This is a genomic window from Salinivibrio sp. PR932 (assembly GCF_001996125.1).
GTDB classification, from domain to species: domain Bacteria; phylum Pseudomonadota; class Gammaproteobacteria; order Enterobacterales; family Vibrionaceae; genus Salinivibrio; species Salinivibrio proteolyticus.
In genome coordinates this window covers 1-41,255 of sequence record NZ_MUFM01000032.1, presented here as the reverse complement: position 1 = coordinate 41,255, position 41,255 = coordinate 1, and the positions used below count along the sequence as shown (strand labels likewise).

General features: G+C 50.5%; 37 protein-coding genes and 1 pseudogene. 24 read left to right on the top strand and 14 right to left on the bottom strand.

All coding sequences use genetic code 11. From position 1 onward, the window contains the following. Positions 1 to 25: 25 nt before the first annotated feature. Positions 26 to 634 (top strand): outer membrane beta-barrel protein, encoded by a 609-nt coding sequence (locus BZG84_RS13500; protein ID WP_077678323.1) that lies wholly within the window; start codon positions 26 to 28, stop codon positions 632 to 634. A gap of 81 nt (positions 635 to 715) precedes the next feature. Here the strand turns inward: BZG84_RS13500 and gcvP are convergent, their stop codons facing one another. From gcvP to BZG84_RS13480, 4 genes are all read right to left on the bottom strand, one after another. Further along, on the bottom strand, positions 716 to 3,580 hold the full coding sequence (gene gcvP / locus BZG84_RS13495; protein WP_077479618.1) for an aminomethyl-transferring glycine dehydrogenase: 2,865 nt from the start codon (positions 3,578 to 3,580) through the stop codon (positions 716 to 718). A 15-nt stretch (positions 3,581 to 3,595) separates the two neighbouring features. Continuing rightward, complete coding sequence (gene gcvH, locus BZG84_RS13490; protein WP_077678322.1) at positions 3,596 to 3,973, bottom strand: glycine cleavage system protein GcvH; 378 nt, start codon at positions 3,971 to 3,973, stop codon at positions 3,596 to 3,598. Positions 3,974 to 4,070: 97 nt separating this feature from the next. Next, entirely contained in the window at positions 4,071 to 5,369 is a 1,299-nt protein-coding gene (locus BZG84_RS13485; RefSeq protein ID WP_077678321.1) for a serine hydroxymethyltransferase, read from the bottom strand. 28 nt (positions 5,370 to 5,397) lie between these two features. After that, positions 5,398 to 6,798 (bottom strand): L-serine ammonia-lyase, encoded by a 1,401-nt coding sequence (locus BZG84_RS13480; protein ID WP_077663158.1) that lies wholly within the window; start codon positions 6,796 to 6,798, stop codon positions 5,398 to 5,400. A gap of 653 nt (positions 6,799 to 7,451) precedes the next feature. Between BZG84_RS13480 and BZG84_RS13475 the strand changes: the two genes are divergently transcribed. Further along, entirely contained in the window at positions 7,452 to 8,054 is a 603-nt protein-coding gene (locus tag BZG84_RS13475; protein WP_077481649.1) for a helix-turn-helix domain-containing protein, read from the top strand. An 82-nt stretch (positions 8,055 to 8,136) separates the two neighbouring features. Further along, positions 8,137 to 9,252: a glycine cleavage system aminomethyltransferase GcvT gene (gene gcvT / locus BZG84_RS13470; RefSeq protein WP_077481651.1), complete on the top strand. Its 1,116-nt coding sequence runs from the start codon at positions 8,137 to 8,139 to the stop codon at positions 9,250 to 9,252. A gap of 70 nt (positions 9,253 to 9,322) precedes the next feature. Here the strand turns inward: gcvT and BZG84_RS13465 are convergent, their stop codons facing one another. Further along, a complete protein-coding gene (locus tag BZG84_RS13465; RefSeq protein WP_077481653.1) occupies positions 9,323 to 9,670 on the bottom strand; it encodes a carboxymuconolactone decarboxylase family protein in 348 nt (115 codons plus the stop codon). 243 nt (positions 9,671 to 9,913) lie between these two features. Here BZG84_RS13465 and BZG84_RS13460 point away from each other — a divergent pair, with 243 nt between their 5' ends. After that, the gene (locus BZG84_RS13460) at positions 9,914 to 11,872 is read left to right on the top strand and encodes a methyl-accepting chemotaxis protein (protein WP_077678320.1); all 1,959 of its coding nucleotides are present in this window, start codon (positions 9,914 to 9,916) and stop codon (positions 11,870 to 11,872) included. Between the two features lie 83 nt (positions 11,873 to 11,955). On the opposite strand, the gene BZG84_RS13455 is transcribed toward BZG84_RS13460, so the two are convergent. Both BZG84_RS13455 and BZG84_RS13450 read right to left on the bottom strand, forming a co-directional pair. Continuing rightward, positions 11,956 to 13,341 carry a multicopper oxidase family protein gene (locus BZG84_RS13455; protein WP_077481657.1) on the bottom strand — a complete coding sequence of 462 codons (1,386 nt, stop codon included), beginning with the start codon at positions 13,339 to 13,341 and terminating at the stop codon, positions 11,956 to 11,958. A gap of 149 nt (positions 13,342 to 13,490) precedes the next feature. Next, positions 13,491 to 14,264, bottom strand: a complete 774-nt coding sequence (locus tag BZG84_RS13450) for an EAL domain-containing protein (protein WP_077663155.1) — start codon at positions 14,262 to 14,264, stop codon at positions 13,491 to 13,493. Between the two features lie 338 nt (positions 14,265 to 14,602). Here BZG84_RS13450 and BZG84_RS13445 point away from each other — a divergent pair, with 338 nt between their 5' ends. Continuing rightward, positions 14,603 to 15,217, top strand: a complete 615-nt coding sequence (locus tag BZG84_RS13445; RefSeq protein WP_077481946.1) for a DNA-J related domain-containing protein — start codon at positions 14,603 to 14,605, stop codon at positions 15,215 to 15,217. Positions 15,218 to 15,272: 55 nt separating this feature from the next. Here BZG84_RS13445 and BZG84_RS13440 read toward each other — a convergent pair whose 3' ends face one another. Both BZG84_RS13440 and BZG84_RS13435 read right to left on the bottom strand, forming a co-directional pair. Next, positions 15,273 to 15,569, bottom strand: a complete 297-nt coding sequence (locus tag BZG84_RS13440) for a DUF406 family protein (RefSeq protein WP_077481948.1) — start codon at positions 15,567 to 15,569, stop codon at positions 15,273 to 15,275. A gap of 248 nt (positions 15,570 to 15,817) precedes the next feature. Beyond that, a complete protein-coding gene (locus BZG84_RS13435; protein WP_077481950.1) occupies positions 15,818 to 17,473 on the bottom strand; it encodes an AMP-binding protein in 1,656 nt (551 codons plus the stop codon). 365 nt (positions 17,474 to 17,838) lie between these two features. Between BZG84_RS13435 and BZG84_RS13430 the strand changes: the two genes are divergently transcribed. From BZG84_RS13430 to BZG84_RS13420, 3 genes are all read left to right on the top strand, one after another. Next, on the top strand, positions 17,839 to 18,303 hold the full coding sequence (locus BZG84_RS13430) for a TetR family transcriptional regulator (RefSeq protein ID WP_158074980.1): 465 nt from the start codon (positions 17,839 to 17,841) through the stop codon (positions 18,301 to 18,303). 337 nt (positions 18,304 to 18,640) lie between these two features. Further along, entirely contained in the window at positions 18,641 to 19,486 is an 846-nt protein-coding gene (locus tag BZG84_RS13425; protein WP_077678319.1) for a magnesium transporter, read from the top strand. 227 nt (positions 19,487 to 19,713) lie between these two features. After that, positions 19,714 to 20,901, top strand: coding sequence for an acetate kinase (locus BZG84_RS13420; protein WP_077482075.1), 1,188 nt, complete (start codon positions 19,714 to 19,716; stop codon positions 20,899 to 20,901). 174 nt (positions 20,902 to 21,075) lie between these two features. On the opposite strand, the gene BZG84_RS13415 is transcribed toward BZG84_RS13420, so the two are convergent. After that, positions 21,076 to 21,585 (bottom strand): cytochrome b/b6 domain-containing protein, encoded by a 510-nt coding sequence (locus BZG84_RS13415; protein WP_077482073.1) that lies wholly within the window; start codon positions 21,583 to 21,585, stop codon positions 21,076 to 21,078. Positions 21,586 to 21,793: 208 nt separating this feature from the next. Here BZG84_RS13415 and BZG84_RS13410 point away from each other — a divergent pair, with 208 nt between their 5' ends. The 8 genes and pseudogenes from BZG84_RS13410 to BZG84_RS13380 all read left to right on the top strand — a co-directional run bounded on the left by BZG84_RS13410 (position 21,794) and on the right by BZG84_RS13380 (position 28,157). Continuing rightward, positions 21,794 to 22,411 (top strand): thermostable hemolysin, encoded by a 618-nt coding sequence (locus tag BZG84_RS13410; protein ID WP_077482071.1) that lies wholly within the window; start codon positions 21,794 to 21,796, stop codon positions 22,409 to 22,411. Further along, complete coding sequence (locus BZG84_RS13405) at positions 22,395 to 23,900, top strand: AMP-binding protein (RefSeq protein WP_077678318.1); 1,506 nt, start codon at positions 22,395 to 22,397, stop codon at positions 23,898 to 23,900. The genes BZG84_RS13410 and BZG84_RS13405 overlap by 17 nt, the downstream gene beginning before the upstream one ends. Positions 23,901 to 23,908: 8 nt before the next feature. Further along, positions 23,909 to 24,601, top strand: coding sequence for a TenA family transcriptional regulator (locus BZG84_RS13400; protein WP_077482065.1), 693 nt, complete (start codon positions 23,909 to 23,911; stop codon positions 24,599 to 24,601). A gap of 9 nt (positions 24,602 to 24,610) precedes the next feature. Then, on the top strand, positions 24,611 to 25,447 hold the full coding sequence (locus BZG84_RS13395; RefSeq protein ID WP_077678317.1) for an SDR family oxidoreductase: 837 nt from the start codon (positions 24,611 to 24,613) through the stop codon (positions 25,445 to 25,447). Further along, positions 25,434 to 26,078 carry a tetratricopeptide repeat protein gene (locus BZG84_RS13390; protein WP_445177055.1) on the top strand — a complete coding sequence of 215 codons (645 nt, stop codon included), beginning with the start codon at positions 25,434 to 25,436 and terminating at the stop codon, positions 26,076 to 26,078. Before BZG84_RS13395 ends, BZG84_RS13390 begins: the two co-directional genes overlap by 14 nt. Beyond that, positions 26,075 to 26,444, top strand: a pseudogene (locus tag BZG84_RS16645) (response regulator); the annotation flags it as partial. The gene BZG84_RS13390 and the pseudogene BZG84_RS16645, both read left to right, overlap by 4 nt. After that, complete coding sequence (locus tag BZG84_RS16640; RefSeq protein WP_415752740.1) at positions 26,417 to 26,731, top strand: winged helix-turn-helix domain-containing protein; 315 nt, start codon at positions 26,417 to 26,419, stop codon at positions 26,729 to 26,731. The pseudogene BZG84_RS16645 and the gene BZG84_RS16640, both read left to right, overlap by 28 nt. A gap of 64 nt (positions 26,732 to 26,795) precedes the next feature. Continuing rightward, the gene (locus tag BZG84_RS13380) at positions 26,796 to 28,157 is read left to right on the top strand and encodes a sensor histidine kinase (RefSeq protein ID WP_241825800.1); all 1,362 of its coding nucleotides are present in this window, start codon (positions 26,796 to 26,798) and stop codon (positions 28,155 to 28,157) included. Between the two features lie 168 nt (positions 28,158 to 28,325). Here BZG84_RS13380 and BZG84_RS13375 read toward each other — a convergent pair whose 3' ends face one another. After that, the gene (locus BZG84_RS13375; RefSeq protein WP_077482089.1) at positions 28,326 to 28,847 is read right to left on the bottom strand and encodes an HPP family protein; all 522 of its coding nucleotides are present in this window, start codon (positions 28,845 to 28,847) and stop codon (positions 28,326 to 28,328) included. Positions 28,848 to 28,951: 104 nt separating this feature from the next. Between BZG84_RS13375 and BZG84_RS13370 the strand changes: the two genes are divergently transcribed. Then, the gene (locus BZG84_RS13370; protein WP_077481279.1) at positions 28,952 to 29,479 is read left to right on the top strand and encodes a TetR/AcrR family transcriptional regulator; all 528 of its coding nucleotides are present in this window, start codon (positions 28,952 to 28,954) and stop codon (positions 29,477 to 29,479) included. A 146-nt stretch (positions 29,480 to 29,625) separates the two neighbouring features. Beyond that, a complete protein-coding gene (locus tag BZG84_RS13365; RefSeq protein WP_077481278.1) occupies positions 29,626 to 30,258 on the top strand; it encodes a substrate-binding periplasmic protein in 633 nt (210 codons plus the stop codon). Here the strand turns inward: BZG84_RS13365 and clcA are convergent, their stop codons facing one another. Together clcA and BZG84_RS13355 are read right to left on the bottom strand one after the other, a co-directional pair. After that, positions 30,259 to 31,704, bottom strand: a complete 1,446-nt coding sequence (gene clcA, locus BZG84_RS13360) for a H(+)/Cl(-) exchange transporter ClcA (RefSeq protein WP_371414251.1) — start codon at positions 31,702 to 31,704, stop codon at positions 30,259 to 30,261. Positions 31,705 to 32,035: 331 nt separating this feature from the next. Then, positions 32,036 to 33,325, bottom strand: coding sequence for an alpha/beta fold hydrolase (locus tag BZG84_RS13355; protein WP_077678316.1), 1,290 nt, complete (start codon positions 33,323 to 33,325; stop codon positions 32,036 to 32,038). 204 nt (positions 33,326 to 33,529) lie between these two features. On the opposite strand from BZG84_RS13355, the gene BZG84_RS13350 reads away from it, so the two are divergent. The 4 genes from BZG84_RS13350 to BZG84_RS13335 all read left to right on the top strand — a co-directional run bounded on the left by BZG84_RS13350 (position 33,530) and on the right by BZG84_RS13335 (position 37,999). Beyond that, a complete protein-coding gene (locus BZG84_RS13350; RefSeq protein ID WP_077481274.1) occupies positions 33,530 to 33,991 on the top strand; it encodes a MarR family winged helix-turn-helix transcriptional regulator in 462 nt (153 codons plus the stop codon). Between the two features lie 33 nt (positions 33,992 to 34,024). Next, complete coding sequence (locus tag BZG84_RS13345; protein WP_077481272.1) at positions 34,025 to 35,083, top strand: HlyD family secretion protein; 1,059 nt, start codon at positions 34,025 to 34,027, stop codon at positions 35,081 to 35,083. A gap of 11 nt (positions 35,084 to 35,094) precedes the next feature. Further along, positions 35,095 to 36,132, top strand: coding sequence for a DUF2955 domain-containing protein (locus BZG84_RS13340; protein ID WP_077481270.1), 1,038 nt, complete (start codon positions 35,095 to 35,097; stop codon positions 36,130 to 36,132). A 262-nt stretch (positions 36,133 to 36,394) separates the two neighbouring features. Further along, complete coding sequence (locus BZG84_RS13335) at positions 36,395 to 37,999, top strand: methyl-accepting chemotaxis protein (protein ID WP_077678315.1); 1,605 nt, start codon at positions 36,395 to 36,397, stop codon at positions 37,997 to 37,999. Positions 38,000 to 38,075: 76 nt separating this feature from the next. Here BZG84_RS13335 and BZG84_RS13330 read toward each other — a convergent pair whose 3' ends face one another. Beyond that, positions 38,076 to 38,969 carry a LysR family transcriptional regulator gene (locus BZG84_RS13330; protein WP_077481266.1) on the bottom strand — a complete coding sequence of 298 codons (894 nt, stop codon included), beginning with the start codon at positions 38,967 to 38,969 and terminating at the stop codon, positions 38,076 to 38,078. A gap of 146 nt (positions 38,970 to 39,115) precedes the next feature. On the opposite strand from BZG84_RS13330, the gene BZG84_RS13325 reads away from it, so the two are divergent. Together BZG84_RS13325 and fghA are read left to right on the top strand one after the other, a co-directional pair. Next, positions 39,116 to 40,264, top strand: coding sequence for an S-(hydroxymethyl)glutathione dehydrogenase/class III alcohol dehydrogenase (locus BZG84_RS13325; RefSeq protein ID WP_069587906.1), 1,149 nt, complete (start codon positions 39,116 to 39,118; stop codon positions 40,262 to 40,264). Between the two features lie 38 nt (positions 40,265 to 40,302). Next, a complete protein-coding gene (fghA, locus tag BZG84_RS13320) occupies positions 40,303 to 41,139 on the top strand; it encodes an S-formylglutathione hydrolase (RefSeq protein ID WP_077678314.1) in 837 nt (278 codons plus the stop codon). The last annotated feature ends 116 nt before the right edge of the window (positions 41,140 to 41,255 follow it).

The following is a 41,255-nucleotide window of genomic DNA, read 5'->3' as shown; positions in this document are numbered from 1 at the left end:
CTAACACATAATACGGGAGCTAATCATGATGAGTAAGAAATTTAAAATATTATTTTTTGGTGCGTTAACATCAGCGGCTTTTATTGCCAATGCTGAAGAGAATACAGACTATCAATACTTTGTTGGGTTTGATGCCGGAACTAATATCAGTGGGAAGCAAGAAATAACGCTAGATGGTAGTAAGCATAAATTTGATATCGACAATAGCCCTATCGTAGGACTAAGAGGTGGCGTTACATACAATAATACTCATCAATTTAGTCTTGGGATTGATTATAGAAGTATAGATAGAGAAAAATTTGATTACTCGGATACCGAAGTCGCAACTATCTACACTCGATATGATTATTTGCTCCCTTTAACAAACAATATTTCATGGAATATTGGAGGAAAGGTAGGCTATGAAGAATTCTTTGGTGACTGGCAGTTTGATGATTTCAACCATGAAATGAGTGATATGGTATTAGGAGCTCAAACAGGGCTGAATTATAAATTTGATCAGTGGAGTGTAGGTGCGGAGTTAAATTACCTTCACCATACAGGCGAATATGAATATGAAGATAGTGGCGTACAGCAAAATGTCAAGTTTGGCGATGAATTAATGCTGATGGCCAACGTAAAATATCACTTATAATGTGACGAAAAGGCCACGCCTTTAGACGTGGCCTTTGTACTTGATAACTCGCTAAACAACTAATGCCTCAGACAGGATAAGTCATTCATCCATATAGCTTTCAATGCTAGGGCAAGAGCAAATCAGGTTACGGTCGCCGTAGACGTTATCGACACGGTTGACCGATGGCCAGTATTTGCTTGCCTTGTTATGGGCGGATGGGAAGCAAGCCAGCTCACGGGAATAGGCGTGAGACCACTCGTCTGCCATCAGATCCGCTTGGGTGTGAGGCGCGTTGACCAATGGGTTGTCTTCCAGCGTCCACTCACCGTCTTGCACCTTGGCAATTTCCTCGCGAATGGCAATCATGGCATCACAGAAGCGATCCAACTCTTCTTGGCTTTCACTTTCGGTCGGTTCAACCATCAGAGTACCCGCGACCGGGAAGGACATGGTCGGCGCGTGGAAGCCATAATCCATCAAGCGTTTGGCGATGTCTTCTTCGCTGATGCCGGATGCCTCTTTTAGAGGGCGAATGTCGATAATACATTCGTGCGCAATGCGTCCGTTTTTGCCGCGATAAAGCACGGGGTAGTAGGGACGCAAACGCTCCATCACATAGTTGGCACTGAGAATCGCTAACTCGGTCGCGCGCGTTAGGCCTTGTTCACCCATCATAGCAATGTACGCCCATGAAATAGGCAAAATCGAGGCACTGCCCATTGGTGCGGCCGACACGGCAAATTCGTCACCTTGCTCCACATGACCAGGGAGGAAAGGCGCAAGGTGCGATTTCACCCCAATTGGCCCCATGCCCGGCCCGCCGCCACCGTGGGGAATACAGAAGGTTTTGTGCAGGTTGAGGTGAGAAACGTCTGAGCCAATATAGCCGGGTGTGGTCAGCCCCACTTGCGCATTCATGTTGGCGCCATCCAAGTAAACTTGGCCTCCAGCGTCATGTACTAGCTCACACACTTGCTGCACGGTTTCTTCGTATACACCATGTGTCGATGGATAGGTGATCATAATGCACGAGAGCGCATCGCGGTGTTTGTCGATTTTAGCTTTCAGATCGTCAATGTCGATGTTGCCGTCGTCATCGCAGCCAACTACGACCACTTTCATCGAAACCATTGCCGCGGAAGCAGGGTTGGTACCGTGGGCAGAGCTTGGGATCAAGCACACGTTGCGATGACTGTCGCCACGGCTTTCATGGTAGCGCTGAATCGCGATTAAGCCCGCATACTCCCCTTGCGCACCTGAGTTCGGCTGCATGGAGATCTCATCGTAGCCGGTGATTTCACACAGCATGTCACGCAGTGATTTACCCAGTGTTTGATAACCTTTGGCTTGCTCCAATGGCACAAACGGATGCAGGGCACCAAATTCTGGCCAGGTGACGGGGATCATCTCGGCCGCGGCATTCAGCTTCATGGTACAGCTGCCCAATGGGATCATACCGTGGGTAAGGGAGAAGTCTTTGTTTTCCAACGCCTTCATATACCGCATCAGCTTGGTTTCACTGTGATAGCGGTTAAAGACGGGGTGCGTCAGGTATGCACTGGTGCGGCGGCATGCGGCAGGGATCGCGGCAAATTCATCGGCTTCAATATCGCTCGCCACGCTTTCTGCATTGCCTTGACCGGTAAGCGCGGTAAGTAATTGATTGACTTCTGCTAGCGTGCTCGCTTCATCAAAGCTCACGCCGAGCTGGCCATCCAATTTACGCAGATTAAAACCGGCATCTTGCGCTTGTTGGTACAAGGCATCGGTTTGCTCGCCTGTGTTGAGCGTGACGGTATCAAAGAAGCTGTCGTGAGTAAGGCTCAATCCCGCCGCTTGTGCCGATTTGGCGAACAGTGCGGTCAGATGATGCACACGGCGGGCAATTTTCTTCAAGCCTTCTGGGCCGTGATACACCGCATAAAAAGCAGCCATGTTGGCGAGCAACGCTTGGGCGGTACAAATATTGGAGGTCGCTTTTTCACGGCGAATATGTTGTTCGCGCGTTTGCATCGCCATGCGCAGGGCTTGGTTGCCTTTGCTATCGACCGATACGCCAATCACGCGGCCGGGCATGGTGCGTTTTAGCTTGTCACGCGTGGCCATAAAGGCGGCGTGTGGGCCACCATAACCCATGGGCACGCCAAAGCGTTGTGCCGACCCAATCACCACATCCGCGCCCATTTCACCCGGCGCTTTAAGCAAGGTGAGTGAAAGTAGATCGGTGGCGACTGCGACTAGCGTCTTCTTGCTTTGTGCGTCTGCAATCAGCGTGCTGAGATCGCGTACTTCACCGGTGGTGCCAGGATACTGGAGCAGGGCGCCAAATACGTCGTACTGATTCAGCGTGTCGGTGTCATCAACAATGATGTCATAGCCGAGGAAGTTAGCGCGCGTTTTAATCACGTCCAGCGTTTGTGGGTGCACATCACTGGCAACAAAAAACGCGTTGCCTTTGTGCTTGCCGCCACGCTTACACAGAGTCATGGCTTCCGCCGCGGCAGTGGCTTCGTCGAGCAGCGATGCGTTGGCCAAATCCATCCCCGTTAAGTCCATCACCATTTGCTGGAAGTTCAGCAACGATTCGAGTCGGCCTTGCGAGATCTCGGGCTGATAGGGGGTATAAGCCGTGTACCAGCCCGGGTTTTCTAACACATTGCGTAAAATAGGCGGTGGAGTATGCGTGTGGTAGTAGCCTTGGCCGATCAGGCTGCGCTTAATGGTGTTTTGCGCGGCAATGTTGCTAAGTTCGGCCAGCATCTGGGTTTCGCTTTTGGGCGCACTCAGGTTTAACGGCTTTGGCAAGCGAATGTCAGCAGGGACAGTTTCTTCAATTAAGTGCTCAAGGCTGGTGGCATTGATCGCCGCCAGCATCGCATTTTGCTGATTGATATCGGGGCCATTGTGGCGCGCGATAAAATCATTATCGGCCACTAGGCTATCGAGTAAACGAGTTTGCGTCATGGTATTCGTCCTGAATTAGTCTTCAATCGTTGCCGCGTACGCGTCTGCATCCATCAAGTGATCCAAATTGGTATCGTCAGCCAGCTTAATTTTGGCAATCCAGCCACCTTCAAAGGGTGCTTCGTTGACCAGCTCTGGACTATCTTCCAAATCTTCATTGATAGCGACGACTTCACCATCCACGGGGGCATAGATATCAGACGCGGCTTTCACTGATTCCACCAAAGAGAAGCTCTCACTTTGTTCAGTACTGTCGCCAACCTCGGGTAGATCGACAAACACGACATCACCAAGCAGTTCTTGGGCATGATCAGTGATCCCCATAGTGACAGTGCCATCGCCATTGTCTTTAACCCACTCATGGCTTTTCGAAAACTTCAGTGTCGCGTCCATTTGTTACTCTCCTGCTTTAAATACGAGCTGCTCAAACAATGAGCGATTTACAATGTAAAATGAGGTGGCGTTGGTGACGCCAGCTCTTAAATTCAATTTATTGGCGATACACGGGGAAACGTGCGCAGAGTTGCTGCACGTCTTTACGCACGCGCGCCTCGATGTCGGCGTTGCCTTCTGGCGATTCGACGAGGGCATCCAACACATCGCCTATCCATTCGCCGATTTGACGAAATTCATCGGTGCCGAAACCGCGGCTAGTGCCGGCTGGCGTGCCGAGGCGAATGCCGGAGGTGATCATGGGCTTTTCGGTGTCAAAGGGGATGCCGTTTTTATTACAGGTGATCCCAGCACGTTCAAGTGCTTCCTCAGTTTGATTGCCTTTTAAGCCTTTGGGGCGTAAATCAACTAGCATCAAGTGGGTATCGGTGCCGCCGGTAACAATGTCGCAGCCACGGGCCAGGAGCACTTCCGCGAGCGCTTTGGCGTTAGCAACCACTTGATCAATATACAGTTTAAACTCAGGCTCTAATGCCTCACCCAATGCAACGGCTTTGGCCGCAATCACGTGCATCAGCGGACCGCCTTGCAGACCGGGGAACACGGCCGAGTTGATCTTTTTATCGATGTCCTCGTGATTGGTGAGGATCATGCCACCGCGTGGGCCACGCAGGGTTTTATGCGTAGTGGTGGTAACCACATGCGCATGGGGCAGTGGCGAGGGATGGGCGCCCGTGGCCACTAGGCCAGCGATATGCGCCATATCAACCATCAGGTAGGCACCCACTTCATCGGCAATCGCGCGGAAACGGGCAAAATCAATCTGACGTGGGATCGCACTACCCCCGGCGATAATCATCTTGGGTTGATGCTCGCGAGCCAGCACCGCGACTTCATGGTAATCAATTTCTAGACTGTCTTTGCTCACGCCGTACTGCACAGCGTTAAACCATTTACCGGATAGCGCAGGGCGCGCGCCGTGAGTGAGGTGGCCGCCAGCATCGAGTGACATACCTAAAATGGTGTCACCGGGTTGCAGTAGCGCCAGCATCACGGCGCCGTTGGCTTGTGCGCCCGAATGCGGCTGCACATTGACATACTCGCAGTTAAACAGCTGTTTGGCACGGGCTTGAGCGATGGCTTCGACTTCGTCAACGTGCTCGCAGCCGCCATAATAGCGGCGGCCCGGATAACCTTCGGCGTATTTATTGGTTAAGCAGGTGCCTTGCGCTTGCATCACGGCTTGCGAAACGATGTTTTCTGACGCAATCAATTCGATTTGTTGCTGCTGGCGTTTATGTTCCGCGTTAATCGCGGCCATCACGGCACCGTCTGATTCAGACAAGTTGGTTGAGAAGAATTGCTCAAGTTCCACGTTTGGGTAGCTGGGTTTCATTGCTTCATCCTTGTTGACTGGCCATGGGTTAGCAGGCCACCACATTAATTGGGATCACATTGGTAGCAAGGCCGCCTTGCGAGGTTTCCTTGTACTTGCTCATCATGTCGAGCCCTGTTTCGTGCATGGTTTTTATCACGCTATCGAGTGACACATGGTGCTCACCATCACCGCCGAGAGCGAGGCGGGTTGCGTTAATCGCCTTCACGGCGCCCATAGTGTTGCGTTCGATGCAGGGCACCTGCACCAAGCCATTGATGGGATCGCAAGTGAGTCCTAGATTGTGTTCCATGCCAATCTCTGCAGCGTTTTCAATCTGCGCATTGGTGCCTCCCATCGCTGCAGCGAGCCCCGCTGCTGCCATGGAACAGGCTACTCCGATTTCTCCTTGGCAACCCACTTCGGCCGCAGAGATAGACGCATTGGTTTTATACAAGGAACCAATCGCGGCAGAAGTCGCTAAAAAGGTACGAATACCTTCTGGATTGTTGGGCGAGACAAACTTGTCGTAATACGCCAACACCGCTGGGATCACACCTGCTGCGCCATTGGTCGGCGCGGTAACCACTCGGCCACCGGCGGCATTTTCTTCGTTGACTGCCATGGCAAACAGATTGACCCAATCATTGCTGTCTGTCGGTAATCCATGCGCTTGTTTGTCATGAATGGCGTCGTACATCCCTTTAGCGCGTCGCTTAATATTTAAACCGCCGGGTAAGACGCCGCCTTGTTGAATACCGCGGTCGATGCACTCGCGCATCACTTGCCAAATATGATCGAGCCCTTGATTGACGGTATCCCGCGTCGCACTGGGGTCGGTATACTGAGCTTGGGCAATTTCATTGGTAAACATCAGCTCACTGATTGTCATGCCCGTTTTTTCGCATTGCTCAAGTAACTCTGCCGCACTTTTGAACGGATAGGGGGGCGTAAAGTCGGAGGCCAGCGCATCCGTTTCACCTTCTTCCACCACAAATCCACCGCCGACCGAAAAATAGGTTTTTCGTGCCAAGCATTTGTCTTTTTTGTCATAAACACTGACGGTCATGCCATTGGGATGGGCGGGTAACACCTGATCGTAGTGAAACACCAAATCCGCATCCCAACTAAACGGGACATAATGACTACCAGCAAAGGGCAGTTCGCCGCCGTTTTTAACCATTTTGGTCATGGTTTCAATGTCGTCTGATTCGATGGTGGCGGGCATTTCGCCCATTAGCCCCATCACACACGCGACGTCCGTGGCGTGGCCCTTTCCGGTTAACGCTAAGGAGCCGTATAAATCGACGCTCACGCGATGAATCGCATCGAGCGAGAGTGTTTGGATCGCGAATTGTGAAAAGCGTGCGCAGGCCAACATTGGCCCAACGGTGTGCGAGCTGGAGGGTCCGACACCGACTTTAAACAGGTCAAACATGCTGTGACTCATGGCATGTCTCCTACACAGGTAAGGTACGTATTGTTGTTGGTAGATGTCTTTGTAGACACCTTGCATTGCTCACTCATCAGCAGTGCTACCTACAGTTTATATCCTTGCCACAGAACGCTACCTGAAACAGGTCGCTGCAAGCGGCGAGAGTGATAACAACCGGTACGCGCTGGTGATGATTTAAACATTTTGTTAACGTACCTAAGCCGTAACTTTTCCGCAAAATAAATTTCCAATAGGAAACCTATGTTGTGATCGCGATGACATAACGACCTCTGGCTATACGATCAACCTTGTTACGCAAACGTTTGCCTTTTTATCCTAAGCTGAGGTAAATTGCAAACAGCGTCGGGTTTCTCATCATCGTTTTTTGCATCGCAACGCCATGACTGCTTGTCATTTATGGACTTTTCCTTTTAAGCGTATTGGCGGCGATCCATTGATTCACGAAATTGAGGGGAACGAGGCGGTTGCACCTTGCCCAACAGGACAATATTTCCAATAGGAAACTTTTTTGTTAAAAGTGTTAACTATGCCGATGACGTTCGAGGGTGGGATGTGTCAGAATGCGGCGTTAATAGAGTTAACCATGTTAGCGCGGAGGCAGCCCAACGGTGTCAACAAACCATTTAACACAGGATGTGTATCCCTCAATGCAGGTAGAAAAAGCGCAAATGGATGATGAACAACGTGCGCCAATTGCGCCGTTGCGGTTGGGCCCACGATTAAAAGCGATTCGAGTGGGGTTAGGGCTGACGCTCGAAGAAGCAAGTCAACGCACGGGATTAGCGCGCTCGACCTTATCAAAGATAGAGAATGAGCAAATCTCCCCGACTTTCCAAGCGATGCAAAAACTCGCTCACGGCCTAGACATTGACGTGCCTCAGTTGTTTGCGCCACCCAAAAAACGGCAAGCAACAGGGCGCCGTGATATTACACGAGCCGGTCAGGGTAAGGCGCATCCAACCGGCACCTATGAACACGAGCTACTGGCAACGCAACTGAGCAACAAAAAGATGATGCCATTTAAGTCGCGTGTCCGTGCCCGCGCTTTTGAAGATTACAGTGACTGGATCCGTCACGATGGTGAAGAGTTTTTGCTGGTGTTGGAAGGCAGCATTCGCTTTTACTCTGAGTTTTATGAAGCGATCACCCTCAATGAGGGAGACAGTGTTTATTACGATGCCACGATGGGACATATGTTGGCATCGGTCAGCGAGGATGACGCACTCATCTTGTGGGTGACCGCATCTTAACGCAATGTCACGAAAACTGGCGACGCGCATCGTCGACTAGCATTACTTTTTATCGCCATTTAGGCAGAACATGGAGTGAACAATGGCAGAGTTACTAACGACCCCACTACACGCATTGCACATTGAGATGGGCGCAAAGATGGTCCCCTTTGCTGGCTATGATATGCCCGTCCAATATGCGCTCGGTGTTCGCAAAGAGCATCTCCATTGCCGCGAACACGCAGGTCTGTTTGATGTATCGCATATGGGGCAGGTTCGTCTCGACGGAAAGGATGCAGCCAAAGCGCTAGAAGCCTTAGTGCCTGTTGATGTCATTGATTTACCGGCAGGCAAACAACGTTATGGCGTGTTCACCAACGCACAAGGTGGAATTCTGGATGACCTCATGATTGCCAACCTAGGCGATCATCTCTTTCTGGTCGTTAACGCCGCCTGCAAAGCACAGGACATTCAGCATCTGCGCGATAACTTGAAAGGGGATGTGACCGTTGAGGTGCTTGATGATCGTGCGCTGTTGGCACTGCAAGGGCCAAAGGCTGCGCAAGTGCTGGCGACATTCAACCCGAAGGTTAATGACATGGTGTTCATGGACATTCAACCTGTTGAGATTAATGGCATTCATTGCGTGGTGAGTCGTTCCGGTTACACTGGCGAAGATGGGTTTGAGATTTCGGTGCCAGCGGAGCACGCAGAGTCCCTCGCCAAAGCGCTGCTTGCCAATGACGACGTGGAATGGATTGGCCTAGGTGCACGTGATTCACTGCGTTTGGAATGTGGTTTGTGCCTGTATGGTCATGATTTGGATACCACCACTACGCCAATCGAAGCGAGCCTTATTTGGGCAATCAGTAAAGTGCGTCGTGCGGAGGGTAAGCGCGCCGGTGGCTTCCCCGGTGAGGCGAAAATTCTCGAGCAGATTGCCACTAAAGCGGTCAGCCGTAAGCGAATTGGTCTCTTGGGCCAAAGTAAAGCGCCTGTGCGTGAAGGCAGCAAGCTGTTCGATGCCAACGATAACGAAATTGGTATCGTGACCAGTGGTACCTTTGGTCCCACTAAAGGCATGCCCGTTGCAATGGCGTATGTGTCACCGGAATTTACCGCGGAGGGCACGGAGGTGTTTGCTGAAGTACGTGGTAAAAAGCTGCCCATGACCGTCGAGAAAATGCCCTTTGTACCGCAGCGGTATTATCGCGGCTAACTAGGGCGATGGAGAATAAAAAGCGCAGCGTCAAGCAGCTGCGCTTTTTTATGGGCAGTGAGCAATAAGGTTACGCGTTGCTAAGCTGCTCAACCGCCTCTAGGGCTTGCGCACCATAAATCAACGACGGGCCGCCGCCCATTAAAATGGCAACGTTGATTGCCTCTACACATTCTTGCTTGGTCGCACCGTGCTTTAATGCGGCGGCAACATGTGCGCCGATACAGCCATCGCAACGCGCGGCAATACCAATCCCCAATGCAATCAACTCTTTGGTTTTTACATCAAGGTCGCCTTCTGCCATTGCAGCGCGATGAAGCTGACCAAATGCCGCCAGGGTCTCACTGCTGTTTGCTTTAAATTGTTTATTTAACGCCAATTGTTGCTCATTGATTTCTTGATAGTTTTTCTTGGTCATCGTCTCACCTTTTATTTTAGCTTTGACTAATATATTTGCTTTGTGTGTAGGATGCAATCCGTGTCCATGATTTATAATTTATTGCCTAGAAATCTTTCTCATCCTGTTGGTTTCGATTTGCCAGCGCCGTTAAATCCGCTTTTTTATGGCTGCCTGAAAATGCCTGTTCTAGTCTCAATAAGTCACTATTGATAGTTGACATACTAATACTGAACGGTAGGTAGTCACTGACGGGGGTCAGTTATGAGTATTAAAAAACGTATTTTAGCCATTGTGTTGACAGGGGTGGTATTGCCGACACTGATTATTAGTGTCGTCGCCTTGTATCAGTTCCGAACAAGTACCCTAATTAGCTACGAGCAAAGCTCTTATAAGGAAATGCAGCACATTGGGAATGCGTTTAAGTTCTACCTACAAGGCCTGTCTGCTAACGCGAAAATGTTAGCCAATAGCCAAGCCCTGCAAGAGCTCGATGGCAGTGTCGCCAAATACATGGGCCCGGCAAAGCAAATGACATCGCCTCAGAATAGCCCGGTCGAAGCTCGTGCGTTTAAATTGTTGGATGCAATGGGTAATTCGCGTGATGATTTCGCCTATGTCTTTCTCGGTTTAAGCGATGGGGGCTACATTCAGTGGCCGCAAGGGGAGTCTGGCAACTACGATCCTCGGCAGCGCCCTTGGTTTAAGACGGGGTTAGGGAGTGGTAATAACCCTGTGCGCGTACCGGCATACCAAGATATTACATCGGGCGCACCTTTACTGGATTATGTGATGGAGTTTCCTGCGCAAGACGGCCTGACTGGGGTGGTGGGTGTTGATGTTACCTTGGAGGCATTGACCAATATGCTTGGCGAGGTCACGCTCGGCCAGTCAGGTTACATTGTGCTGGTGGAAGATACCGGCACCGTCTTGGCCGATCCCAATAACCCAGATAACAACTTTGAATCTGTGGATGGCGTGAATAGCGTCTACAGCGGTCAATCGCTAAGCCGTTCGCTCAAGGCGGTGTCATTTGWCGGTGAGTCTTATTTTGTTAACCAGTATCAAGCGCCCGATAGCGGCTGGCGTTTAATTGGTATTGTGCCGCAGCAAGAAGTGTTAGGGCAGGTGAATCAACTGCAAACCGTAATTATCTCGATTGGTGTACTTTTAGTGGTGATTTTCGGGGTGCTGGGCTTCTTTATGGTTAACCGAATCTCTGCCTCGATTGTTGCGGTGAGTGATGGGCTCAGTGATGCGGCAAGCGGTGAAGGTGACTTAACCAAACGTTTGCCGGTAACCAGCAAAGATGAGCTAGGCACGACCGCCACTGCCTTTAACCAGTTCGTGGATGTGATCCAAGAGCTGATTATTGGCATTAAAGATCGCTCGCTAAAGCTCACATCTCATGCCGATCACACCACCCAGTTTGCTGAGCAGCTGGATGGCGCAAGTCACCAGCAGCGCTCAGGGCTCGAGCAGATTGCGACCGCGTTCCATCAAATGGTCGCGACGGCCAATGAGGTATCGCAAAACTGTAATCAGACGGCCGATTCGGCGCAGCAATGCCAATCAGAAGTTGATCGCGGCATGGCCTTGATGAATAACACGCGCGCAGCAGTGCAAGAAATGGCGACCACGCTCAACGAAGCGGATAGCGCCATGGCTGAGCTTACTAAAGAAAACGACAATATCACCGCCATGCTGGACACCATTCGTGGCATTGCCGAGCAAACCAACCTATTGGCGTTGAATGCGGCGATTGAATCGGCACGTGCGGGGGAGCATGGCCGAGGCTTTGCCGTGGTGGCGGATGAGGTTCGGGTGCTGTCGCAAAAGACCACCAAATCGACCGAAGAAATTGACGAGTTGTTACAAGCCTTGACTCAACGGACTAGCCAGCTGTCAGAAAAGCTACAGGGCAGTGTGGAACACTCGCAGACGACCACCGAGGCAACTGAAGAGGCCCTGAGTGTATTTAGTACCATTCAAGAATTGGTGGGACAGATCCATGATATGGCCGCGCAAATCGCCACCGCAACAGAAGAGCAGCACTCGGTGTCGGAAGACATTAATCAGAATGTGACCAACGTATTGGATGGTGCGAATAGTGCTGCTGAAACCGCGGAGCAAACTAACGCAACGGCGGCCGAGTTACGTATGGTGGCGACTGAACTCTCAGAGTTGGTAAACCGATTCAAAACCGACAAACCCAGCACATAACGGCGCTATCTTTAAACAGGAGCGCCAAAGATGAACGGCGAGCAGGTAGGCTCGCCGTTTTATTGTGCACGTGATGTTTATCGCTACACCACTTCAACAAATCCCATTAGACCGGTTTTCATGTGCTCAATGACATGACAATGGTACATCCATCGGCCAGGGTTATCGGCCACAAAGGCTGCCTTGGCGTGGCCATTTTTACCCAATAGCACGGTATCGGTATGGAAAGGTGTCACGGGTTTACCGTCCATTTCCAGCACGGTAAAGGTATGACCATGTAAATGGATTGGATGGTGGTACTGAGTGACATTCTTTAAATCGAAAATATAGGTTTTGCCCCGTTCGAGCGTTGCGATCGGATCGGGAATATTGCCTTTGCTCATTCCCTCCCATGCGCGTTTATTCATCAGCCAAAATTCGTGCTTCCCTTTTCCTTGTTTATCGGCGGGTGTGATTGCGCCGGCCCATTCAAAGACAAAGTGTCGCGTTTCCGCATTCGCCAAGTCAGGAGTGGCCACTGGATTAAGTGGCAGGGCGGGCAAAGGTTTTTCGACCAAGGTGGATGGCGTTGTGGTAAAGCTAGCCAGTAGGAAAGGAAAACGGCCTTTCATGTACATGATCTCAACATTGGCTCCGGCTTTGGGGGCGATCAAACCAATATCGAGTCGCATACCGGGCGCGATCTTGTGCTCTTCGAGTCGTCGAGGGGTTGCGATCGGATTGCCGTCAATGGCAATAATCCACGCGTCCGCACCACGGACTTGAATGGGATAAGTCAGGGTATTATCGACGTTGGCTAATCGTAGGCGAGTGGTGGCATTTTCTTGTAGTTCATACTTAGGTTGATGAACTCCGTTTACCGTGCCCCATTCACCCGGCGTTCCCATTCGGGCGCTGTAACGAGGAATGGCGAGATCTTTCCATTGCCCTTGGGGGTCGAGGTGCCAATGTTTGAGCATGAGTACATGCTCTTCGTCAAACGCGACCGGTGACGCTTCTTCCACCACAATGGTGCCCACCAAGCCTTTGCCCAATTGCACCACAGAGTTCATGTGAGGGTGATACCAAAAGGTGCCAGCGTCAGGCGGTGTAAAGCGATAAGTAAAGGTTTCGCCCGGCTGAATAGGGGGTTGGGATAAAAAGGGTACACCGTCCATTTCAATCGGAATGCGGAGTCCATGCCAATGAATGGTGGTGGGTTCATTAAGGTTATTGGTAAAGTGAATCGTCACGGGCTCGCCCTGACGGCAGCGAATCGTGGGCGCGGGGATCTTGCCGTTAAATGCCAATACATCCGTTTGATGGCCGGGCACTAAAGATGCTGTGCTTGGCTCAGCGCTTAAGTGATATTCCCACATGCCATTATCTCGTGATGCGGATACCAGCGAACAAGCAGGAAGGGCGGACAACGCAGCGAAAGCAGCGGAAGATTGGAGAAAGCGACGTCGAGTGAGGCCATGCACTGGCATGCCTTGGTCACGGCAAGTCATAAGAATACCTTTCGAATCAAATAATCGACTTACTATACCGTGAACGCGTCAAAGTGAGAAAGATTATCAATTGACCCTGTGAGGCAGTTAAAATAAGCCAGCAACAGACTGCTGGCTCGATAGTCGGATTATTGACGGTGAAAAATGTCGAGGCCAGGTGCTTGATTTATGGCGGGTAATGCTTCGAATTCAGGCTTGGCAATATAATACCCTTGGAAGAAGTCGATGCCTAAATCGTGCAAGCAGCGTAATTCTTTCTCAGTTTCTATCCCCTCGGCAATAATTTGACGCCCTAGCTCCTCACACATTGCCACACTGTGGCGCACAATCGCCTGTTTCACCGGGTCAGTATCAATATCTCTCACCAGCGCCATATCGATTTTAATAATATTAGTATCAATATTAGCCAGCGCCGTTAGGCCAGAGTAACCGGCGCCAAAATCATCAATGGCGGTAATAAAGCCTTGCGAGCGGTAATAGCGAATAATGCGTTGAATATGACCATAATCAAGCACTTCTTCCCCTTCGGTAAACTCAAACAAGATGCGATCGAGCGGAAACTGGTGTTCGCGCGCGGCTTTAAGGGTGGTTTGAATACAACGTTCGGGCTCGTAAACAGCATTAGGCATAAAGTTAATGCTCAAAAAGCAGGGAATCTCGAGCTTTGCCGCTAATGACACCGCTTTGATACGGCAGGTCTGATCAAATTGATACTGATTGTCGGCGTTTACATGTTTAAAAACACTGCCCGCACCGCCGCCATCCATGCCTCGTACCAGCGCTTCGTATGCGAAAACACGCCCAGTGGATAATTGAACAATTGGCTGAAAGGCCATTGAAAAGGCAAAAGGGAGCGGTTTTTTGTTTTTGCAGGCATCACATTGGGAGGCAGAATGTGTCATAGATTTAAATATCAATGAAATAAAGGTGTTTACACAATAATAGATGGTGCGTGTCTTTAATGCGAGTCAAGGTGTCTAATCTCTGCGCCACGACGATTTCTCCACAATGCATAAGTAAGTTGGCACTAGATATGCTTAATAATTAAGCGGCAATATCAGGCGCTTTTTTGACGTCGTGTGATACAAAAAGTATGGCATACGGATGAACAAGCTGCTTTTTGCTGATAATGGCGACAAAGTGACCAAATTTGGTTTATACCTTAATAAGGTTGTTAAACGACCGAAAATACCAGATGTGCCGGTTCAAGGTAGCTGGCCAGTGACAGAGGATGAACGTCATGCTTGCTGAAAAACGGGATGAAATAGACAACCCCCTGATTTGGCCAATACTCAGTATCTTGGAATCTACGCGACAAAGCTGGAAAGTGCATCACCTTCTCAGTGAGTTGCAAAAAAACACCATCATGGCAGAGCTGGATGCTGACCCGCATCTTGATCTGTTTAAGCGCAATTTTTTGATAATGAATGCGCTATACCAACTGCAAGAGATGTTGCTACCTCAGCAGTGGTTGCAGGTGGAGTCAATGGACATTCAATTGCAGTGGCGTGTTGGCGGTAATGGTTTTGTGGCAAACGAAATCGATTATCAAGATCCACTCCGTGAATATTACATGGATTGGAACAACTACGACGCTAGCCGAGACGATGTCAAAGAGCTGCTATCGTCGTTTTGGAAGCATTATCAACGCCATATTGGTAATGATGCGCCGGGCGAAACCATGCTAGAGCGCAAAAAAGCTCTGGCCGTACTTGGGTTGGATGAGCATGCTAGCGAGCATGAGATCCGTCGCCAGTGGCGTAAAATGGCGTTGAAGTGGCACCCAGACCGTCCTGAAGGCGATGCGACCACGTTTCGTGAAATGTGCGAGGCATGGCAAAGCCTGCGTCTTTAACTCCGCCCTCAGCAAGCAAATACAGGGTGTGGTGACACACCCTGTATGGTAGTGATTAGGCGTTGTTAAGGCCACGGCTGCGTAGCTCAAAGATAAGCTTTTCAGCGCTGCATTCAAATTGCATTTTGATATGCGCACTGTCGCCGCTAATTTGCTCGGCGTTAAAGTCGTGCTTGACGGCAGGGTTAATACTTTGTGCGAGCGAGAGGTACTGCTCAAAGCGCGCCTGCATTGCCTCGACGCTGTCGGCATGAATCGTCACTTCCGCGACTTCATCTCCTTCTGAGATAATATAACCAATTTCCGCGCTTACACCGCACGCGTCACATGCGTCAGTTTGATTCTCTTTCATGGTTGTCCCCTACGAGATAAAGCTGCAGGCGTCAAAATAGGCTTATCGCCTGCAATAAAGATGTCATGCTGATCTTTAGCAGATTCTTGATTGTGGCACATTGAGATAGGTCAGGTTTTGCAGGAGTTTGTAGCACGATGCATCATTGTCAGCAATCTAATTGTAAGCAATAGGTGGCGAATAAAAAATCACCCACCATCAGCGTATGCCAATCGTGGGTGATCGTCAGAACATCTTGGTAGAATGCGCTAGACCCAGTCTTCTTCCCATTGGACCAAGGTGCCTTTTGGCCAGTTCGCGCCAACCTCGTGGTACTCTTGCTCTAGCTTATGGCGGCGAATTTTAAGTGTTGGCGTGAGTTTTCCGTTCTCAATGCTCCAAGGTTCTTTGATCATCAAAACGCCTTTGATTTGCTGGTGGGACTCCAGCTCACCGTTGATGGTATCAATTACCTTTTTCACGCGGCGCTCATAGCGGGCCCGATCAAAGTGCGGGAAGTGGTGCGGCAAAGCAAGCAAAATAGGCGCAGGCATGCCAGAGCCGATCACACAGAGCATCTCAGCGTTAGACAGCTCAAATAAACGTTTTTCAATCGCCACTGGGGCAACAAATTTGCCTTTTGCGGTCTTGAAGGTATCGTTTTTACGCCCTGAGATACTCAGGTAGCCTTCACTATCGAGTTCGCCTAAATCCCCCGTGTGTAGCCAACCATCCACCAAGGTTTCGGCTGTGGCTTCCTCATTTTTGTAATAGCCACTAAATAGGCCCTGACTTTTGACTAAGATCTCCTGATCATCGGCTATCTTGATTTCAACGCCGGGTCCTGGATTGCCGACGGTGCCAATTTTGTCGGCCCTAAATGGATAGTTAAGTGTGCTGTATGCGTAGCTTTCGGTCATTCCCCAGGCTTCGGTGATATGTAGGCCCAATTTTTCATACCAACGCAATAGTGCTGGGGCAACCGGCGCTGAGCCACAGCCCAATACGCGCGCTTGATCAAGACCAAGGTTCTTCGCGATTTTCTTTTTAACCAGACTACCGACAAGAGGAATGCTCAGCAGCAGGTTAAGACGTGCATCTGGCAATTTCTCTTGAATGCGCTGTTGGAACAACGTCCACAGTCGCGGTACCGAAATGAAAAGCGTTGGGCGATGCATTTTGACATCTTCAATAAAGGTATCGAGCGACTCTGGGAACGCGGTTGGGATCCCACCCATAATGGCCGACCCCATGATATATACGCGTTCGGTGATATGGGCCAATGGCAGATACGAGAACAAACGATCGTTCGGCTCGATACCAATGTGGTCAATCAGGCGTTGCGCGGACCAACAATAGCCACCGTAGCTCAGAATGGCGCCTTTGGGGAGCCCAGAGGTGCCAGAGGTATATACCAGTGACATCACATCATTATCGAGATGGACCGGACGCTCTTCGGTAGGTTCGTGACTTGCGACTAACTCCTGCCAGTCATAGTGACAATCCACCGTAGGATATGGAAATGCGATAGTCTTAATGTGTGATAGGGTCTGTAACGACGCTTTTAGCGCTTTGGTATCATCCAATTTGCCGACAAACATGGCCTTAGATTCACTGTGCGTGACCACGTGCTCAATGGTGTCGCTGCCTGCGGTTGGAAAAATAGGCACGCTAATGTAGCTGCCCATCATCATCGCCAGATCGGCAATAAACCATTCCGCACAGTTTTTAGAAATCAGCGCCACCTTGTCACCGGGTTGCACGCCCATGTCACGTAATGCGGTGACCATACGCATCGCCTGATCAGCGACGTCCGCAAAGGTGTAATCCACGAAACGGCGATCGCGAATTTGGCGTAAAAATACGTGGTTAGGGCGTTCGTCGGCCCAGCGTAAGATCTGATCGTGTGGTTTGATGTGTGACATTGGACTTCCTCGTTGTCGCAACGTGATTCATACGTCTAACTGTTATAATAATGTTAACTTACTGACTCTGCCCGTATTTACGCAAGGCAATTGTTTAAACATGTGTTCAAATTATGACTGTCGGCACTATTTACACCAATAAGTCCTCATTTTTTGGGCTGTTTTCACACTTATCTATCAAGGTATTAGCAGAACTTTGATCCGCTTCAGCGAGTCTTTGGTGTGTTTCGTGTCAGGCTTTCTATTGCACTCTGTACTATCTTTATGGCGAGTCGTGGCGCAAATGCATTGCCTGCCAACACATTGCAACATGCAGACGATTACTGCCCGCCATGCTGACGGAGACTGGGGAGAACACATTACAGATGCCAAAACGCAGTAAGGCCCAAACACAACAGACGATCGAGACTATTCTTGATGCCGCGAAGCAGCAACTCCTGACGTTGGGCTACGAGGGTATGTCGTATACCACCCTCAGTGAAGCAACGGGGGTATCTCGTACCGGGATCAGTCACCACTTCCCGCGCAAACAAGATTTTATGGCCGCGCTCGAACCCGTGCTGCTCGATAATTTGATGGGTACGCTTGAGACGGGGGGAACCGTTAACCAGTTAATGCAAAGCTGGATGCAGGCGATGCATGCTGACGGTGAGTTCAAAGCCATCTTACGGCTGTGTTTCTACTTGCTGATCAGCGGTAAAGCCGACAACGGCGTCGCCTTTCGCTGTCTACGTAAATTGCAGACAGATTGTGAAAAGCAAATGAATACCGATCTGACCGTTGCTTTTTCACAGCTGCTAGGCGCCAGTTTACTCATGTGTCGTCAATGAACGGCACCGGTCCGTTGAACCTGCATAATAATTGACATATCACCCCGTTATCTCACCAAAATTTGACAGACAGGCGCAATGCCTTTTGATACACTCGCCACGCTTTTACAGCACCAGACCTTTTTTGGAGATAACTATGAACAATACCGACCATCCTCCTAGTCGATACGGAGAAAAATAACTGCCGTTGGTATTGTGACCCTTCCTTTTACCAGCGCAGTCGTAGCTGGTTTCCCGCTCTGTTTTTCTCCTTTCTCGATGTAACGCTTAATCACGCCCTTTTGGCGTGAGGTTCGTTGTTGATGGTCGTTACCTGTTGCCAATCGGGAGATTCGCCATGACGGTAATGAACAACACCTTTGACTACGCCACTGCGTTTTCCACTGCAGAAATCGTGGCGGCACGTAATGCATTTTTACAATACGATCTCGACAAGCAAGTCGAGTTGCTTACCGTGATGCCGGTTGAGGAGTCGATGGGAATTTTACATCACTGCTCGGTGGCTCATGTCCAGCATTTGCTCAATGCGCTCGATGCGCAGGGGTTTGACCGCGAAGCCCGTGAATATGCCAACCATTTAGGCTTTATTCACTCGGAAGCGGAACCAGCGAAAAGCTATCTGTCTACCGGCGTGTTTGCGCACGTTAAACAGCGGATTGGCTGGATTGTCGGACTTGCGCTGCTTGGTATCGTTTCTGGGATGATCATTGCTCAATACGAAGATACCTTAAGCCAACTCGTTCTGTTAGCTGTGTATATGCCAGTGATTGCAGCGGCGGGAGGCAATACCGGTTCCCAAGCGGCAACCTTGGTGGTCAGGGCGCTTGCAACGGGAGAGCTTCGCAAACGTCAGTGGCTCCAAGTGATGTGGAAAGAGGCCCGCGTCGCGGTATTTATTGGTGTGGCGATTGCTGCAGTTATGATGGTGAGGATTTTACTGTTCAACCACAACGCGACGGTAGGCGCGTTTGCACTGCACGATATTGCGGTTGCCATTGCGTTGGCCCTGTTTATTCAGGTGACCATCTCCACAACGCTTGGCGGATTGCTGCCGATTGTGGCGCGCGCGTTTCATCTTGATCCTGCGGTATTGGTCAGCCCGGTACTGGCATCCGTGGTAGATATATCTGGGATGTGGATTTATTTCACTGTAGTCAATACCTACCTCGGCATTGGTAGCTAGCCCGAAGAGTGGCGCCCATGTGGCGCCATTTTTTATCTATGGTTATGGTCAGTGATAGCGACGCGTTGGGATTTGCGCACCCGATACGCACTTAGCTTGATCTTACGCAGTAAATTGCTGGGTAACTGTGCTATCACTATTACAACAGTTGAATTATTAAAAAATATTTTAATAATGGAGAAGGCGGCCTGATGCCGCGATTCAATTTCTGCCAATAAGGTAACCCTATGAGTGATGCACTGGTACTCGTTATTAATTCAGGTAGCTCGTCGTTAAAATTTGCCCTGATGGATGCGCAAACTGGCGATGCTGTGATTTCCGGCGCTGGAGAATGCTTTGGGCGCGATGACGCGCGGATGAGCTGGAAAGTCGACGGTGAAAAAACCGAGAAAACCTTAAGTGCAGGAAGCAACCACCACCAAGAGGCCATGGACATCATTGTGGGCCTTATCGAAAGCAACCAATTAAGTGACAAACTGCAGGCCGTTGGCCACCGTGTGGTACATGGCGGTGAAACCTTCAGCCAAGCCACCCTGATTGATGATGCCGTACTGGCGCAAATCGATGCGCTAAAAGCCCTGGCGCCACTGCATAATCCAGCACATGTGGTGGGCATTAAAGCGGCGCGCAAAGCCTTCCCAAGCTTGCCGCAAGTGGCGGTTTTCGATACGGCATTCCATCAAACCATGCCAGAAAAAGCGTACCATTACGCGATCTCGCGTCAGCTCTACAACGATTACGGTATTCGCCGCTACGGTTTCCACGGCACCAGCCATTATTATGTAAGCCGTGAAGCGGCTAAATGGCTTAACCAAGCGCCTGAACAAACCAACGTAATCACCGTACACCTTGGTAACGGTGCCTCTTTGTGTGCGGTCAAAGACGGTCAAAGTGTCGATACCAGCATGGGCTTTACGCCTTTAGCCGGTTTGATGATGGGCACACGCTGTGGTGATATTGACCCATCTATTCTAGAGTTTTTGTCGAAAAAAGGGCTCAGCATGGATCAAATCCACCATGAGCTGATCGATAAAGCCGGTTTACTCGGTGTTTCGGAATTAACGAACGATTGCCGAGGCTTGGTCGAGGCGGCAGAGCAAGGCCATAAAGGCGCTCAATTGGCGCTAGAAATGTTCGCTTATCGCGTTGCAAAATTCATCGCAAGTTACATGGTGCCGTTATCCCGCCTGGATGCGATTGTTTTCACAGGCGGAATTGGCGAAAACTCACTGCCAGTCCGTGAAATGATCCTCAAGGAGCTAGCCATTTTCGGCTATCAAGCAGATACCGATGCCAACGCCGCCGCGCGTTTTGGTGCCGCAGGGCAAATCACCACTCAAACGTCACCGCTTGCATTGGTGATCCCAACCAACGAAGAGTTAGTGATCGCACAACAAGCCATGGCAATGGCCTAACTGTCGCACCTCCTCGGATTTCAGGCGAGCCTCAAGGCTCGCTTTTTTGTGGTCACTCGCCATGATCTTGCCAAACAAGCAAGCCGACTCTCGATAGGCTAAGCAGGACGAGCGCAAGAGAAAAGAAAACGATAATAGGTCTAAAATTGCGAAGGCTTGTCATCTTTGCACCACTTAACGCAGCATAGATTTAATGTAGTTACGCTTACCAAAACGACTCATCAAAATGGCGGCGCTAACATGGATAGTGACGAGGACCAGGGTTGCGTTGACAGCAAACTCATGGACTTCTTCTAACCATTCGAGCTCTTCACCTGACTGCGTCATTGTCCAGCCAGTCAAAATGGTGACGAGAAGCAATCCCCAAAGACTCCAAATCATAAGTGCTGCGGCAGGGTTATGACCTGAGCTTGTATGATCACGTCCGCGTATAAGGTTGCTGAAGTGAGCACGAGCGGCAGAAAGCGAGGGAATAAAACGGGTTAGTCGTGCTTCTGAATGCGTGAGCATTCCCCAAATCAGACGTAAGACAATGGCCCCAAGGATCACGTACCCAAACCAGCGATGAATGTCACTGCCTTCTTCCGTGACGCTCATATTGGCAAAGAATAATGCAGCAATCAGCCAATGGCTGAACCGGACGACTCTGTCCCATTTAAATGGTCGTGGGGTGTTAGCGGTCATGATAATGTCCTCTCATGTGGTGATGTCTTCACTCTATGAGAGGAAACTTAAGAATCACTTAAGAGGGGAAAAAAATAAAAAAGTTATATTTTASAATTGGATAGATTTTTGGGGTGCATTTTTTATCGGCAGGAGGAGATTCTTAAGCTTTTCTTAAGTATCGCGCCGTAAGCTCAGTGACAATCAGCCAATAAAGGATGTCACCGCTATGGTTAATTCAGCGAGTCGATTTGACATTGTTACACCAGACTCAGCGAATCGCGCTGAAATAGAGGCGTATATTGCTGAACGCTATCAACAAGCCTTCAACGCGACAATTACCACCTTCATGCCTTATTTGTCCTGCCTGAGAGGACAAGACGATCGCTTATTGTCGGTGTGCGGCTATCGCCCTGCTGCGTATCAGCCGCTTTTTCTCGAACAATACCTTACCGACGATGTGGCTGACGTACTTAGCGCTCACTATCAGCAAATGATCACACGTAACTCAGTGATTGAGTTTGGGCAACTGGCCTCATTCTCTTCGGGAACGTCACTACCACATTTCCACGCTTTAGCGAATCGGCTGCTATCACACGGATACCTATGGTGTGTATTTACCGCCACAGGGCCGCTATATGCACTCATGCGACGATTTGGCCTTGAGCCCCATCTACTGACCGATGCGGAAGCGAGTCGTCTACAGCCCGCCACTGATCAATGGGGCAACTACTACACGCGGATGCCTCGTGTCTGTGCCGGTAACCTTGCTCAAGGTGCTGAGCAGTTGGCGCGGATTGTGTCTAAACACTGTCATACGGAGAATGCTAATGCGCGTCTTATTTGAACGTTTGGCTGACTATGCCAGATCCCAACCTGATCAGGTTGCCATTCACGGGTCGGATGCATCTGGCGACTGCCTGATACTGACCTACCAAGCGCTTTGGGGACGGATCAGGGCGCTGAGTGAAACGCTATTGGCGCTCGATACACAGATGATTGGGCTTGCCGGTGACAACAGTGTTAGTTGGGTATTGATCGATCTTGCCGCTGCGTATGCAGGTATTTCAATTGTGCCGATCCCGCCCTTTTTTACGGCTGAACAACAACAGCATGTCTTGGATACGGCAGGGGTAGATTGGGTGATCGGCTCGCCACATCCTGATGTCTCATTAAGCCATGCATCTGTGACTACATTGGCGGGATTACCATGTCATGCACGAGACGTAGACGCACCGCCAGCTTTGCCTCCGGCCGTAAAGGTCACGTTTACTTCAGGTTCGACCGGTTCTCCCAAGGGCGTGGTATTGAGCGCAGCTACGCTGGAGAGCGTTAGTGTATCGCTTGCCAATACTGTCTCCACCACTGCGGTACCTTCCTGTCATTTAGTCGTCCTTCCCCTGTCCACACTACTGGAGAATATTACGGGTGTTTACGTGCCCCTGTTGCTTGGTGTGACGACAGTGATCCCATCCAGCTATGACTTGGGGCTGATCGGCTCAAGCCAGTTAAACCTGAATCAATTGATGAGCGGACTGATTCGTTATCGCCCGCAAAGCTTGGTACTTACTCCTGCGTTATTGCGAGCCGTCATCCATCTTGGTGAACAGCATCCTGGTGCGGTTGCCGATCTCAAGCACGTTGCTGTCGGAGGTGCAAAGGTGGCACCGGGCTTATTGCGCGCAGCAAGTCGGCTTGGCTTATCGGTTTTTGAGGGGTATGGCTTATCGGAGTGCGGATCAGTGGTGAGTTTGAATACCTCCGAGCACCATTGTGTTGGCAGTGTGGGTAAACCGTTACCTCACAATCGTGTTTTTCTCGCATCAGACGGCGAAATCATGGTAGCAGGCGCGACATTCTCAGGTTATCTGGATCGCGACTTTCACCCTCACCAAGGCGCCGTTGCGACGGGAGATATCGGTGAGTTTGATGATGACGGCTTTTTGTATGTAAGAGGTCGCAAAAAAAATCAACTCATTACGGCTTTTGGCCGCAACATCCATCCAGAGTGGATTGAGGCGGAAGCCATGGCCTATTCGGCGCTTAGCAACATGGTGGTATTAGGAGAGGGGAAGGACTACCTGACTGCCATTATTGGTAGCGACTCTCCTGATAAAGCAAAGCAGCAGTTGATGCAGCTTAACCACCAACTGCCCGATTATGCGCAACTCCGAGCGGTGATATTTACTGCTCCTTTTCATCAGCAACCCCATTTAATTACGGCAAATGGCCGCCCTAAACGCGATGTCTTTTGCCAACAATTTGAGCCGCAACTTAACACGTCGGCCCAACCATTACTGACTGACGAAACCCTGCCACTCACGGCACATTCCTAGGAGGATTTATGGATAATCAAGGTTTTTTCCATGTACTAGAGAAAGAAACCGCTCAGGCGAGAGCCTCAATGCTGAGTGTGCCTGTGATTGAGGCTTGCGACTATAAGGCGATCACGCTGCAAACCTACACGGCCTTTCTTGTTCAGGCTTATCATCATGTGAAGCATACCGTTCCATTACTGATGGCCTGTGGTTCTCGGTTGCCGGAGCACTATGAATGGTTACGCCAAGCGCTCGGCGCATATATTGAGGAAGAGAAAGGTCACCATGAATGGATCTTGGATGACTTGCGCGCATGTGGCTTTGATGCCGAACTAGCGAGGGCTAACTGCGGTGAGGGCCAAGTTGGGTTAGGGATTGAGATGATGGTGGCGTATTTATATCACCAAATTGATCGCAAAAATCCAATGGCTCTATTTGGCATGGTTTGGGTGCTGGAAGGTACGAGCGTCTCAATCGGCGGCTCGATGGCCGCACTGATCCAGCAAACGCTTTCTCTACCCGATACAGCGATGCGGTATTTAACGTCACACAGCACCTTGGACGTAGAGCATATTGGCTATTTTGCCGATTTGATGAACAAGGTAACGGATCCCGCGGACCAACAAGCCATCATTGATAGTGCGAACCGTGTTTATGCGCTGTATGAATCAATGCTGCGAGCGCTTCCTATGGCCACGACACAGACCCAAGTGGCGTAGGAGGCGGTAATGAAAAACACAATTATATTGCTAACAGGAGCGACAGGAGGCATTGGCCGAGCACTGGCTGATGTACTGGCAAAAAAAGGCGCAATACTTGTGCTCGTCGGCCGCCATCTCACTGCGTTGCATGATCTCAAAAACCAGCTTATGAATGGCGAGCATCATCAGATCATCGAAGCAGATATTGGTACAGCAGAAGGCAGAGACAAGGTGAATCAGCATGCACGATGGCTGGGTCAGCAAGGTACGCCAATAGAAATACTGATCAATAATGCGGGGGTAAATTGTTTTAATTATCTATCCATGCGCGCAGATGACAGTGTTGAACATGAAATAGCCATCAATCTAACTGCCCCCATTTTGCTTTGCAAACATGCACTCACGTGGCTCGCACCGACAGGTCTCATTGCCAACATTGGCTCAACCTTTGCTGGTATCGGTTTTCCCGGATATGCCAATTACGGTGCGACTAAATCAGGCCTGTATCGCTTTACCGAAGCGTTAAATCGGGAGTTATATGACAGTCAGCAGTGTGCCATTTATATCGCGCCTCGAGCCACCAAAACGGCGTTAAATGATGCACGTGCAACGGCGATGAATAAGCAATTGCGAAATCATGTGGACTCACCTGAGTGGGTAGCGAATCACATTGTGCGCGCCATCGAAAAGCGTTGCTTTGCGGTGTGGCTCGGGTGGCCCGAAAAACTGTTTGTTCGTCTGAACCAACTTTTTCCATCGTTAGTGGGTCATGGAATCGCAAAACAAAAAGACATCATTGATTTTCACGCTAATACGCCGCAAGGCTTGCCAGTTGTAGAGGAGTCACAGCATGACTATTCGTAAATCATTTTATATTACCGTATGGGCACTCAGTTGTTCTTTGATTAGTGCGACAGTGCTGGCCGACCCTATCTTGGCTAAGATCCAGACGCGCTGGGCACAATGTAACTACACTATCGAAAGCAGTGATGACAAAGTGGCGTGTTTCGACCGTTTAATCGATGATACGCAAATTGCACTTCTTGCCCAACCAGCGCGTCATGATCTGAAAATATGGCTTGCTATCAATAAGAGCTCGTTAGCCGGGGTTGATGGTGGCATGGGAGCATTAGGCTTGGTCAAGGATGCAAAAATTCTACTCGAAGATGTGATAACACAGGCGCCGGAAACGCTGGACGGTTCGGCCCTAACGAGCCTCGCGACGTTGTACCACAAAGTGCCGGGCTGGCCACTCGCATTTGGTGATGACGATAAGGCTGCTGAGCTGTTTAAAAAAGCACTTGCGATCAACCCAGACGGCATCGATTCGAATTATTTTTATGGCGAATTTCTAGCGGATACCGGAAAAACAAATCTCGCTGTAGCATTCTTGAAGCATGCACAACAAGCCCCTTCGCGGTCAGACCGCCCTCTCGCTGACCAAGGACGCCAACAAGAAATTATCCAAAAACTGAAGGAGCTTAATCAGCAATGAGGCTGTTACTCGTCGAAGATGATTGCATGCTAGGGGAGTCCATGGTGGCGTCGCTGCAGCGTCACGGCTATACCGTTGATTGGTTGCAGCGAGGAGGTGGTGTGGATGCGTTGTTAAATACCGAAAGTTTTACCGCTATCATTCTAGACTTAACCTTGCCAGACACTGATGGGCTTCATGTGTTGCGTAAAATTCGCCGCAAACATAGCGATATCCCTGTGATGATTTTGACAGCACGCGATGACATTGATGACCGTGTGAAAGGGTTAGATGGTGGAGCCGATGACTACATGATCAAACCTTTTGCGCTCGAAGAGCTATTGGCACGTCTGCGCGTCATGATTCGGCGTATTTCCGGTTATGCCGATACCACGATGTCATGCCATGGCGTGACCTTGTCGATGGCAACGGGTGAAGTGGAGATGAAGGGTGCACCTATTCGGTTAACTCCTAACGAGTTCAAACTGTTATCCACACTGATGGCACATGCTGGCCGAGTAATGAGCAAAGATCAACTTCAACAAGCACTTCATGGTATGGATGAGGGAATTAGTCCGAATGCCATTGAAGTCCATATTCACAATTTACGCAAAAAAACGGGTGGAACCTTGATTCAAAACATTCGTGGGGTTGGGTATATCATTGAGAAATAAACAGCGCCCACATTCAATAAAACGCCATCTTACATTCAGCACTGTGTGTGTGGTGGGGGTGTTAATGTTTGTCTCTTGGCTGCTGGTGTATAGCGAAGCTCGTCATGAAATTAATGAAGTCTATGACGCGCGACTGGGGCAATCGGCAAAAACGTTGGCGCTGTCGGTAATGAGCTGGGGAGATCAGCCGCCAGATAACTTTACACAAAGCTATACCCATTGGTTAAACGCGATCACTGCCAACGCAAAAGATGACGATACGACCACACCATTTGGCCACCCCTACGAAGATAATTTGTTTTTTCAGTACCGCGTTAGCGATGCATTAGTTGCCAAAAGTCCGAACGCACCGGCGCAATGGATAGGGACATCGGACAACCCCGGATTTGATATGGTTACCGCAGCAGGTGAACAGTGGCGCACCTTCCTATTAGTATTCACACTGCCGGACAAACGGCAAGCGAGTCTGCTGGTGGCGGAAAAAGAGGCGATTCGCCAAGAGTTGATGACAGAAGTCTCGTTGACCATTGGCTTACCCCAGCTCCTATTGATCCCACTTTTAGCGGTTATTGTTGTGGTGTTAGTTAGCCGCGCATTTAGGCCGCTAGGTGAATTAAAAGAGACGATCGCTGCGCGCAGTGTTGATAATCTCGATCATATTCATGTCTCACAACCCACGGTTGAACTCTCACCACTCGTCAAGCAGATCAATTATTTGTTTTCTCAGTTGAATAATGCCTGGGTGCGTGAAAAGCGTTTGGTCAGCACTGCGGCACACGAGTTAAAAACCCCCCTCGCGGTACTGCGACTCAATGCAGAAAACGCCTTGTCTGCGACCACAGAAGCGGAACGTGATAATGACTTGACCAATATTCTGAATGGCATCGATCGAACTGATCGTGTTATCCAACAGTTGCTCATGCTTTCGCGGGTGGAGCAGCAAAAAAATACCGAAGTCACGCAGGTAGATATTGTTCCATTGTTGCGAGAACAAATTGCTGCGCTCGCACCGATGGCATTGACACAACAACAGTCAATAGAGCTTGAAGGGCAAGAGAGCCTGTGGGTCAAAGGCCATCCTGTGATGTTGTCAGTGTTATTTACTAACCTGATTGATAATGCCATTCGCTATGCAGGAAAAGGCGCATCTATCAGTGTGATCACCAGCCACTCAGCCAATACCGTCGTGGTGGAAGTGATTGATTCTGGCTACGCGATATCGGACGAAATTAAGAGCCGTATTTTTGATAAATTCTTCCGCGGTCATACCGAGAAAGGTGATGGGGCGGGGTTGGGAATGTCGATTGTCAAAGACATTGTGGAACAGCATCACGCGAGTATTATGATTCAAAGCCCGTACTTTTCTGACTATGGCAATGGTTTTACGGTGACTTTTCCAATGGTCTCTGAGCGCGGAAATACGTGAATTGAATTCGGGTAGTGCGAGTTTCACCCTAGCCAAGCTTGGTCCTTCTTTGTAATTGGCGCTTGGTTAGTGTTCGCGGGATGATACGGGGCTGACCAAAAAACAGGCGCGATCTGACCGCGCCTGTTTTACTAAGTTCTGACTGATTGAAATTACAAAGGCTCTCGCTTAGCCCCTCTTGATCCCATGCCAATACACAGGCCAATGGTGCGGTTCACCGAGGTTATTGATCACCGCCGCAATGGTTACCAGTGCGACACTGCCTGCGAGCACGGGCGTAAACAAATAATCGATGCCTACCACTTGAGTCCCTGCTAGCATGATTACCAGTGGATTTGCTCCTGCTGGTGGATGGACGGCACGGCAGGCTTGCATCAGCATAATCGCAAGGCCCACTGCTAGTGCGATCATCCAGCTTTCATTTCCCACGCCATACAGCATCGCCAATCCAACACTGGCGGTCAGTAAGTGACCCACAATCACATTTCTCGGTTGCGCGAGCGGCGACTGAGGGGCTGCAAATAAAATCACACAGGTTGCGCCAAAGGGAGCCATCAGCCATGGCACGCCAGTGGTTTGGTTCAGCACGGTTAAGGTAAGAATACCAAAAAATCCACCCAGCAAGCCTTTTGTCAGTTGAATCCAAGTTGGTTTAGGCGGTAACGCACCGCCACCTTTTAGTCGTTTCATGGTCGTTCCTTCAATGGTTGAGTGAAGTGTACCGATCTGTACACGTTGTTTTAAAGAGTACAGATCGGTACACTTCATAGCAAGTCTTTTTTTTGGAGAGCATCATGAGTAAGCGCGATCACATCTTGGCGGTAGCCGAGTCGTTATTTAATCAGTTTGGTTACACCGCGGTGGGCGTCGACAAAATCCGTGATGAAGCCGCGGTCTCAAAGACATCGATGTACCGTCACTTTGGCGCTAAATCGGCCTTGATTGAGGCTGTGCTGCAAGCGCGTCATACAAGATTTGAGCAGGGACTGCAGCAGGCTATTGATGCGCATCAGGATAAAGACGCCCAATTGGCGGCGCTCCTCGATTGGCATCTGGCGTGGTTTAAACAAGACGACTTTAAAGGCTGTATGTTTATGCACGCAATTGGCGAATTTAAGAGCAATACAGACAGCCAAATTGTAGAGATTGCTAAAGCGCACAAAGACAAAATTTACGGTTTAATTGAACAGATTGTTGGTTCAAAGGCGGTTGCTGATGCGGTGATGACGCTGTTGGAAGGGCTAATCGTAAGGGCTGAATTTGATGCGCTCCCCGACCGTGAGTTATGTCTTACCATGTTACGAAGCTTAATAAGACCCTAGGAATAAATCTAAAAGTGACAACGTCACTAGCAAGCGCATAGACGATACGCTGGAGCTCTTCTAATCTCTAAAGGGATGTGGACTCTTGGAGTGGTAATGTGAAAAACGGATGGATATTTGTCGTTTGTTGGTTACCGTTGTGTGTCATGGCAAATACACTAACGATTGCTTATCGTGACGCCAGTGACTCTGTTTCTTTGGCGACTAAAGCGATTGTAGAGCATGCATTCACTGCCATTGATGAGCGTATTGTACTGACATGGATGGAAATGCCACTAGCACGGTCCGAAAACGCCCTAGCCAAAGGGATTATCGATGCGGACTTTGGCCGGACACGACTTGTCTATCAAGATATTCCCGAAGCGCTGTATCCAGAAGAGCCACTCATGTCGATTAATTATTATCTATTTGGACACACACATGTTTTAAAGCCAGAAGATTACCAATATGTCGTGGGAGTTATTGGTGATCAGGTTAATGTAGAAATCGCAAAACGCTATCAATGGCAGCTTATTCGCGCTAGAACAGAACGCGATGCACTGAATATGGTTAATAGTCAGCGAGTTCAAGCGATGATAGGCTACGGCGGTATTCGAAGTATTATCGAGAAAGAGCAATTTACTGATGTACGAATAGGAGAAAAACCGGTTGAGACTTTCGAGGTTTTTCTCGTCTTGCATCAACGTCATCAGCGACTAATCACACCACTTAATACGGTATTAAGAGACATGAGAGATAACGGCACGACTGCCGCTATCCTTGCCAAACATGGATTATGATTATGGCTGCTGCTCAACCTGCAACTTTTGCTGCCGTACTTTTCGGCGTAACAGCTCGGTATAAATAGGTTGGCCACCCAGCAATTGCGCAAACAGTGTGGCACCCAGCGTGGTGATAATCAGCGGTAAGATTAGGTAGTAATTGTTGGTCATCTCAATCACCAACAAAATACCGGTAATCGGCGCGCGCACGGTCGCGGCGAACAGAGCGCCCATTCCCGCAATCGCAAACATGCCCGGTTCAATGCCCATGTCAGGGTAGAGATTTGCAATCATCAAACCGAAGACGGTTCCCAGCAAGGTGCCAAGGGCAAGCATGGGAGCGAAAATGCCGCCCGGTGCGCCGGAACCAAAGCAGATGACTGTCAGCAGTGTGCGTGCCATAAAAATAAACAGCAGTGCACTAATTGAATAGTTAAGCGTAACAAAATCAGGGACAAGGTTAATGCCGCCGTGCGTGAGTTCAGGCGCATACACCAGCAGTAGACCAAATATCCCCCCCAAGGTCGACCCCACAATCAACACGCGCTTTTGGCTGTTTTGATACAAGCGTTGAAAGTAATCTTGAAAGCGCATGATCAGGAAGTTAAAAATCACTCCAAACACACCAAAACAGCACCCCAACGCTAAGAAGAACCACAATGAAATCAGTGGCGGTGTCTCGTATTGAGGTAACACGATGACAGCGTCTTGGCCATTGATATAGCGAAACACAATGTCAGCAATGATTGCCGCAATGATCACCGCTTTAATGGAAATGAGGGTATAACGAAACTGCGGCCGCATTTCTTCAACCACAAACATGATCGCTGCAAGTGGGGCATTAAACGCGGCGGCTAAGCCCGCTGCGGCACCTGATGCGAGTAGAGTTTGATTGGTGTTACGGTCGTGGATGCGGAAGGTGTCGGTCACCATCCGGCCGATATTGGCACCGATTTGGACACTCGGCCCTTCTCGGCCCAAAATCATTCCTGAGCCTAGCGCGCCCAAACCACCAAAAAATTTCACTGGGATTACCCGCCACCATCGTGTGGGACGAATACCTTCCATGGCGCCTTCTACTTCAGGAATACCCGAACCCGCCGCTTCAGGCGCAAATCTGTGCACCAGCCAATAGCCAATTAAGGCAAGGCCCGCACTGATCAGAAAGGCGAGTAATCCCAATGGAATCATTGAGGTGATATTGCTATCGAGCCACTCGGTACGTGTTTGAGAAAGAGAGTGAATCGCGAGTTCAAAGAAGGTGACCACAATACCCGCGAGCAGGCCAATAACAACCGCTAACAATAAGACGGAAACGGGCGTTTTATCGCGTGACCACAGCTTATCGAAAAAAACGCTAGATTTATAAAATACTGCCCTTTTCTTGCTTGATTTACTTACAATTTTCATCAATGTGAACGCAAAGGTTAAGAAGAAAAAACGACGATGAAGTGAGGGTCTCATGCTCCTGAGCCTACACCGTGCTGGGATACGTCCTGTAACCCGAGGAAACGCAATAATACTACGCCAATTAGCATAACATGCAAGCATCGTTAGCCAGTGTGCCTACTTGGCTAGTCTGGGCTGGTGGGGGCGTAGTCTACGCTGATCAGTCAGGCTGCCTTGAAGGCGAGCGGGCGATTTTTATCGCATTTTCCCGAGTTCAATCGGTACTGACAAAGAGCGTAACACGTGTTGAGCGTGGTTTTTTTGATTTGAGTTAGATCACAGTTTGCAGTGGTGAAAATTTCCGCTGCGACAGCACTCTGTTGGAGCGATACGCAGCGGAGAGTCACTAGCCTTGGCGAGCGGCAAGGCTATCGCCGATGTTTATTAAGCGATCCAAAATACGTTCACCATCGACGCCAATGCCATTGTGCTCGTACTCGTTAGTCATCCACGCTTGGCTGTTGGCAATCTGCGCCAAGGTTTGGCGGGAATAATCGAACTCAACAAACATATCATCCACATAGGTGGCACAGGCGAGCGGCACCGTATTGCGCTTGAGTACGTCGAGATCATAAAGCGCCGGCCAATCGCTCTTTTCCGCCAGCAACATGGCGGCGTCTTTGAGCGGTTTAAGGGTAGCCAGTTGATCAAACATCCACGGGTAAACCATTTCGCCGGTAAACCGGAACGGCTGATCGGGCTGATAGTGGAATTGCGGGAATTGATCGCGCACTCGATGGGCTGACCACTGCGATGCCTGCTGCTGGCAGTAAATCGATTCATGCAAAATAGCGTAAAACGGGTTGGTCAAATATCCTTGGTCAGCTTGCATCGCATTTAAGAACGGATAGCTTAAGGCACGCTCACCATTCACCTCGATAAAGGCTCGCTCCAGTAGGTAATACAGCGGTAGCCCGGCATGGCCGCGACCGAGATTCAGTCCCAGTGTTTGAAATTGCTCAACGGTAAACGGCTGACCGTTTGGCAGCGTCACCGCATTGTTTTGCAAATACTGGGCAATCTCGTGACAGCGGGCTTGTGCATCGGGGAATTGGGCGAAAAACTGCTGGTTCTTGTCTTCCACACGCTGATAGGTTTTTTGATACACCGCATCGGCGTGCCCCTCGAGCGGCGGGATACCGCCGGTGACAAAGGCGCGTGATAGCGATTGTGGAAAGAATGACAAATAGGTGAGGGCACAGAACCCACCAAAGCTTTGTCCGAGGATCGCCCATTGCTTGATGCCTAACGCTTCGCGTAAACACTCGGCGTCTTTCACGATGCTGTCGGCCCGAAAATGGCTCAGATACGCCGCTTGCTCGGCAGGCGTGAGGTGGGCAAGTGTTTGGTGATTTACCGGCGAGCTTAAGCCCGTGCCGCGTTGGTCAAGTAACAGTACGCGGTAATCGTTTAAGGCACGTTTTAGCCAGCCGCTTGCCCCATTCGGACGAGGAGACTCAAACCCTGGCCCGCCTTGAAAATACACTAACCACGGTAAATCTTGTTCAGTTTTGCGCGTATCAACCACTTCACGGGCGAAAAGCGAAATCGATGGGCTGGCGGCGTCATGATGATCCAGCGGCACATCAATGCGATGGCTGCGATAACGAATATGGCGATCCCAGAGCTCTTGCATGGTAATTCCTTTACAAACAAAACGATGACGCGCGCTAGATTACCAGAGTTGACCAACGGCGGCGAGCGGCTATCGCGCCAGCAATTCGCCATAGTTATGTGACACAAATCACTTTTCTATTTACTTAGCCTGCTAACTATTTTATAGTGGCGGCTACTTATTACTTAGCAGGCTAAGTAATTTCACGGTTGAGGGAGAAAACGTATGACATCGTCACATCCTGAACACATGTCGATTGCTGAACATTTAGGACGCACGGCGCGATTGTGGCGGCGTGTTGCTGATTCTGAACTGGCGCCATTGGGGCTGAGTTATCCGCGCTGGAGTGCGCTGTGGATGCTGCGTCGGTTGGGAGACGGCATCAGTCAAAGTGAACTGGCGCAGGCGCTCGAAATTGAGCTGGGCTCGTTGATGCGGACCTTAAAGCACCTTGAAACGCAGGGGCTGATCACACGGCGCTGCTCGCCAGAAGACAAGCGCACCCGAACGGTACACGTCACTGACAGCGGGTGTGAATTGATGACCCGTATTGAAGCGCGAGTGTTGCGGGTACGTAAGCATCTGCTCGCAGGCATTGACGCCGAAGACTTTGACGCCTTAGAGCGGGTGTTGGTCACCATCAATCAAAATGCGATGGACTATACCGCCACCACAAAAGATGACTAAGGCATAGAACAATAACAGAGGTAAGAAGTACGAATGACACCAGATGAAAAATTTGCGCGTTGGGTAAAAGTAGCTGCTCTCAGTTTTGTGTTGCTCTTTGGCTATTTTTTGCTGGCAGATAACGTGATGCCACTAACGCCTCATGCCATGGTGACACGCACCGTGACCAAAGTCGCTCCACAGGTGAGCGGGCCGGTCAGTGCTTTGGCGGTAGAAAACAACCAAGGCGTGCATCAAGGGGATGTGTTGTTCCAAATTGATGATACCCCGTATCGGATTGCGGTCGACCAAGCCAAACTCTCCTTAGCTCAAGCCAGACAAACCAATACTCAGTTAGATGCGTCATTGATGGCGGCGCGGCAAGATGTTTCGGCCTTGGCGTCGGTGATGGAGCAAAAAGTGCGCGAAGCGAAACGCTTAACGGCTTTGTTTGCCAAAAATGGTGTATCACAGCAGCAGCGTGATGATGCAATCAGTGCGGCTAATACCGCCCGCGCGAAATGGGAAGCGGCCAAGGCACGCGTCAGTGCGCTTCAAATTCAACGGGGTGGTGACGGTGCCAGCAACATTGCCGAACAGGTGGCATTGAGCAAATTAAAGAAAGCACAATTGAATCAATCCTACACCACAGTAAAAGCCAGCCATGACGGCGTCGTCACCAACCTGCAATTGGACGTGGGAGCCTATGCCAGTGCTGGTCAGCCATTGATGGCCTTGGTGTCTGATCGCACCGATGTGATTGCCGATTTTCGTGAAAAAAGTGTCCGTGATGTGCACACTGGCACGCCGGTGAAGGTGGCGTTTGATAGTGAGCCGGGCAAGCTTTACGCGGGACACGTGAGTAGCGTGGATGCGGGCGTCAGTGCTGGACAGATCGATGCTAACGGACAACTGGCGTCACCGTCTAATTCCAACCGTTGGGTGCGTGATGCGCAGCGGATGCGTTTGCACATTCAACTCGATGAATGGCCCTCTCATGCGCTACCGACCGGTGCCCGTGCCACGGTGCAACTTATGCCAGACAGCTGGGTTGGAGAAGTATTCGCCAGTGCCCAGGTCGGCTTTTTAAGCCTGCTGCACTACATCTACTAGGGAGGTGAGCGATGGCTTTATGGCATCACCCCTTAAGTGATAACGATGTGCGCCAGTGTTTGCGGATTGCCACCGGCGCCACAGTAGGCTTTACGGTATGCAAGTTTTTTGATTGTAGCTTTGGGGTGTTTTTTACCGTTACCCCCATGCTACTGCTGGGCTTAGTCCCAGTGATGAACGGTCGCGCGGCGCGCCAATTGCTTGCCTCCGCGGTGATCAGTGGTTTAGAAGTGGGTGTGCTCGGAGGCTTATTGGGGGCGCATCCAGGGCTGATGACACCGCTCGTCTTTGTGTTGTTTACCTATAAATTTGCGTGCATGTCTAAAGGGCGCTTTTTTCTGTTTGGTGCCAACAGTGTGTTGAGCCTGAGCATTATGCTGCATTTTGCCAGCTATCCAGACTTGCCACTTAACACGCTCGTTTTTGGTAACTTAGGGGCCAATATCCTCTCGGTATTGATCGCCTACTTAGTAACATGGTTGATCCCGGATGTGACTGAACGTCAGCCGCCTGCCATGCCCGCGGGAGGCAAGCAGACTCACCGTATGCGCCACGAGGCATTAATGGGAGCCTCGTTAGCGACCATTTCCTTTGTGGTCTTTCAGCTGTTTGATTTGCGCGACTCCATTTCAGCGCAGGCCACGACTGTGTTATTGCTGTTTCCCATGCACTGGAACGGCACCTTAAGTTATGCGCGAAAACGCGCGGTAGGCACGGTGCTTGGCGTCGCGTATGGGGTAGCATGCCAAGCAATACTGTATGACTGGTTTGGGGTGTTGATCTTGGTCGCGCCGCTTTTGTGGATAGGGACGCTTTTATTCGCCAAAGCTCATGTGAAAGAAGCCAGTGGATCAGGGGTCGGATTTGGCGCGATGGCCACCTTGGGGATCCTGTTTGGGCAATACTTAAGTCCCAGCCAAGATTTTATGTATGATGCGCTTTACCGCGTGAGCAGCAATATTGTGGCGATAGTGATCACCTTAATGCTGTGTTTTGCGCTCCACAAACTGCTTAATTACTTTCCTGCCACGCGATTTGGGACCGCCTAAAATGTCAGAAAAATTGGCGAACGGTATGGCTTCTCATCGTCAATGCGAGCGATATGATTTTGTGCGTAACCGCGCATGATTATTTGACTTTTGCGAGGCGTAACTTGTTTATCAGTTACGCTGTCGCTATTATTTGCGCTGACATCCATGTACAGAGAGGAAGTCAGCCGTCTCTCGCCCCTTTTGGCCGAATTAGGCTACCGGCTTATTGCACGCCGACGTTGACGGTTTCCGCCCCTCCCATTGCCAGTAAGGTAGCGTAGTGAAAAAACTGATCTTAATTGTGGTGTGTGCCATGTTTGCAGTGGCGGCAATTGCCAGCATCACCGCCACAACTTTTATCTCACACGATGAAATCGACCACATCATTCTCAAGCGCTCCAAAGCGCAGGCAGAGCTGCTTGCGGATCGCGCCGAATACATTCTGTCGAACTCGTCAACGCCAACCGACGATTTACAGGAGATGGTCAGCGGTCTCAAAGTACGCAGTGACATCAGCTATGCCGTCGTCATTGATAAAAACGTCAAAGCCATTGCCCACAGTGATACGCAGAAACTAGGCAAAGTCTACACCGACAGCTACACAGTGGCGGGGGCCAGCCAAGGCCAACCGCAGCATTCACGCTGGTACGCTGATGTGCAAGATGTATGGGTGTACGACATCATGATGCCCATCTACGTCGATGGCCGCCTGTGGGGCGCGTTTGATGTAGGGATCCCAATTACAGAAGTGGATAGCGCGGCCAATGACATTGCGATTGCGCAGCTGACCGCGATTGGCTTGATTTTTATTGCCTGTACCCTCGTGCTGGTATGGCTATTGGGCCGACTGTTCGCGCCGCTTAAAGGCCTTGAGCACGCGCTGGCGGATATCTCGAAAGGAGACGGTGACCTGACTGTGCGCTTGCCTGTCACTGGCAACAACGAGATCACCCGTATTTCGGTGGCTTTTAACACCTTCGTAGAAAAAATCGACCAAATCATCGCGCATGTGGTGGAAACCGGTGAAGAGCTTGGCCGTTCAGCCGAGTCGCTGCGCGATAAAGCCGCGCAATCGCTAAAACGTGGTGAATCACAAAGCGAGCAAGCGCTGCTGGTCGTGACCTCGATGAATGAGATGATCGCCACCATCAACGAAATTTCGCAAAGCGCGTCGAATGCGGCAGATTCAGCTTCGTCAGCCAACAGCGAAACCGAAGCCGGTAAGCAAACCTTGACCGAAGCGACCCAGACCATCAACCAACTCGACACCGAGATGGACAACATGTCGACGGTGATCACCTCGCTGGCCGATCGCACCCAGTCGATTGTCTCCATTTTGGACGTGATACGTGGCATCTCAGAGCAAACGAACTTGCTTGCCTTGAACGCAGCGATTGAAGCAGCACGCGCTGGCGAAGCCGGACGTGGCTTTGCGGTAGTGGCGGATGAAGTGCGCAGTCTGGCGACTAAAACGTCGCAATCGACCGAAGAAATTCAATCGACCATTGATCAGCTTCAGCAAGAAGCGAAAAACGCGGTTGAGGCGATGGACACCAGCAAAGCCCTGACCAACGAAGGGAACCGCGCGACCGAGCAAGCACTGACGGCGCTGGAAAGCATCGCGATGCAAGTGAGCACCATCTTGGATATGAACACCCATGTGGCAACGGCGACCGAAGAGCAATCAAGCGTAGCCAATGAAATTAACGTCAACATGGATACGGTTAACCAAGCGGCGCAAGCCGGGTTGGATGATAGCCATAGCCTAGAAGCGAGTAGCCAAGATTTAGCAGGGCTCGCACGCACCCTCGATCACTATGTGGGCGCGTTTAAAGTCTCAGCGATTAACAAAGCGGACACGTCATTGCGCGCGTCGCGTGACTAATCGACCGTTTTTGAACACCGTGAGCCGATCGCCAGCCTTGTGCTGGCGATTTTTTTAGCGGGTTCCAAAATGTCGGTTAAAAATCAGGGGCGGGTTGAGTGGGCAAGTGTTGAGCTAAATAGGTCAATAACGCCGCTACTTTGGGCTGAAGCTGACGTCCGCGTGGATAAAGCGCCCAAATACCTTCTTCTTCTATCCGATAATCTACCAATACTTCTTCTAATGTTCCCTCGGCTAATGCCTCTTGCACGTAATAATGCGGCAGCTGCGCGAGGCCAATACCTTGCTTGGCCGCCTCGAGTAACGCCACGCCAGAATTACAGCGCAGCCGCCCCGAAACCGTGAGGGTGCGGACTTTATTGCCCGCTTGATAATGCCAGTGCTCGTTGGAGCCGACCAAACAAACATGGCGATTGAGTTCGCTTGGCGTCTGCGGCCGGCCGTGTGCTGCCAAATACGCTGGGCTGGCACAAATGGAGAGCCGTCGAGAACCCAAGCGCTTCGCTTTCAAACTGGAATCCGCGAGATGACCAATACGGATCGCCACATCGGTGCCAGTTTCAATTAAATCAATTCGACGATTAGTTAGATGCAAGTCCACCGACACATGAGGATATTGCCGCAAGAAGGGGGCCAGCAGGGGAGCGATATATTGTTCGCCAAAATTCACTGGCGCCGTCACCCGCACTAATCCGGTGGGAAGCGCTTGCGATTGGGTAATGGTTTGCTCGGCCTCTTGCAAGGCGGCCATCAGCGGACGGCAACGTTGATAATAGTGCTCGCCTTCATCCGTTAGTGTGACTTTACGGGTGGTACGATGAAAAAGCTTCACCCCCAAATGGGCTTCCAGCGCCGCAACTCGTCGGCTTACCGCCACCACATTGGTATCGAGCTTATAAGCCGCCTGAGTAAAACTGCCGTGCTCAGCCACCGCTAAAAATTCGTTTAATCCTTCCCAATGCGGCGCCATGACTGTCTAWCCTGTCTATATTATCGGACAATGTATTATTACGTTAGTGAAATAATAATTTTCAATTTTGCTGGATTATAACGAAAAGCAACTTAGCTAGTATAGCGTGATACGAATTACTCCCTTGAACTCAAAAGGATTCTGCAATGGCACTAACCATCAAGCCGGGACAAACCCACATTAAATCCAAAGCCGCCGTCGCATGGGGGCCGGGCCAACCACTGAAAATGGAAGAGGTCGACGTTGAACTGCCCAAGCCGGGCGAGGTGTTGGTCAGAATCGTTGCCACCGGTGTGTGCCATACCGATGCGTTCACCTTATCGGGTGACGACCCTGAAGGGGTATTTCCTTCCATTCTCGGCCACGAAGGCGGCGGGATCGTCGAAATGGTTGGCGAGGGCGTGACCAGCGTAGAAGTCGGCGACCATGTGATTCCGCTTTACACCGCAGAATGTGGTGAGTGTAAATTCTGCCGCTCAGGCAAAACCAACCTGTGTGGCGCAGTGCGTGAGACCCAAGGCAAAGGCCTGATGCCAGACGGCACGTCGCGCTTTTCTATCAACGGCGAGACCATTTTCCACTACATGGGCTGCTCGACCTTCTCGGAATACACGGTACTGCCAGAAATCTCATTGGCGAAAGTGAGCAAAGCCGCACCGCTCGAAGAAGTTTGCTTGCTTGGCTGTGGCGTGACCACTGGCATGGGCGCGGTGATGAATACCGCCAAAGTAGAAAAAGGCGACACGGTGGCGATTTTCGGTTTAGGCGGTATTGGCCTATCCGCGGTGATTGGCGCGCGTATGGCAGGCGCGAGTCGCATCATCGGCATTGATATCAATGAGAGCAAGTTCACCCTTGCCAAGCAGCTGGGCGCCACTGATGTGATTAACCCAAAAGACTACGATCAGCCAATCCAGCAAGTGATTGTGGAGATGACCGACGGCGGCGTCGATTACTCGTTCGAATGTATCGGCAATGTCGATGTGATGCGCCAAGCGCTGGAATGCTGCCACAAAGGCTGGGGCGAGTCAGTGATCATTGGGGTTGCCGGCGCAGGCCAAGAGATCTCGACCCGTCCGTTCCAGTTGGTGACAGGACGCGTCTGGAAAGGCTCGGCGTTTGGTGGCGTTAAAGGCCGCTCAGAGCTGCCCGGCATTGTCGAGCGTTACCTCGATGGTGAGTTTGGTCTACAAGAATTTATCAGCTACACCATGGGCCTTGATGAAGTGAACCGTGCCTTTGACCTGATGCACGAAGGCAAAAGCATTCGCAGCGTGATCCACATGGATAAATAACAGGACGGCCGCCGTGGCAACGCGGCGGTAAAATAACCATGCAACTAGAAAAAATAAGCGAAAACAAAGTCGCGGGCGGTTGGCACCAACGTTGGCAGCATGATTCTAAAGCCACCAACGGCAAAATGACCTTTGCGATCTTTTTGCCCGAAAAAGCGAAAAAACAACCCGTGCCGGTGCTTTATTGGCTCTCGGGCCTAACCTGCACCGACGAAAACTTTATGCAAAAGGCCGGCGCCTTTAAACAAGCCGCCACCTTGGGCATGGCGATTGTGGCGCCAGACACCAGCCCGCGCGGCGAGGGCGTAGCCGACGCCAATCAATACGATCTCGGCCAAGGGGCGGGGTTTTATGTTAATGCCACCCAAGCGCCGTGGCAGTCGCACTACCAGATGTACGACTACGTTGCTCACGAACTGCCGGAGCTGATTGAATCGCACTTTGCGGTCAACAACCAGCGCGCAATTGCCGGACACAGCATGGGCGGCCACGGCGCGTTAGTGATTGGTTTGCGTAACCCATCACGCTACAGCAGCATTTCGGCGTTCAGCCCCATTTGTCATCCCACCGAGTGCCCGTGGGGCAAACAGGCCTTTAGCGCCTATTTAGGTGATGACGAACAAACATGGCAAGCCTATGATGCCACCGTGTTACTCGCCCAAGGCCCCACCGCCATGCCGATGCTGGTGGACCAAGGCGACAAAGACGGCTTTTTGGCCGAGCAGCTTAACCCGCAAGCCCTGAAACAAGCGGCCGAGAAACACAACTCCCCGCTGACCTTGCGCATGCAACCCGGCTACGACCACAGCTACTTTTTCATCAGTACGTTTATTGATGAACACCTCGCCTTCCACGCCACTCGCTTTGCGCGTTAGGGTAAATGCTCCTCACCACCGTATACATGTTATGCGGTGGTTTGCTCTCCTTTTATTGTAAAGCATGATATCTTATTGAAATAACTGGCTATAATGTAAAAGGATATTATGTATAC

Bases quoted from the DNA above. Each gene is read 5' to 3' on its own strand.
- BZG84_RS13500 (WP_077678323.1), top strand. From the start codon at position 26: ATGATGAGTAAGAAATTTAAAATATTATTTTTTGGTGCGTTAACATCA.
- gcvP (WP_077479618.1), bottom strand. From the start codon at position 3,580: ATGACGCAAACTCGTTTACTCGATAGCCTAGTGGCCGATAATGATTTT.
- gcvH (WP_077678322.1), bottom strand. From the start codon at position 3,973: ATGGACGCGACACTGAAGTTTTCGAAAAGCCATGAGTGGGTTAAAGAC.
- BZG84_RS13485 (WP_077678321.1), bottom strand. From the start codon at position 5,369: ATGAAACCCAGCTACCCAAACGTGGAACTTGAGCAATTCTTCTCAACC.
- BZG84_RS13480 (WP_077663158.1), bottom strand. From the start codon at position 6,798: ATGAGTCACAGCATGTTTGACCTGTTTAAAGTCGGTGTCGGACCCTCC.
- BZG84_RS13475 (WP_077481649.1), top strand. From the start codon at position 7,452: ATGCAGGTAGAAAAAGCGCAAATGGATGATGAACAACGTGCGCCAATT.
- gcvT (WP_077481651.1), top strand. From the start codon at position 8,137: ATGGCAGAGTTACTAACGACCCCACTACACGCATTGCACATTGAGATG.
- BZG84_RS13465 (WP_077481653.1), bottom strand. From the start codon at position 9,670: ATGACCAAGAAAAACTATCAAGAAATCAATGAGCAACAATTGGCGTTA.
- BZG84_RS13455 (WP_077481657.1), bottom strand. From the start codon at position 13,341: ATGCCAGTGCATGGCCTCACTCGACGTCGCTTTCTCCAATCTTCCGCT.
- BZG84_RS13450 (WP_077663155.1), bottom strand. From the start codon at position 14,264: ATGACACATTCTGCCTCCCAATGTGATGCCTGCAAAAACAAAAAACCG.
- BZG84_RS13445 (WP_077481946.1), top strand. From the start codon at position 14,603: ATGCTTGCTGAAAAACGGGATGAAATAGACAACCCCCTGATTTGGCCA.
- BZG84_RS13440 (WP_077481948.1), bottom strand. From the start codon at position 15,569: ATGAAAGAGAATCAAACTGACGCATGTGACGCGTGCGGTGTAAGCGCG.
- BZG84_RS13435 (WP_077481950.1), bottom strand. From the start codon at position 17,473: ATGTCACACATCAAACCACACGATCAGATCTTACGCTGGGCCGACGAA.
- BZG84_RS13430 (WP_158074980.1), top strand. From the start codon at position 17,839: ATGCCAAAACGCAGTAAGGCCCAAACACAACAGACGATCGAGACTATT.
- BZG84_RS13425 (WP_077678319.1), top strand. From the start codon at position 18,641: ATGACGGTAATGAACAACACCTTTGACTACGCCACTGCGTTTTCCACT.
- BZG84_RS13420 (WP_077482075.1), top strand. From the start codon at position 19,714: ATGAGTGATGCACTGGTACTCGTTATTAATTCAGGTAGCTCGTCGTTA.
- BZG84_RS13415 (WP_077482073.1), bottom strand. From the start codon at position 21,585: ATGACCGCTAACACCCCACGACCATTTAAATGGGACAGAGTCGTCCGG.
- BZG84_RS13410 (WP_077482071.1), top strand. From the start codon at position 21,794: ATGGTTAATTCAGCGAGTCGATTTGACATTGTTACACCAGACTCAGCG.
- BZG84_RS13405 (WP_077678318.1), top strand. From the start codon at position 22,395: ATGCGCGTCTTATTTGAACGTTTGGCTGACTATGCCAGATCCCAACCT.
- BZG84_RS13400 (WP_077482065.1), top strand. From the start codon at position 23,909: ATGGATAATCAAGGTTTTTTCCATGTACTAGAGAAAGAAACCGCTCAG.
- BZG84_RS13395 (WP_077678317.1), top strand. From the start codon at position 24,611: ATGAAAAACACAATTATATTGCTAACAGGAGCGACAGGAGGCATTGGC.
- BZG84_RS13390 (WP_445177055.1), top strand. From the start codon at position 25,434: ATGACTATTCGTAAATCATTTTATATTACCGTATGGGCACTCAGTTGT.
- BZG84_RS16640 (WP_415752740.1), top strand. From the start codon at position 26,417: ATGATTCGGCGTATTTCCGGTTATGCCGATACCACGATGTCATGCCAT.
- BZG84_RS13380 (WP_241825800.1), top strand. From the start codon at position 26,796: ATGTTTGTCTCTTGGCTGCTGGTGTATAGCGAAGCTCGTCATGAAATT.
- BZG84_RS13375 (WP_077482089.1), bottom strand. From the start codon at position 28,847: ATGAAACGACTAAAAGGTGGCGGTGCGTTACCGCCTAAACCAACTTGG.
- BZG84_RS13370 (WP_077481279.1), top strand. From the start codon at position 28,952: ATGAGTAAGCGCGATCACATCTTGGCGGTAGCCGAGTCGTTATTTAAT.
- BZG84_RS13365 (WP_077481278.1), top strand. From the start codon at position 29,626: ATGGCAAATACACTAACGATTGCTTATCGTGACGCCAGTGACTCTGTT.
- clcA (WP_371414251.1), bottom strand. From the start codon at position 31,704: ATGAGACCCTCACTTCATCGTCGTTTTTTCTTCTTAACCTTTGCGTTC.
- BZG84_RS13355 (WP_077678316.1), bottom strand. From the start codon at position 33,325: ATGCAAGAGCTCTGGGATCGCCATATTCGTTATCGCAGCCATCGCATT.
- BZG84_RS13350 (WP_077481274.1), top strand. From the start codon at position 33,530: ATGACATCGTCACATCCTGAACACATGTCGATTGCTGAACATTTAGGA.
- BZG84_RS13345 (WP_077481272.1), top strand. From the start codon at position 34,025: ATGACACCAGATGAAAAATTTGCGCGTTGGGTAAAAGTAGCTGCTCTC.
- BZG84_RS13340 (WP_077481270.1), top strand. From the start codon at position 35,095: ATGGCTTTATGGCATCACCCCTTAAGTGATAACGATGTGCGCCAGTGT.
- BZG84_RS13330 (WP_077481266.1), bottom strand. From the start codon at position 38,969: ATGGCGCCGCATTGGGAAGGATTAAACGAATTTTTAGCGGTGGCTGAG.
- BZG84_RS13325 (WP_069587906.1), top strand. From the start codon at position 39,116: ATGGCACTAACCATCAAGCCGGGACAAACCCACATTAAATCCAAAGCC.
- fghA (WP_077678314.1), top strand. From the start codon at position 40,303: ATGCAACTAGAAAAAATAAGCGAAAACAAAGTCGCGGGCGGTTGGCAC.